At 62.5% G+C, this 47,075-nt stretch carries 48 protein-coding genes and 3 pseudogenes; 21 read left to right on the top strand and 30 right to left on the bottom strand.

Going from position 1 to position 47,075, the window contains the following annotated elements; genetic code table 11:
• The 5 genes from AOQ71_RS36090 to AOQ71_RS36070 all read right to left on the bottom strand — a co-directional run.
• A partial coding sequence (locus AOQ71_RS36090) for a cytochrome P450 (protein WP_245317338.1) occupies positions 1-1,101 on the bottom strand: 1,101 nt, incomplete at its 3' end.
• A gap of 30 nt (positions 1,102-1,131) precedes the next feature.
• Entirely contained in the window at positions 1,132-2,211 is a 1,080-nt protein-coding gene (locus AOQ71_RS36085) for a transglycosylase SLT domain-containing protein (RefSeq protein WP_057757450.1), read from the bottom strand.
• A 221-nt stretch (positions 2,212-2,432) separates the two neighbouring features.
• Positions 2,433-3,485: an NAD(P)H-dependent flavin oxidoreductase gene (locus AOQ71_RS36080; RefSeq protein WP_057757448.1), complete on the bottom strand. Its 1,053-nt coding sequence runs from the start codon at positions 3,483-3,485 to the stop codon at positions 2,433-2,435.
• Between the two features lie 107 nt (positions 3,486-3,592).
• Positions 3,593-4,117, bottom strand: coding sequence for a GNAT family N-acetyltransferase (locus AOQ71_RS36075; protein WP_162268452.1), 525 nt, complete (start codon positions 4,115-4,117; stop codon positions 3,593-3,595).
• A 16-nt stretch (positions 4,118-4,133) separates the two neighbouring features.
• Positions 4,134-7,013, bottom strand: coding sequence for an ATP-binding protein (locus AOQ71_RS36070; RefSeq protein ID WP_057757445.1), 2,880 nt, complete (start codon positions 7,011-7,013; stop codon positions 4,134-4,136).
• A 269-nt stretch (positions 7,014-7,282) separates the two neighbouring features.
• On the opposite strand from AOQ71_RS36070, the gene AOQ71_RS36065 reads away from it, so the two are divergent.
• Both AOQ71_RS36065 and AOQ71_RS36060 read left to right on the top strand, forming a co-directional pair.
• Entirely contained in the window at positions 7,283-8,116 is an 834-nt protein-coding gene (locus AOQ71_RS36065; protein ID WP_057757443.1) for a type 1 glutamine amidotransferase domain-containing protein, read from the top strand.
• A gap of 41 nt (positions 8,117-8,157) precedes the next feature.
• Positions 8,158-8,883, top strand: a complete 726-nt coding sequence (locus AOQ71_RS36060) for an alpha/beta hydrolase (protein ID WP_057757441.1) — start codon at positions 8,158-8,160, stop codon at positions 8,881-8,883.
• A 76-nt stretch (positions 8,884-8,959) separates the two neighbouring features.
• Here AOQ71_RS36060 and AOQ71_RS36055 read toward each other — a convergent pair whose 3' ends face one another.
• The 4 genes from AOQ71_RS36055 to AOQ71_RS36040 all read right to left on the bottom strand — a co-directional run bounded on the left by AOQ71_RS36055 (position 8,960) and on the right by AOQ71_RS36040 (position 13,885).
• Positions 8,960-10,057, bottom strand: coding sequence for an ABC transporter ATP-binding protein (locus AOQ71_RS36055; RefSeq protein ID WP_245317337.1), 1,098 nt, complete (start codon positions 10,055-10,057; stop codon positions 8,960-8,962).
• Positions 10,058-10,061: 4 nt separating this feature from the next.
• Positions 10,062-11,225 carry a carbohydrate ABC transporter permease gene (locus tag AOQ71_RS36050; RefSeq protein ID WP_063958339.1) on the bottom strand — a complete coding sequence of 388 codons (1,164 nt, stop codon included), beginning with the start codon at positions 11,223-11,225 and terminating at the stop codon, positions 10,062-10,064.
• A gap of 17 nt (positions 11,226-11,242) precedes the next feature.
• Entirely contained in the window at positions 11,243-12,283 is a 1,041-nt protein-coding gene (locus AOQ71_RS36045; protein WP_057757437.1) for a carbohydrate ABC transporter permease, read from the bottom strand.
• A 126-nt stretch (positions 12,284-12,409) separates the two neighbouring features.
• Complete coding sequence (locus AOQ71_RS36040; RefSeq protein ID WP_057757435.1) at positions 12,410-13,885, bottom strand: ABC transporter substrate-binding protein; 1,476 nt, start codon at positions 13,883-13,885, stop codon at positions 12,410-12,412.
• 399 nt (positions 13,886-14,284) lie between these two features.
• On the opposite strand from AOQ71_RS36040, the gene AOQ71_RS36035 reads away from it, so the two are divergent.
• From AOQ71_RS36035 to AOQ71_RS36025, 4 genes and pseudogenes are all read left to right on the top strand, one after another.
• Complete coding sequence (locus AOQ71_RS36035) at positions 14,285-15,766, top strand: serine hydrolase (protein ID WP_083514748.1); 1,482 nt, start codon at positions 14,285-14,287, stop codon at positions 15,764-15,766.
• Positions 15,767-16,285: 519 nt separating this feature from the next.
• The gene (locus AOQ71_RS45680) at positions 16,286-16,576 is read left to right on the top strand and encodes a hypothetical protein (protein WP_157083774.1); all 291 of its coding nucleotides are present in this window, start codon (positions 16,286-16,288) and stop codon (positions 16,574-16,576) included.
• A gap of 119 nt (positions 16,577-16,695) precedes the next feature.
• Entirely contained in the window at positions 16,696-17,091 is a 396-nt protein-coding gene (locus AOQ71_RS50475; RefSeq protein ID WP_083514747.1) for a PilZ domain-containing protein, read from the top strand.
• Positions 17,092-17,384: 293 nt separating this feature from the next.
• Positions 17,385-17,522: pseudogene (locus AOQ71_RS36025) on the top strand (adenylate cyclase); the annotation flags it as partial.
• Positions 17,523-17,611: 89 nt separating this feature from the next.
• On the opposite strand, the gene AOQ71_RS46480 reads toward AOQ71_RS36025, so the two are convergent.
• The gene (locus tag AOQ71_RS46480; protein WP_083514745.1) at positions 17,612-17,773 is read right to left on the bottom strand and encodes a hypothetical protein; all 162 of its coding nucleotides are present in this window, start codon (positions 17,771-17,773) and stop codon (positions 17,612-17,614) included.
• Between the two features lie 865 nt (positions 17,774-18,638).
• On the opposite strand from AOQ71_RS46480, the gene AOQ71_RS36020 reads away from it, so the two are divergent.
• The 3 genes from AOQ71_RS36020 (at position 18,639) to AOQ71_RS36010 (ending at position 21,248) form a co-directional block, all read left to right on the top strand.
• Positions 18,639-19,199, top strand: coding sequence for an NADPH-dependent FMN reductase (locus AOQ71_RS36020; protein WP_057757430.1), 561 nt, complete (start codon positions 18,639-18,641; stop codon positions 19,197-19,199).
• A gap of 71 nt (positions 19,200-19,270) precedes the next feature.
• Positions 19,271-20,521: a M20 family metallopeptidase gene (locus AOQ71_RS36015; protein WP_057757429.1), complete on the top strand. Its 1,251-nt coding sequence runs from the start codon at positions 19,271-19,273 to the stop codon at positions 20,519-20,521.
• A gap of 61 nt (positions 20,522-20,582) precedes the next feature.
• Positions 20,583-21,248: a trimeric intracellular cation channel family protein gene (locus AOQ71_RS36010; RefSeq protein WP_057757428.1), complete on the top strand. Its 666-nt coding sequence runs from the start codon at positions 20,583-20,585 to the stop codon at positions 21,246-21,248.
• Between the two features lie 305 nt (positions 21,249-21,553).
• Here the strand turns inward: AOQ71_RS36010 and AOQ71_RS36005 are convergent, their stop codons facing one another.
• From AOQ71_RS36005 to AOQ71_RS35970, 8 genes are all read right to left on the bottom strand, one after another.
• Positions 21,554-22,729 carry a Gfo/Idh/MocA family protein gene (locus AOQ71_RS36005; protein WP_057757426.1) on the bottom strand — a complete coding sequence of 392 codons (1,176 nt, stop codon included), beginning with the start codon at positions 22,727-22,729 and terminating at the stop codon, positions 21,554-21,556.
• A gap of 14 nt (positions 22,730-22,743) precedes the next feature.
• Positions 22,744-23,799: a sugar phosphate isomerase/epimerase family protein gene (locus tag AOQ71_RS36000; RefSeq protein WP_057757424.1), complete on the bottom strand. Its 1,056-nt coding sequence runs from the start codon at positions 23,797-23,799 to the stop codon at positions 22,744-22,746.
• A gap of 75 nt (positions 23,800-23,874) precedes the next feature.
• Entirely contained in the window at positions 23,875-25,044 is a 1,170-nt protein-coding gene (locus AOQ71_RS35995) for a Gfo/Idh/MocA family protein (protein WP_057757422.1), read from the bottom strand.
• A 4-nt stretch (positions 25,045-25,048) separates the two neighbouring features.
• Positions 25,049-25,810: a sugar phosphate isomerase/epimerase family protein gene (locus AOQ71_RS35990; RefSeq protein ID WP_057757421.1), complete on the bottom strand. Its 762-nt coding sequence runs from the start codon at positions 25,808-25,810 to the stop codon at positions 25,049-25,051.
• Between the two features lie 31 nt (positions 25,811-25,841).
• Positions 25,842-26,927, bottom strand: coding sequence for an ABC transporter ATP-binding protein (locus AOQ71_RS35985; RefSeq protein ID WP_057757419.1), 1,086 nt, complete (start codon positions 26,925-26,927; stop codon positions 25,842-25,844).
• Positions 26,928-26,933: 6 nt separating this feature from the next.
• Complete coding sequence (locus tag AOQ71_RS35980; protein ID WP_057757417.1) at positions 26,934-27,830, bottom strand: carbohydrate ABC transporter permease; 897 nt, start codon at positions 27,828-27,830, stop codon at positions 26,934-26,936.
• Positions 27,827-28,705, bottom strand: coding sequence for a carbohydrate ABC transporter permease (locus tag AOQ71_RS35975; protein ID WP_057757415.1), 879 nt, complete (start codon positions 28,703-28,705; stop codon positions 27,827-27,829). Before AOQ71_RS35975 ends, AOQ71_RS35980 begins: the two co-directional genes overlap by 4 nt.
• Before the next feature lie 76 nt (positions 28,706-28,781).
• The gene (locus AOQ71_RS35970; protein ID WP_057757413.1) at positions 28,782-30,023 is read right to left on the bottom strand and encodes an ABC transporter substrate-binding protein; all 1,242 of its coding nucleotides are present in this window, start codon (positions 30,021-30,023) and stop codon (positions 28,782-28,784) included.
• 133 nt (positions 30,024-30,156) lie between these two features.
• On the opposite strand from AOQ71_RS35970, the gene AOQ71_RS35965 reads away from it, so the two are divergent.
• The 3 genes from AOQ71_RS35965 to AOQ71_RS35960 all read left to right on the top strand — a co-directional run bounded on the left by AOQ71_RS35965 (position 30,157) and on the right by AOQ71_RS35960 (position 31,804).
• Positions 30,157-31,215: a LacI family DNA-binding transcriptional regulator gene (locus AOQ71_RS35965; protein ID WP_063958340.1), complete on the top strand. Its 1,059-nt coding sequence runs from the start codon at positions 30,157-30,159 to the stop codon at positions 31,213-31,215.
• On the top strand, positions 31,185-31,538 hold the full coding sequence (locus AOQ71_RS45675; protein ID WP_157083773.1) for a hypothetical protein: 354 nt from the start codon (positions 31,185-31,187) through the stop codon (positions 31,536-31,538). The genes AOQ71_RS35965 and AOQ71_RS45675 overlap by 31 nt, the downstream gene beginning before the upstream one ends.
• Before the next feature lie 83 nt (positions 31,539-31,621).
• Complete coding sequence (locus AOQ71_RS35960; RefSeq protein ID WP_057757409.1) at positions 31,622-31,804, top strand: hypothetical protein; 183 nt, start codon at positions 31,622-31,624, stop codon at positions 31,802-31,804.
• Positions 31,805-31,807: 3 nt separating this feature from the next.
• Here the strand turns inward: AOQ71_RS35960 and AOQ71_RS35955 are convergent, their stop codons facing one another.
• From AOQ71_RS35955 to AOQ71_RS35945, 3 genes are all read right to left on the bottom strand, one after another.
• Entirely contained in the window at positions 31,808-32,032 is a 225-nt protein-coding gene (locus AOQ71_RS35955) for a hypothetical protein (RefSeq protein ID WP_057757407.1), read from the bottom strand.
• A 40-nt stretch (positions 32,033-32,072) separates the two neighbouring features.
• Positions 32,073-32,315 (bottom strand): hypothetical protein, encoded by a 243-nt coding sequence (locus tag AOQ71_RS35950; protein WP_057757406.1) that lies wholly within the window; start codon positions 32,313-32,315, stop codon positions 32,073-32,075.
• 97 nt (positions 32,316-32,412) lie between these two features.
• On the bottom strand, positions 32,413-32,622 hold the full coding sequence (locus tag AOQ71_RS35945; protein ID WP_057757404.1) for a cold-shock protein: 210 nt from the start codon (positions 32,620-32,622) through the stop codon (positions 32,413-32,415).
• A 448-nt stretch (positions 32,623-33,070) separates the two neighbouring features.
• On the opposite strand from AOQ71_RS35945, the gene rpsU reads away from it, so the two are divergent.
• Both rpsU and AOQ71_RS35935 read left to right on the top strand, forming a co-directional pair.
• The gene (gene rpsU / locus AOQ71_RS35940; protein WP_057757401.1) at positions 33,071-33,367 is read left to right on the top strand and encodes a 30S ribosomal protein S21; all 297 of its coding nucleotides are present in this window, start codon (positions 33,071-33,073) and stop codon (positions 33,365-33,367) included.
• 120 nt (positions 33,368-33,487) lie between these two features.
• The gene (locus tag AOQ71_RS35935; protein WP_430648674.1) at positions 33,488-33,721 is read left to right on the top strand and encodes a DUF6894 family protein; all 234 of its coding nucleotides are present in this window, start codon (positions 33,488-33,490) and stop codon (positions 33,719-33,721) included.
• Between the two features lie 109 nt (positions 33,722-33,830).
• Here AOQ71_RS35935 and AOQ71_RS35930 read toward each other — a convergent pair whose 3' ends face one another.
• The 3 genes from AOQ71_RS35930 to AOQ71_RS35920 all read right to left on the bottom strand — a co-directional run bounded on the left by AOQ71_RS35930 (position 33,831) and on the right by AOQ71_RS35920 (position 37,535).
• The gene (locus AOQ71_RS35930; RefSeq protein WP_057757397.1) at positions 33,831-35,036 is read right to left on the bottom strand and encodes an LLM class flavin-dependent oxidoreductase; all 1,206 of its coding nucleotides are present in this window, start codon (positions 35,034-35,036) and stop codon (positions 33,831-33,833) included.
• A gap of 69 nt (positions 35,037-35,105) precedes the next feature.
• Positions 35,106-36,344, bottom strand: a complete 1,239-nt coding sequence (locus tag AOQ71_RS35925; protein WP_057757394.1) for an acyltransferase family protein — start codon at positions 36,342-36,344, stop codon at positions 35,106-35,108.
• A gap of 81 nt (positions 36,345-36,425) precedes the next feature.
• Entirely contained in the window at positions 36,426-37,535 is a 1,110-nt protein-coding gene (locus AOQ71_RS35920; protein ID WP_057757393.1) for an AraC family transcriptional regulator, read from the bottom strand.
• 175 nt (positions 37,536-37,710) lie between these two features.
• Between AOQ71_RS35920 and AOQ71_RS35915 the strand changes: the two genes are divergently transcribed.
• Positions 37,711-38,826 carry an ATP-dependent DNA helicase gene (locus tag AOQ71_RS35915; RefSeq protein WP_057757391.1) on the top strand — a complete coding sequence of 372 codons (1,116 nt, stop codon included), beginning with the start codon at positions 37,711-37,713 and terminating at the stop codon, positions 38,824-38,826.
• Positions 38,827-39,026: 200 nt separating this feature from the next.
• Here the strand turns inward: AOQ71_RS35915 and AOQ71_RS35910 are convergent, their stop codons facing one another.
• The gene (locus tag AOQ71_RS35910) at positions 39,027-40,715 is read right to left on the bottom strand and encodes a caspase family protein (protein WP_057757389.1); all 1,689 of its coding nucleotides are present in this window, start codon (positions 40,713-40,715) and stop codon (positions 39,027-39,029) included.
• A gap of 242 nt (positions 40,716-40,957) precedes the next feature.
• On the opposite strand from AOQ71_RS35910, the gene msrA reads away from it, so the two are divergent.
• The 4 genes from msrA to AOQ71_RS35890 all read left to right on the top strand — a co-directional run bounded on the left by msrA (position 40,958) and on the right by AOQ71_RS35890 (position 42,888).
• Positions 40,958-41,659 (top strand): peptide-methionine (S)-S-oxide reductase MsrA, encoded by a 702-nt coding sequence (gene msrA, locus AOQ71_RS35905; RefSeq protein ID WP_057757387.1) that lies wholly within the window; start codon positions 40,958-40,960, stop codon positions 41,657-41,659.
• A gap of 31 nt (positions 41,660-41,690) precedes the next feature.
• Entirely contained in the window at positions 41,691-42,110 is a 420-nt protein-coding gene (gene msrB / locus AOQ71_RS35900; RefSeq protein WP_057757385.1) for a peptide-methionine (R)-S-oxide reductase MsrB, read from the top strand.
• Between the two features lie 107 nt (positions 42,111-42,217).
• Positions 42,218-42,382, top strand: coding sequence for a DUF3309 family protein (locus tag AOQ71_RS35895; RefSeq protein ID WP_035731827.1), 165 nt, complete (start codon positions 42,218-42,220; stop codon positions 42,380-42,382).
• 212 nt (positions 42,383-42,594) lie between these two features.
• On the top strand, positions 42,595-42,888 hold the full coding sequence (locus tag AOQ71_RS35890) for a hypothetical protein (RefSeq protein WP_027560969.1): 294 nt from the start codon (positions 42,595-42,597) through the stop codon (positions 42,886-42,888).
• A 159-nt stretch (positions 42,889-43,047) separates the two neighbouring features.
• On the opposite strand, the gene AOQ71_RS35885 is transcribed toward AOQ71_RS35890, so the two are convergent.
• Positions 43,048-43,605, bottom strand: a complete 558-nt coding sequence (locus tag AOQ71_RS35885) for a DUF4112 domain-containing protein (RefSeq protein WP_083514743.1) — start codon at positions 43,603-43,605, stop codon at positions 43,048-43,050.
• A 61-nt stretch (positions 43,606-43,666) separates the two neighbouring features.
• The gene (locus AOQ71_RS35880; RefSeq protein ID WP_057757382.1) at positions 43,667-44,092 is read right to left on the bottom strand and encodes a DUF5413 family protein; all 426 of its coding nucleotides are present in this window, start codon (positions 44,090-44,092) and stop codon (positions 43,667-43,669) included.
• 145 nt (positions 44,093-44,237) lie between these two features.
• On the opposite strand from AOQ71_RS35880, the gene AOQ71_RS35875 reads away from it, so the two are divergent.
• Both AOQ71_RS35875 and AOQ71_RS35870 read left to right on the top strand, forming a co-directional pair.
• On the top strand, positions 44,238-44,474 hold the full coding sequence (locus tag AOQ71_RS35875; RefSeq protein ID WP_057757380.1) for a hypothetical protein: 237 nt from the start codon (positions 44,238-44,240) through the stop codon (positions 44,472-44,474).
• Between the two features lie 296 nt (positions 44,475-44,770).
• Positions 44,771-45,046: a hypothetical protein gene (locus AOQ71_RS35870; RefSeq protein WP_245317336.1), complete on the top strand. Its 276-nt coding sequence runs from the start codon at positions 44,771-44,773 to the stop codon at positions 45,044-45,046.
• Positions 45,047-45,122: 76 nt separating this feature from the next.
• Here AOQ71_RS35870 and AOQ71_RS35865 read toward each other — a convergent pair whose 3' ends face one another.
• The 3 genes and pseudogenes from AOQ71_RS35865 to AOQ71_RS49150 form a co-directional block, all read right to left on the bottom strand.
• Positions 45,123-46,070, bottom strand: coding sequence for a hypothetical protein (locus AOQ71_RS35865; protein WP_057757378.1), 948 nt, complete (start codon positions 46,068-46,070; stop codon positions 45,123-45,125).
• 100 nt (positions 46,071-46,170) lie between these two features.
• Positions 46,171-46,627: pseudogene (locus AOQ71_RS49155) on the bottom strand (hypothetical protein); the annotation flags it as partial.
• 1 nt (position 46,628) lies between these two features.
• Positions 46,629-47,075: pseudogene (locus tag AOQ71_RS49150) on the bottom strand (hypothetical protein); the annotation flags it as partial.

Below are 47,075 nucleotides of genomic sequence, written 5' to 3'. Positions count from 1 at the left end.
GTCATCGACGAGCTCGAGTCCCCTGGCGCGCGCGAACACCGTCGGCAGCGCGACGTCGGCGATCATGGCGCGCGAGGCGAAGGCGCCGGCGCAGAAATGCGGACCGGCGCCGAAGGCGACGCTCTTCGAGGTGTCGCGCCGCACGTCGAACGCGTCGGCGCGCTCAAAATGCTTCTCGTCGCGATTGGCGGAGCCGAACATCAGGAACACGCGCTCGTCAGTCTCGAACGACACGTCGCGGATGCTCCACGGCTTTGCGATGCGCCGCGGCGACATGCCGATCGGCGAGATCCAGCGGGCATATTCCTCGAATGCCTGCAGCCATGACACTTCGCCTTTGCGCACGAGGTCGAGCTGCTCGGGATGCGTCAGCAACGCCCACACCGTGCCTGATATCGCCTTGCGCGGCTCGTTCTGGCCGCCCGATATCGCGAGTTTTACATTCGCGCGCACGCTCTCCATGTTCATGCCGGACGCAAGGAGCACGCCCAGAATGCTCTGGTCGGGGTTCTTGCGCATCACCGGCAGGATGTCGTCGATCGCCGCATCGATGCTGGACGTCGCAGCGTGGCAGCGCGCCTCGACCGCGGGATCGCCGCTGTAATTGGCGATGCCCTCGATCATGCCCTGCGACCAGGCATCCATGTCGGCGAAGCCGATATTGGTGAGGCCGGTGATCGACTTCAGGCACTCGCCGGAGAACGGCAGTGCGAAGTCGGCCATGAAATCGATCCGGCTGCCGGGTTCGAGGGAATCGAGAATGCGATCGGCATGGGCCTGGAACAGCGCCGTCCAGTGCGCCTTCACCGTCTTCGGTGACACCGTCGGAAACATCGCGCGCCGCTCGATTTGGTGCGCTTCGCCATCCTTGCGCATCATGTTGTGTCCCATCAGCCGGTTCATCAGGCCGGCGGGCTGGTGCGAAGAGAACACGTCGATCTGCTTCTCCGAGATCGAGATGTCGTCGCGGCTGGTCAGCAATGTCGAGCCGAGCTGCGGCACGAAGGCGATCGGCGCCTCTTTCCGCATTCTTGCCAGCATCGGATAGGGATCGTCCCAGAACGAGGTGGGGTCGATATCGACGCGCGGCGCGGTGCTCAAGGCGGGCTCCCTGGATTTTCGCCGGCCAGACTAGCGAACTCCGCTGCCCACGTCTGTCCCTGGCGACACGGATGGGTTCGCCGCCGCTGCGGCGGTCGCCACATATTTGGTGTAGAATTCGGCAACCCGGCCGCGCCACATACCGACGAACGCTTCCGACGTCACGTTGTCCACCGATTTCCAGCTACGCTTGAACGCCGGAAGTGCATTGCCCCAGATCGCGCGCTTGCACCACCTCTCGCCCTTCTCCTTGCCTTCGCTGGTGGCGCACATGGATTTCCAGGCGGTGCGAGCGGGCCGGCTGATGTGCTCGGCGGCGCCTTCCCAGCCTTGCTGATGGATCAGGTAGAGATCGCTCATGTCCGGCTTGCGGTGCGTGATCCACTCGAACTGGACGCCTTCGGTAATGATCTTGTAGGCGGCCGCAACGGCATTGTCCCGGGGATTGCGAATATTCCCGAAGCCGAACTTGCCGAACTCATATTGGCTCAGTTGAAACAGGCCGATATACGACCCGGTGCGTTGATTGGGGTTGAAACCGGATTCGATCTTGGCAACCGCCATCATGAAATTGAAATCGAGACCAAAGGCATCGGCAGCGCGCTTGATCTCTTCGGCCGGCGTTCCAACCGGGATGTCCTTGAACGCACGCAAGACGGTCTCCGCCGGCTTCTCTGCGGGCGGCACCTCGGACCAGATGTAGTAGATCAGATAACGGAAATCCGGCGTCGTCGCCGCTTTCGGAGCATCCTCGGAGGCACCGCGTGCTGCCGGCAGCGGCTGGACGATATCCTGTTCCAACGACGCCAGTTTCGGCCCGACGGGTTCGTCGGCGATTTCAGTTCCGGTGCTCAAGGGCCCGGGGGCTGCCAACGTCACCGACGACGTCACCGAGCCAAGCTCTTCTTTTTCTGCCCGAAGCGCTGCTGCAAGTCTGGCGGATGCTTCTGCGTAGAGCGCCGGCGTCACCATGTCCGCTGGGGCCGGCACGTTCGCTGCCGCTTGCGGGATGACATCAGGCATCGTCGCGGCCGGTCTGTTTGCGCCGGCCAGATAGAACCCCACGGCTGCGATCACAGCCACGATGCAGCTGGTCTGCCAAACCTTCATTGCCCGAAGTCTACGAATGGCTTCTGTCCGAAGGTTGTTTGCATGTTCCTGCGGCCGGTGGGTTTAAGCCTCTTTCGTAGAATCTTAAGGTTTAAATGTGGTGAACGGAGCTACTTTCGGCCCCGTCAGTCCCCGAGATGTCCCGTTTTGGGTCAAAAGCGGGGCAGCCCCCGGGGCCCATCTGTTGCCTCCTAGAAGCGGAGCTGTCCGATTGCTGGGGCTCAGCGACCTCTTGTTTTGGCAGCGTGCAGCTCAATGGGACGGCGCAGAAATTCCTCTGCCTCCTCGGCCAGTTCGCGAACGATTTCTCTCGCCGGCATAATACGCGTCACTGCGCTGACCGATTGGCCGGCATAGAGGGCCATCGCATCGACGTGCCCTGTTGCGGTTCTGTCCGCTACGGTTGCCGCAAAGCGTGGAACGGTACGGTGCGATCCGCCGATGTCAACCACGCTCCCAATGCTGTCTTCCTGTAGCGCCTCAGCTGCTTCAATGGCGGAGCGCAAGACGCGATGCTGGGCTTCGGGCCATCCAACATGGAACGTGCGAGTATAGATACTATCCTCGGCTCTCGCGGCGATAAGCGCATCGACGTAGATGGGATGGACATCCGCCTCGGCGGCAGCAACAAAGCGCGTCCCCACGCGCACGCCGGCTGCGCCAGCGGCCAGCGCAGCGGCCATTGCGCGGCCGGTGCCAATGCCGCCGGCAGCGAGAACAGGAATCTCGGGCACGGCGTCGAGCACCTCGCAAAGGAGATGCATGAGCCCCACTGTGCCGCGAACATGACCACCCGCCTCGATCCCCTGCGCGACAATCATATCGCATCCGACAGCTGCCGCCTTCCGGGCCTCGTCGGCCGACCCGACTTGCCACGATGCCAGCGCACCTTGCTCATGGACAATCCGGACGAACTCCGCACTCGGATCGCTGTAGAAGAACTCGACAACCCGGCCAACCTTGGCAGCTTGCTCAACACACTGGTGCGCGCGGGATTGCGAAGGGGCGCCGCCCGGTCGGATAATGAAGTTTACTCCGAATGGGCCACGGGTCAGTTCCCGCGTACGATGGAGAAGGGGGGCGAGAGTCGTTGGATTGAGGCCGGCGCGCGCGGTCCCGAGCATGCCCAAGCCGCCGGCTTCGGAAACGGCGGCAGCTAGTTCCGGCGAGCCTACCGCTCCCATGCCAGCGAGCTGAATCGGGATCGTGCACCCTACCAGTTTCGTGAAACGTGTACTGAGCATCGCGCGCTCCAAGCGCTTGGTATGCCGCATCCGCGCCTCCGAGCTTACCACGATGCGGTTCGCCTGTGGTGACAAGCTGGCCAATCGACGGACAGCACAACGGGTCGGCTACGGGCCCAACACGCAAGTCTCGCCGATCACAACTCTCTGACCAGTTTGGGAAGCATTCTGCCTGGTATCGAGCCGGATGGGGCGAAGCCGCAGTCCTTGGCGCCCATGCGTCGATAGGATGGTGCGGCGTCCGGGTCGGCTTCGATCAACATGCGCGAGGCACCCATTCGAGCTGCTTCGCCGATAGCCCAGTGGAATAGCTTTGTTCCCACACCGCCGCGAAGCATGGTTGGTTCGACGAACAGCTTCAAAAGGTCTGCTTCGTCGCCGGTCACCTTTATCTGGGCTATGCCGACAATCCTGCCGTTCTCTTCCGCCACGGCAATCGTACTCGACTGCGTTTCACCGGGTTCAATGGTGAGTTCGCTGCGGCAGGCTTCGATGAAGTCCTGGTCGTAGCCCCAAACAGCTTTGGACCGGAGGCACAAGGCAGAGAGTGCCGGCAGCTCTTCAACCTGGTGCGGTCTGAGAACACACGACACGAGGCTCGCTCCGATCGATTGGCCTCTGATACCACATCCCACCAGCGAGCCGACGGCATCTTCGCTCACGAGCGTGGCTTTCTCCCTACGCGCAAGCTCGCGCACCCTGCAGCAGGTGCGACGCGGCAACGAGATCCTGGGTTTGGAAGCCCTCGGTGAACTCTTCGTAAAGCGGCCGAAGCAACCGGATGGCCTTCGGCCTGCGGCCGGTCGCGATCCAGCGCGCGGCAAGATCGGTGGCGATGCGCAGCTCGAATGTCTTGGCTCCTATCGCACGGGCTTCAGTGAGCGCCTGAAGCAACAGGCTTTCGGCAAGCTGCGGTTCACCTTCATGAAAGAGGACGGACGCCTCGACCCGCCAAAGCTCCGAGCGGCACCAGCGCTCTCCCTGATCTTCCTGATGGCGGATAGCTCTTGCGATCGCCTTGCGGGCCTCCACAATCCGCCCTTGTCGCAGATAGGCGCGGGCGAGAGTGGCGAGATAGCTGCCGATCCGCATCAGAAAACGACAGTCGATCAATTCCTCGATCGCGGCACGGATGTCCTCCACCGCCTCGCGATCCCCGCGCAGATCGCGCAGGCAGGCCGAGAAATAGCGTTCGACCGCAATCCAGCGCGAGATGCGCTCCCGCTCCAGATTGCGACGAAGCCGCTCGGTGTAATGCGCGAGCGCCGCCAAATTGCCTGACTCGAGCGAGACCGGAAGCGCGGCGAGGCCAAGCGCATTCGACTGCGACACCCAATGACCGCCGCGATCGGCGGCCTCGACGGCATCGTCAGCCAGCTTCGCCGCATACTCGGCTTGCCCCTGCATCCACGCCACGAAAGGCAGATTGAAGCGAACCGTGATGAACCGATAGACCTCGTTCGCATCTTTCCGCGAACGGCCCTCGGCCAGCGAATAGGTGGCCGCGAGACGATCCAGAACCAGGCGGCTTTTGCTCAATTCGCCGGCGAAGGCGTGGGCCCAGGCCCACGCCCGATCGGCTTCGGATGTCGCCGTCAGGTCGCGGTCCCGATCGGCCAGCGCCGTGGCTTCGTCAAGGTAGGTCAGCGCACGCGGGATCTGGCCGATCTGCAGCAGGTAAAAGGCAAACCCAACCAATGCACGTTGCTGGTACTCGACGTTTCCGGCGCTTCTTGAGAAGGCAATGGCATCGAGCCATGCAAGCTGGTTTTCGTTCGAGAGCTTGCGCGCGTAGAACAGGCTCCATCCCAGCGCGCAAGCGAGCTTTGCCCGCAGCAGATCGTCACAGGCAATGGACTTGGCCAGGCCAAGCGCGAACTCCAATCGCGACTGCGCCTCGGAGAGGATCGAGGTCTCCGACCACAAGGTGATGCCGGCAACCGTCAGCCTGATCCCGAGAACGGCATCGCCCTCCTTCCCAAACGCCCATGACAAGGCGGCCCTCAAATCGGCGATGCGACCAAGATAGCGCTGCGTCCAATCGGCCGGTTCGCGCCAGTTCCACTCCTCCTCGGACTGTTCGAACACCGCAAGAACGCGCTGTGCATGACGGTGCAGAGCCTGCCGGCAAGCCGGATCAGCCAAAAGGCGCTCCGCTGCGTAACGTCTTGTGCTGTCGAGCAGCCGATAGCGGAGGCTGGCTCCCTGCGCCTGTGCGTTCAGCAGCGATTTGGCCACCAGGCTGCCGAGGCCAGTGACGACGTCGACCGGCGTGAGCCCCGCCGCCTCGGCGACGAAAACCGCATCCTCGGCCTCGAACGCGTCACTGAACACCGACAGCAGGCCGAACAACCTGGCTTCCCTCGGCGACAGCAGCTTGAAGCTCCAGTCGATCGTCGCCATCAGCGTCTCATGTCGCGGAGTCGCGCCGTCGGTGACGGGGGCGCGGAAGCCAAGGGTCTGATCGAGCTGCGCCACCAGTTGGCGAGGCGTGAACCTGCCGATCTGGGCTGCCGCCAATGCGATGGCCAGAGGAAGGCCGTCGAGGGCGTGGCAGATCCGGGCGATCGCTTCGCAGTCATCATCGACGAACTGGTAGTCCGACCATTCTGCGGCGCGGCGGACAAACAGCTGCACACCGGGGAATTTGATGGCCTGATCAGTCGCCAGGGCACAACCAGGCCCCGGCAAGCCAAGCGGACCCAGCCGCACCAGATGCTCGGTGGGAGTGCCGAGCGGCTCCCGGCTGGTGGCCAGCAGCCTGGACGACGATGTGTCCGTCATGAACCGGCCGGCGAACATGGTGGCGGCAGGTAACACATGTTCGCAATTGTCCAGAACGACCAGCATCTGCCGCGACCTCAAATAATCCATGACGGCAGTCGTGGCGTTGTCCGAATTGCCCCTGATGCCGAGCGCCGTGACCAGCGCGGTGCCAAACAGCATCGGATCGGAAATCGTCGCGACGTCGACGAAGCACACGCCGTCGCGGCAGCTGGATGCGAAGACCCGTGCCGCTGCGGTGGCGACAGTTGTCTTGCCGACCCCGCCTGGCCCGGCCAGGGTGACATGCCTGGTTTCGATCAAGGTCCGGGCAAGATCGGCGATTTCGGCCTCGCGGCCGACGATGTCGCGCAACAAAGGCGGCCTGGACACATAGGCCGGCTCCGTGCTGACAGGATCACCCTCGATCTCGCCGATGCTGGCTTGCACCTCCGCGATAAATTTGTAACCGCGCCGCGCCACCGTCGCGATGTAGGCGGGCTCGACCTGCGTGTCGCCGAGCGAGCGCCTCAGGCTCCACATATTGACCTTGAGATTGCTGTCGTGGAGGAAGGTGCCGGGCCAGGCGGCCTCCATCAGCTCATCCTTGCTGACGAGCTCGCCGGAGCGCTGCACCAGCGCCTGGAGCAACTCGAAGGCGCGGCCGCCCATTTTGACCGGCTGGCCATCGAGAAGAAGAAGTTGGCGGCGCGGCACCAACCGGAATGGCCCGAAGGAAAACGTCAGTTCCTCCCGACGTCGGCCGCTTTGCAATGTCTCAGTGGTGGTCCGCATTCTCACTGCCAACCGATGGCACAGTTCCCTAGGCTATCATGCGTCACAACCCCGCTGAACAGAGCGATTTTGAAAAAGCACGATTGCAGCGAGCAAGATGTCGCGGAGTCCAAAGCGCTGCTTTTGCTCCGGCGCTGCCGTGAACGGCGGATTTACCTGATTTAACCGGCTCGCTCCGCCCACGGGCCTATAGTCGTCGGGTCGGAGAAACGACGCGAGGCCAATCGGCTCGGCGAGGAGTCTCCACACTCAAGTCAGGAATCAGCACAATGTCCAAAGGAAAAGTCCTTGTGGCCGGGTCCAATGCCAACAGGATCGAGATCAGAGGCGGCGGCACCGGCCCGACCGGCCAGTATCTCAACGAACTCGTCGTGCCGGTGATGGCGCTGGTCGACGCCGGGTACGACATCGCCTTCGCGACGCCTGATGGCAGCAAGCCGCACATCGATCCCGCTTCCGATAAGGTGGTGCATTTCGACGATGAAAAGGCGTATCGCCGGGCGCGGGAGTTCTACGACACCAGCCCGGTCCTGAACAAGGTCTCGACCCTGCGCGCCCTGATCGACGGCGGGCTCGACCAATATGACGGGTTCTTCGCGCCGGGCGGACAGGCGCCGGTGGTCGATCTCATGCAAGACGGCGATCTCGGCGAGATCCTGCGCTTCTTTCATGCGCATTCGCGGCCAACGGCATTCCTTTGCCACGGTCCGATCGCATCCATGGCCGCCCTGCCGCGCCCGAAAGAGTTTCGTGCCGCACTGATCGCCGGCGATACCGCGCGAGCGGCCGAGCTCGGCAAAGGCTGGCCATATGCCGGCTACAGGATGACGGTCTATTCACGCAGCGAGGAGAAGCCGATCGAGGAGCAGATCCTGCATGGCCAGCTCTATTTCGACATGCCCTCCGCGCTGACGATCGCGGGCGCAGAGGTCAACACCGGGCCGGACTTCGCGCCCCACGTCGTCGAAGATCGCGAGATGATCACCGGCCAGAATCCGCGCTCCGACCATCCTCTGGCGAGTGCGCTGATTGCTGCGCTGGACCGCCGCCGCGTCAACACGAAAGCTTCGAACGTTTCGTCAGCCGAAAAGGTATCGCCATGAAACACCTGATAAAACACCTGATCCTTGGAGCCCTCCTCGCCATGTCCGTCAGCCTTCCCTCCTCCGCCCAGACGCGCGCCGGCAAGCCCGTCTCGATCGTGCTGGTGCACGGGGCCTTCGTCGATGCCTCCGGCTGGAAGCCACTCTATGACAAGCTGACCGGCGACGGCTACGAAGTGCTTCTCGTGCAAAATCCCACCATCACGCTCGATGGCGATGTGTTCGCGACCAAGCAGGCGATCGCCAGAGCCACCAAGCCGGTGCTGCTGGTCGGACACTCCTATGGCGGCGCTGTCATCACCGAGGCCGGGGTCGATCCAAAGGTCGCGGCCCTGGTTTACCTCGCGGCATACGCTCCTGACGCAGGCGAGTCCGCGTTCGATGTGGCCTCGAAACCTCACGCCGGCGAGCCAAGCGCGCCGCTGCTGCCACCACAAGACGGCTTCCTGCTCGTCGACCAAGCTAAGTTTCCGACCGCCTTTGCGGCGGATGTCGATCCTTCGCTGACGACCTTCATGGCTGCGGCGCAGGTGCCCTGGGGGCTTGCCGCGGTGCAGACCAAGATCACCAATCCGGCCTGGAAGCAGAAGCCGACTTATTTCATGCTGACGACGCAGGATCACATGATCCCGCCGAGCCTGCAGCGCGCAGGGGCCAACAGGGCGGGCGCTCAGCTTCGCGAAATCCAGAGCAGTCACGCGGTGATGTTGTCGCATCCGGACGATGTGGTCGGCTTTATCGAGCAGGCCGCCGAGGCGATCAAATAGCGGGGTGTCGCGTGGCGATGCGGCGCCGGGCGGTCGGCGCCGCATCGGCATGTCGCGGACCTGCGCAGCTGTCCGCTTACCGCACGCGCGCGCCGCTTTCGGCATCGAAAACGAACGTGCGTGACGGCGTCAGCGAGACACCGATGCGCTCGCCTTGCCTGCCGGCAAACTGCTTGGGGGCCTTCACGGCGATGAAGTCGCTTTCGACCTTGACCGTCACCAGCGTATGGTCGCCGATCAGCTCGTTGGCGTAGATCTCGCCCTTCAGATCGCCCTTGTCGGGCTCGACGATGGTGCAGTCCTCAGGGCGCACCCCGAGGACGGCCCTGGCGATCCTGCCTGACACCGGTGATGTCAGCCGGGCGCCGTGGCCCATGAAGGCTGTGCCGTCCAGAGCCCCATGGATGATATTCATCGGCGGCGAACCGATGAATTGGGCGACGAACAGATTGGCGGGATCATTGTAGGTGTTCGCCGGCGTGTCGAGCTGCTGCAAGACGCCCTTTTCCAGGATCGCGACCCGGTGGGCCAGGGTCATGGCTTCGATCTGGTCGTGCGTCACATAGATGGTCGTGATGCCGAGCGACTGCTGCATGTGCTTCAGCTCGGCGCGCATGTGACCGCGAAGCTTGGCATCGAGATTTGACAGCGGCTCATCCATCAGAAACACCGAGGGGCGGCGGATGATGGCGCGGGCAAGCGCGACCCGCTGACGCTGACCTCCGGACAGCTCACGGGGATAGCGATCGAGCAGGCTCTGAAGTTGAACCTGGGCGGCAGCCTCCTTGATCGCGGCGGCACGCTCGGCTTCGGGAACGCGGCGAACCTTGAGCGGAAAGCCGATATTCTCGGCCACGGTCTTGTGCGGGTAAAGCGCGTAGGATTGAAACACCATGGAGATGTCGCGGTATTTGGGCAAAATGTCGGTGACATCGCGGTCGCCGATCAAGACGCGACCGGCGCTGGCGGTCTCAAGCCCGGAGAGAATGCGCAGCGCAGTGGTCTTTCCCGATCCGGACGCGCCGAGCAGCACCAGGAATTCGCCCGGCGCGACCTCCAGATCGAATTCCTCGAGCACCTTCACGCTCCCGAAAGATTTCCGCACCTTGTCGAAACGGACCGGGACCTGGCGGACCGGGAATTGGCGAGCGGCGGCCGACATCGCTTTGTTCATCCGCTCATCCCTTGACCGCGCCAAGCAGGACGCCCTTGGCGATATAGCGTTGCAGCACGATGGCCATGATGATCACCGGCAGGATCATGATCATGATGATGGCGCACATCTCCCACCAGAGAATGCCCCGCTCGCCCGTGTTCTTGGCGGCAACCATGATCGGCATGGTCAGGGCCCGCGCGGTGGTGAGGAAGATCGCAAAGAGATACTCGTTCCAATTGAGGATCAGCGTCAGCAGGGTGGTTGCAGCGAGCCCCGGACGGGTCAAGGGCAACACGATGTCCCAAAAGATCTCGAAGCGTGACGAGCCGTCGAGCTGTGCCGATTCCTCCAGCTCAACGGGAAGATTGGCGAAAAAGTCGTGCATGAGCCAGACCACGATCGGCAGATTGGCGACGGCATAGACGATGATCAGCGCGAAGTGCGTGTCGATCATGCGGACCGACTGAAACATCATGTAGACGGGAATGATGACGACGATCGGCGGCAGGATGCGCTGGGATACGATCCAGAACAGGATGTCGTTGTTTCCGAGCGTGGTCTTGAAACGACGCCCCAGGCTGCGGGCCAGAAGGAAAAACAGAGCGAGGCCAGTGGTGCCTGAAATCGCCCAGTGAACGTCGAAATAATTGGACGCGACGATGGCCGACAGGGCCAGCAGCACGAACATCACGATATTCCCGAACTTCGGCTTGTAGCTGATGCGCGCCAGCGCGTATGCGGCCATGGATCCGACCGCAATGCAAAGCGCGGTGGCGCCGAAACTGATCACAAAGGAATTGGTGTAGGCGAGGTAAACCTTGCAAATCTGCGGCTCCATCCTTTCGATCTTGATGACGGGCGAAACAATGAAGGCGACGAGATTGTTGAGCAGCAGGACAAGCTGGCGGCCGATCGAATAGGCATCGCAATAGGGGTCCGTTGCGAATTGCGCCGTCCAACCCTTCAGCGTCGGCTGGAAATCGACAAAGGGCATGAAGAACGGCCCGTTATTGACGGTCCAGGCATCCTTGAAGGCGGTAATGACCACCCAATAGATCGGAAACAGCACGAACAGCGACCAGAACAACAGGATGGCCCAGGCCACAAGGTTGGCCACCGGGGACATCTTGCCCACCGCAGGCGGCTCGAACAGCCGTTGCCTGAGGGACCGCTGCGGCTTGGACATCCTGTCAGTCGCCCCGCTCATGCCCGCGCCCTGCGCAACCGTTTGACGACCACATAGTTGAAGAACGAGGAGCACACGACCACGGTCAATATCAGGAGAAGATATGCCACGGCGGCAGAATCACCCATGTTGTTGGACCGCCAGAGAAACAGCGAATGCAATGTCATCGACTCGGTCGCGATCCCGGGCCCTCCCGCCGTCATGATGTTCGGCAGATCCACGATCTTGAACGCCTCGATCATGCGGATGAGCATGACGGTTGCCGCGACCGGAAGGATCTGCGGCCAGGTGATTTCGCGGAAGATCTGGAAGCTGGAGGCACCATCGACCTGAGCGGCCTCGACATGATCCTTGGGCACGTTCTCCAGTGCGGCCAGCAAGACGATGAAGATGAAGGGGATCCACTGCCAGGAGTCGCCCAGGATGACAAACCAGCGCGCGGCCCAGGCGTCGGTCGACCAGGCCCAATTCCCAAGACCGACCAATTGCCAGAACGGCTGGAACGGACCTTTGGTCACATCGAGAATCATCTTGAAGGCATAGCCGACCCCGAGGGGGGTGATCATGAGCGGGATGAAGAACAGCACCCTGAAGAAATTCTTGCCGCTCACGGGCTGCGAACACAGGAAGGCCAGCATCAGGCCGATGACGAACTGGATGGAGCAGCCGACGACGACATAGAACAGGGTATTGAGCAGCGTGCCCCATTGATTGCCTGACAGCAGCGTGGCGGCGAAGAGAAGCGCGATGAACATCGCCATGGCGGCGCTGATCAACCGCCCGGCGAGGCCGACCCAGCCGACGCCGCTGACGACAGCGCGATAGAGCCACCACAACAGAGCGCCGGCAATCAGGAGGCTGAAGACCCAGCCGGCGACGCTCATGGTCGTGAAGCGGCCGAGGAAGTGAACCTGCTGGTTGCCGGCAAACTGGGCCGCGAAGTTCTCGAACCAGACCGTCCGGAATTTGAGACCGGTGGCGGAGAACCTGACATGACTGATCGCGAAGACGATCGTGTAGAAGGTCGGGAAAATCGCAAAGAGCAGGACGAGTGTCACGGCTGGCGCGATGAAAAACGTTCGCGAATGGCGGTCAAACCATTCGCCCCAGCTTTCGCCCCGAGAGAGTCCAGCCGGGGAAATCCCCGGCTGGCTCGTAACTGTAACCTCAGACATCAGGCTCGCTCACTTCGCAGGACCGACAGCGAGCGCCATCTGCTTGACCTGCTCGTCGCGGCCGAAGTCCTTGGTGATTTTCTCCCAGCCGGCCTCGATGTTCTTCAAGGCCTCGTCCACCGTGATCTCGCCGGCCATATAGCGCGCCAGCTCCGTGTCGAGCACAACGCCGGTGTACTGCTGCGCACCGGGAATCTTGAGGTCCGACGCCATGTTGGGGTTTTTGAGGGCATCGTTGATGGCGCCCATGTAGTTCTTGGCGAGGCCCTCATCCATGCCCGATTTCACCCAAAGGTCCGTGCTCTTGAGCTGGCTGAGGCGGTAAGGGTTGAAGCCTGTCCAGCCCATGGTCACGTCGACGTTGGATTGCTCTTTCTGGCTGATATACGACAAGAAGTCGTAGGCCGCCTGCTTGACCTTGGGATCGGACTTGGCGTTGACGGCGCCTCCCCAGCCGCCAAAGGCCGAGAACGGAGCATAGTTGACGCCGTCGATCGCATAGGGTGCGGACTCCTTGCTGACCGGAACAAGCTTGCCGGTCTTGCGGTCAAGAACTTCCTTCGAACCGACATTGGTGGCGTAGAGCTTGTTCTTGATCCCCTTTGCGTCGTCTTCGAGCTGGAGCGGACCCGGATCGCCCCATTCGATCAGAAGGCCGCAGCGGCCCGACTTGAACAACGCCCTTGTGTCGCCGATGTCCATGTTCAGTTCTTCCGGCGGTCCGTATTTGCTTGTCTCCTTGTAGAGCTCGAACGCCTTCTTCCAGCCGTCATTGTTGATCAGGGGCTTCATCGTGGCGTTGTCGAACTGAAAGCCCTGGGCCGTGCCCTGGGTCTGAACGATCGTCGAAGCGATCGTCTGCACGGCGAAATAGCTCTGCGCGTTCCGTTTCTTGAAGATGCAGGAGCCGTAGCCGGGCTTGCCGTCACCGCTCATGTCCTGGCCGTTGATCGCCTTGGCAATGGCAAGATAGTCGTCCCAGGTCTTGGGCGGCTGCAGATTGTTCTTTTCCAGGATGTCCTTGCGATAATAGACCATCTGGAAGTCGCCATCGACCTGGATCACCATCGTATGCCCGCCGATCTTCTGGGCAAATTCGCGGAAATAGGGCGCGATGTCCGGGAGATCGATCTTGCTGTCCTTCGCGATGTAGGGATCGAGGTTTTCGAGCAGCCCAGCCGCCGCGAGCTCGACGCCCCAGCCGGCGGCGAAGACCGCAACATCAATGGAATTGGTTCCCGAGGACCAGTCTTGCTGAACCTTCGGGAAGATCTCGGCATAGGGCACTTCATTGACGATGATCTTGGCGCCCGTCAGCTTCTCGAACTCCTTGCCGCGCTGGGACACTGCGCCGGCGATGACAGGCCCCGGACGCGTCAGGATGTTGATCGTAACGCCGTCATACGGGCCGGCGCTGGCGATGCCCGACCAGGCGCACAAGGCGACGGCCGACGCAGCAGCTGTCGCAAGCTTCCGAATCTCCATAGGTCCCTCCCGTGTACATTTTTATTGAAGTGGCGGGNCACAACTCGCAGCCTACAGCATTTCGCCGCCCGGAAAAGCCGGAGCGTTGCTAATTTGCTTGATGGCGCGCCGTCCTTCCGGCCTGGACCCGGTGTGCAAGCGCAGCAAGACCGCGTGCAGGCATGGCCCATCAGCACCGCGCCGGCCGAGAAATGGCCTTCCACGGCGCCACCCACCTCGGCCTACCGAAGTCGGCGATGGGTCAAAAACGCGAAGACTTCAATCCGAGTTAGTCCGCCTTGCCACATGAAGCGAAGCTTGCCGAAGCGCTCCACGACCTCGCTGATCGGCCAACTGCAGAATCTTCTCGTTTACGCGGTCGGGCTAAGCTAAGGTCGATTGCTATAATGGAAGCAACCGATGATTGTGTCGCGATTACGCTTGTTGGCCGCATTGCTATGCGTCGCCGGACTGTGCTTTCAACCAGAAGAGATCGTGGCTCAGACGATGCCCTCGCCAGAAATCCAACGTCGTATCAATGATGTCGCCGCGTGCCTCAAGACGAAGGTCGTGGAGAAGGACGATCCTCATGCGTGTCAAGCGCTCCACGACCGCATGGCCGCTTATCGAGTGCCGGGCGTCAGCATTGCCGTGATCCATAATGGCGCCATCGAATGGGCGCAGGGATTTGGCGTCGCACAAGTCGGAGGCGGCCCCGTCACGGCCGATACCCTGTTCCAGGCCGGCAGCATCAGCAAGCCGGTCGCGGCGATGGCTGCGCTTCATCTCGTCGAGCAAGGCAAGCTGGCGCTCGACTCGGACGTCAATCAGGCACTGACCTCGTGGAGGATTCCCGCAAGCGCGGCCGCGCCAGGAGCCGTGGTTACGCTACGTGAGTTGCTCAGTCACACCGCCGGGCTCACTGTGCACGGGTTTCCCGGCTACGCGGCAGGTGCTCCGATTCCCACGCTCGTCCAAGTCCTGGATGGAGAGAAGCCAGCCAACACCGCCCCCGTTCGCCTGGAGGCTGCTCCGGGAAGCCGTTGGAAATACTCCGGCGGCGGCTACACGGTGATGCAGCAATTGCTGCTCGACGTCTCGCATCAACCGTTCCCCAAGCTCATGCACGACACTGTGCTGGCGCCGATCGGCATGGTCCGCAGCACCTACGAACAACCGCTGCCAATGGAGCTGCGCTCCGGCGCGGCAACGCCCTATAAAGCTAACGGCACCCCCGTAGAGGGCGGCTTCCACATCTATCCGGAAATGGCGGCTGCCGGACTTTGGACGACGCCGACCGACCTTGCGCGATACGCAATCGAGATCCAGCGTTCGCTGCGCGGGGACTCGAATCGCGTGCTTTCGGCTGAGATGACCAAGCAGATGCTCGTCGCCGGTCTAGGCAACCATGGTCTGGGTTTACCGATCGGCGGCTCGCCGGAGAATCCCTTCTTCTCGCACGGTGGCATCGACGAGGGTTTTGAAGCAGTGCTCGCCGCCTATGAGCAGAGTGGCGATGGAGCGGTCATCATGACCAACGCGCAAGGCGGTCAGCTATTGGCCAGCGAGATCCTGCGCAGCATCGCCTCGGTCTATGGCTGGCCGGATTTTCATCCGATCGTCCGGACGAGCGTCAAGGTCGATCCAGCCATCCTCTCGACCTACACCGGCATCTACGAGCTCACGCCCACATTCTCGCTCACCATCACCCTGGAGGATGGACAACTGATGTCGCAGGCGCCCCATCAGCGAAAAATCCCGCTCTTTCCTGAGTCTCAGAGCAGGTTCTTCACGAAGGTCGTGGACGCCCAGTTGGAGTTCTTCGCAACTGATGCCGCGCAAATCTCTCACCTTGTTCTTCACCAGAACGGCCAGGACATGCGGGGCGAGAAAAAGCAATAGCGGAGGTTTCAGCTTAGACTCGGTGGGCAGGCACCACGGATCGCGTCCGCTCTGAGCCATTCGCGTCGATTGGCCATGACCGCGACCACATCCGGCCTACCCCGAAGAGCCGACGCCAGGCCGAGGGTTAAGGTTCGACGCTAAGGGCCAAAAGGCGACGCGCCGGTCTGGAGCGCTATCCGTTTTGAATCAGGCGGCTTGAGCCCGCACTGACCGTCTGTGCGTCAGCAGCAAGCTGTAAAGTCCGAAGCAGCGGTAAATTTGATGGCACGGCGCCGCTTGCCGGTGACTGTCCCGCTAAGCCTTGAAAAATTTCATGAATAGTTCGCGGGTTTGCAGGAGCCGTCCGCCACCGAGTTGAACCACCCCTTGTTCGGAAACTGAAGGATCGCCACCGAATCCAGTTTCAAGGATCTACCGTATCTCGCCGAAAACCGATAGCGTTCCGACGAAAACTTAGGGTTGCGTTAAATTACTACCGTAATACTACATGCATATTTTGATTCTTGGAGGACAACGGTGTCCAAACTAGTCGATTTCCCGCGCGTTCGAGGGTTTTCTGCATTTCATCCCGCTGTTCGTCGGCTTCATGGACTCACAAACGTATTGTCTGATCTGCATGAAGTAGATCTTCAGAGCCAAAGAGACATGCGTCGCGCTCTATGGATCCTCGATCTTACCAACAGGTGCGTTCAGATCATTCTGTCTGACTTCAAGGATGATCCGTGTATCCTTGCATTCACTCAGCAAGCGGAACACCTGATCGATGACATCGCCCGTGCCCGTCAGATGGTTGATCAACTGAGCTGAGCTTTCGCGTGAAGCTACTCCAAGTAGGTTTCAGCCATGAAGCTTATTGCAACGCACGTATATCCGTATCTTGACGTTCAATCTTTAGATGAGCGTCAAGCGCGCGACACGTTATTTCGATGCGGCGAAAACTGCTTCCTGTTGCACATGACTCCGGGCGAAGGAGAGGAAGACCAATATTGTGGCTGGATAGCCGGGCGGCACTGCTCTGGATCAATCAGACGGTTGACGAATACGGATCAATTTGGGGGACTGCTGTAGCGGTTAGACCGATGGTTGAGACACGTAATGCACCGCGTGTTCGCACGGCTATGCCGGCGCACATCGAGAGAGCTGGAAAGAAGATCACCTGCATGATCCGTGATATCTCGACTTCGGGTGCGGCGCTGCAATTCTTTGACGGGACCGACCGAATACCCGCCAGCTTCGATTTGATCATCCCAGAGCACGGTCTGAAGTTGTCCTGTCGGGTGGCCTGGCGCGCACCCTTCCGGATGGGTGTAATGTTTCTCTGAAGGTGATGCCAACCTCCACGTTTTGTAAGTCAGTATTGACAGAATTAGTACACGGCGTCGGTCACCGTTCGCGTAGAAACAACCTCTGCCAGCACAGATTTGAGAACGGCCAACAAGTCCGCTTCGGGGCAATCGCGAAAGGTTTAGCCCAGTTAAGTTAGGCCCGATCTGACCCTGATAGCCGACATATCCTCAGCCGTGGGATGCGGCAGCGAAGGGCCACAAGTGGGCGTCAGGTTGGGCGCGCGTCTGTCAAAACGTGTTTGGCACTACCGTCTGATCCGTCGTACAGTGTACTATCGTTGGACGATATGCAGGACGAGATTATTGCGCGGCTCGCCAACGCGCTAGATGCTGAACTCATTGCAGCCGAGGCGCGGCGAGCCGAGCACTCTGTAAACCCCGACGTGATGGACCTTTATTTTCAAGGCAAACGCATGGACGGCGAGGTCGCAAGCACGAGGGAGCGGCCCGGCGCACGTTCACGCTAAAGAAGCCAGATGAGGGTGATGTGACGCACCTAATTGATCTGGTCCAATGGAAGCCGTAATGCGGCCGCGCGCTCCTCGCGATCCTTCTTGCGAAATTCGCTCTCTTGCCGCTCAAACCGCGCCATCTCGCGGCTCGCGGCTTCCAATAAACGGCTGCGTCGATCTTCCTGCAATTGCGTATTTTCCGTCATGTCGCACTCCCATACTGGCGACGATGCCACAACAGACAAGGCCGTCACCCACGAGAAGCTCTGTGCCCTAACATTACGGATTTATGACGGCTGCACTGAAGAATACTTTTCCTGCCGCATGTGTGCCGCTTCACATCTTTTACGTAAAACGACGCTAGCCTCCAACTGAACGTGCTTTTACGGACGTCAGTATTTTTCAGCAGTTGCAGCTCTTGGGGCTTATAATGAGTCGTCGTGGGCGGATTTGCGACCGTATGGTCATCTTGAACCAACGGGTCTGGCTTCTCAACTCTCAACTTGCAGAACTTCGGAATCTCCGCGCCCGGGTATTGGAGACTGTCGAGAGAAGCAGCCGCAAACGATCGAAAGTCCGAGGTGTTTGGGCCAAGCGGCGCAGGCGAACGCTCTAATAAAGTTCCCGTAGCTGTATGGCCGGTTAGGGTCATTCGTGTCGATTTGGCCGCGCTTTTGGGATGACCGGTCTAATCCCGGCTGCCGACGTACGGGACAGCGGAGCCGACCTTCGCCTTCGGGCCAATTCCGGACTCGTGAAGCGATAGGATTTATCAATGACCCCGTGGGCGGCGAGCACGGTGTTGTGTTGGAACAGCGCGAACCTCTGCAGGTTCGGGATGCAAGATGGGCTCACCAGCAAAGAAGTCGCTCAAAAAGGTCACAAGGGCTGGCATGTTCGGCCGGTCTTATTCGGAAGCACCAGAACGGTTCTGCCCGTTGAGGGGGTGACTTGCACTCCTACCGGACCAGCGCAGATGACGCTTTTCTGCTGAAGAATTAGGATGCGGCGCCGCTTGCGATTTGGTGAATTTGGCGCGTCCGCGATCAACGATGCCGAAGGAGGCATACCATGACGGAAACACGCGACGTCGCGGTGCTCGTTGGCAGTCTCCGGAAGCAGTCTATTAATCGCAAACTGGCGAATGCGCTAGGCCAGCTCGCCCCCGCGTCATTGAAGCTCAGTGACATCGAAATAGGCCAGCTCCCGATCTACAACCAAGATAGTGACGAGGCGCCGCCTGCTGTATGGACTTCTTTTCGTGAGCGCATCAGGGCTGCAGATGCCGTTCTCTTCGTCACGCCCGAGCACAACCGGTCAGTGCCGGCCGCACTGAAGAACGCGCTCGATATCGGATCGCGTCCGTACGGCAGGAGCGCTTGGAACGGCAAGCCTGGAGCAGTCGTCAGCGCTTCGCCGGGAGCCATCGGCGGATTCGGTGCTAACCACCATTTGAGGCAGTCTCTGGTGTTTCTTAACGTGCCAGCGATGCCGCAGCCGGAAGCCTATCTCGGCGGAGCCGACAAGCTCTTCGACGCTGATGGCAAGCTCGTCAACGAGGGGACGCGCAAGTTCCTGCAGCAGTTCATGGATGCATTTGAATCGTGGATCGTAGCCAACAGCAAGCGGTAACGGAAAAGCGACCATGGGCTATCCCAGACCGCCGCAAGTTAGCTCGGCGAAATCTCACAAGGATCGGAACCATGAGCGAGACCAAGGCTCTGCAAACCCTCGACGGAATGCTTCCCGATCTGGAAGCTGTCTATAAGGATGTACACTCGCATCCGGAGCTCTCCATGCAGGAAACTCGCACGGCGGGATTGGCGGCGGACCGGCTTCGCGCCGCCGGCTACGAAGTGACGACCGGTATAGGTAAGACCGGGGTCGTTGGACTTCTTCGAAACGGCCAGGGACCCACGGTCATGCTGCGCGCCGACATGGACGCGCTGCCGATTCAGGAAGCGACCGGCCTTGCGTATGCGAGCAAGGTGACGGCGACGGACAAGGACGGCAACACGGTGCCAGTGTCGCACATGTGCGGCCACGACATGCATGTCACATGGCTTGCGGGCGCCACTAAGCTTATGGCGGAAGCCAAGACCTCTTGGCGGGGCACGCTCATGGCGGTCTTCCAACCCGCGGAGGAAACGGGCGAAGGCGCGCAGGCCATGATTGACGACGGTCTGTTCAAGCGCTTTTCGAAACCTGACGTGATCCTGGGCCAGCATGTCATGGTTGGCCCTTCCGGCACGGTCGCCGGCCGCGCCGGCGCGATCACGTCAGCGGCGGACAGCTTGCAGATACGCCTGTTCGGACGAGGCGCGCACGGCTCGATGCCGCAAGCCAGCATTGATCCCGTCGTGATGGCCGCTTCGACCGTGCTACGGCTGCAGACCATCGTCTCGCGCGAACTGGCTGCCGCTGACGCCGCGGTGCTGACAGTGGGCGTCCTGCAGGCAGGCACCAAGGAAAACGTCATCCCGGACGAAGCCATCATCAAGCTGAACGTGCGGACCTTCGATGCCGGCGTGCGCTCACGGATGCTGGCTGCGATCGAGCGAATCGCCAATGCCGAGGCAGCAGCTTCTGGAGCGCCGCGGCCGCCGGAGATCACGACCATCGATCGCTACCCTCTGAACGTGAACAACCAGGAAGCCACCAGCCGGGTGGTGGACGCATTCCGGAGTCACTTTGGCGCCGACCGTGTCCGGGCGACAGGACCAGCCCCTGCCAGCGAGGACTTCGGTTCGTTCGGTTCAGAATGGCATGTGCCCTCGGTCTTCTGGTTCGTCGGCGGCACCGATCCGGAAATTTACGCGAAGGCCAAGCATGCGAATAGAATCAACGAACTTCCGGTGAACCATAGTCCCAAATTCGCCCCCGTTCTTCACCCGACGCTGCGGACCGGCGTCGAAGCGCTGGTCGTTGCCGCCCGCGCCTGGCTTACGGCATAGTGAACGCTAAGCGCCGGACCGCCCTCACTCGCTCGAGGGTTAAGGCAAGGAAAGCCGAGTGATGGACAAGCTGCCTGTCGTACTCGACCTGACCGGGACTTTCGTCTTCGCACTCAGCGGGGCATTGGCGGGGACCAAGCGCGGTCTAGACCTCTTCGGCGTCATGGTCTTGTCTTTCGCAGCAGGAAACTCGGGGGGTATCACCCGCGACCTCCTGATAGGCGCGGTGCCTCCGGGAGCCGTCGGCGACTGGCGTTATCTGGGCGTCTCGCTCGTCGCAGGGCTCGTCACCTTCTACTTCTCGCCCGTCATCGTCCGGATGTCGAACGCGGTACTTTATCTCGACGCAGCGGGACTTGCCCTTTTTGCCGTCACAGGCTCGTCAAAGGCGCTATCGTTCGGGCTCAATCCTGTGATGGCCACCGTCCTTGGAATGGTTACCGGGATCGGCGGCGGCATGGTGCGCGACGTGCTGCTCGCCGAGATACCAACCGTCCTGCGCGCCGACCTCTACGCGGTCGCTGCGCTGGCGGCAGCTGCCATCGTGGTGATCGGCCACGTGCTGCAGTTACCGGTGGCTGCGGTGACGACAGTCGCGCTGATCTCATGCTTCCTGCTTCGGGTCATGGCGATCAGACGTGGTTGGCGGCTTCCGGTGGCGAAAGGGGCCAAACGACAAGACCTCGGGATCCAGAAGGAAGACTCGAAAGCTGCCGGGCGTCGCTAGGCGGCTGAAGTCGCCGAGCGAGGCCCACGGCACGCTCCGCAGCCAAGCGAACGTATGCTGATGGTTGATCGGCCTTTGTCATTTCCGATCAATCCGAACGCCGCGCAACCCGCCGCAGAGCTGTGCCTTGGACGTTAGGATGTGTCATCGACTATTGGCCCCTTCGGACCAAAATGCGAAGAACTCAACGGGCACAAATCCGGTCCGCCTTGCCGTACCGAGCGGATCTCGACGAAGCGCTCGGCAACGTCGCTGACGGCCAGCAGCAGGCTCAAATTGTCTGCAAACCTTGCGGGCGGAGCTTATCAACCGACGCGGACCCAGGCGCCATTGGCCGCGGATGATTTCACCGCGGCGTCGATGAACTTCATGCCGGCAAGCCCGTCATGCACCGTCGGATAGATCACCGCCGGATCGGGTTCGACGCCGGCCGCGGCGGCGCGAATGGCGCGCGCGGCTTCGGCATAGATGGTCGCAAATCCCTCGAGGTAGCCTTCGGGGTGACCTGACGGGATGCGGCTGACGCGGCCCGCCTCCGGCAGCGCGCCAGCGCCTGCGCGGGTCAGCAGCTGCTTCGGCTGGCCGTAGGGCGTGAACCAGAGATAGTTCGGATCGGACTGCGCCCATTCGAGACCGCCCTTGGTGCCGTGGACGCGCAGCTTCAAGCCGTTCTCATTGCCGACCGCGACCTGGCTCGCCCACAGCATGCCCTTGGCACCACCCTTCCACCTCAGAAGGATCTGGACGTCGTCGTCGAGCAGCCGCCCCGGCACGAAGGTCGAGAGCTGGGCGAGCAGTTCGTCGAGCTGGAGCCCGCTGACGAAGCACGCGAGATGATAGGCATGAGTCCCGATGTCGCCGATGCAGCCGCCGGCGCCGGAGCGGGCCGGATCGGTGCGCCATGCCGCCTGCTTCTGGCCCGTGGCCTCAAGCCGCTCCGTCAACCAGTCCTGGAGATATTCGGCCTGGACCAGCCTGATCTCGCCGAGATCACCTGATGCCACCATGGCGCGGGCCTGGCGGATCATGGGATAGCCGGCATAATTATGCGTGACGACGAAGACCTTGCCGGTCTTTTGCACCAGCGCCGCCAGCTCCTCGGCTTCCGTGACGGTCGTGGTCAGCGGCTTGTCGCAGATCACGTGGATGCCGGCTGCGAGGAAGGCCTTTGCCACCGGGCCATGCATGTGATTGGGGGTGACGATCGAGACCGCCTCGATGCCATCAGGCCGGGCGGCTTCCGCTCGGGCCATCTCCTCAAAGCTGCCATAGGCGCGATCCGCGGCGATCCCGAGCTCCTTTGCCGAAGCTTTGGCGCGACCAGGCTCGGATGAAAGTGCACCGGCCACGAGCTCGAACTGGTCATCGATCCTGAAAGCAATGCGATGCACCGAACCGATGAAAGCCCCCTGCCCGCCGCCGACCATGCCGAGCCGGATACGGCGGTGACCCCCGGTCTCGTTGCCTGCCTCGATTGCCATCTGTTGCCTCGCTTTCAGGAGATGCCGAGCACCTTGCGGACCATCGCGACGTCGGTGCCGGCGCCGGCGAAATCGTCGAAGGCCGTTTCGGTGACGCGGATGATATGGTTTTTGATGAACTCGGCGCCCTCGCGCGCACCGTCCTCGGGATGCTTCAACGCGCATTCCCATTCGAGCACGGCCCAACTGCCGTAATCATACTGCGTCAGCTTCGAGAACACCGCACCGAAATCGATCTGCCCGTCACCCGGCGAACGGAAGCGGCCGGCCCGGTTCACCCAGCTCTGGAAGCCGCCATAGACGCCCTGCCTGCCGGTCGGGTTGAACTCGGCGTCCTTGACGTGAAAGGCCTTGATGCGGTCGTGGTAGATATCGATGTAGTCGAGATAGTCGAGCTGCTGCAACACGAAGTGCGAGGGGTCGTAGAGCAGGTTGGCGCGGCGATGGTTGTTCACCCTTTCGAGGAACATCTCATAGGAGACGCCGTCGTGCAGATCTTCGCCGGGGTGAATCTCGTAGGCGATATCGACGCCATGCGCGTCGGCATGGTCGAGGATCGGCCGCCATCGCCTGGCGAGCTCGTCGAAGGCCTCCTCGACGAGGCCGGGCGGACGTTGCGGCCACGGATAAATATAGGGCCAGGCGAGTGCGCCTGAGAAAGTCGCGTGCGCGCTGAGCCCGAGGCGCTTCGAGGCGCGGATCGCCGACTTGACCTGGTCGACGGCCCATTCGGTGCGCGCTTTCGGATTGCCGCGCACTTCAGGCACGGCGAAGCCGTCGAACACGGCGTCGTAGGCCGGATGAACGGCGACAAGCTGGCCCTGGAGATGGGTCGAAAGCTCCGTGATCGCGAGACCGTGACGGGCAGCGACACCCTTCACCTCGTCGGCGTAGCCTTGCGAGTCCGCCGCCTTCTTCAGGTCGAACAGCCGCCCATCCCAGCTCGGAATCTGGACGCCGATATAGCCGAGCGAGGCGGCCCATTTGCAGATTGAATCGAAGGAATTGAACGGCGCCGTGTCGGATGCGAACTGGGCGAGGAAAATTGCCGGTCCCTTGATCATCTTCATCGCATGATTCCTTCTTGCTTGTTTCGCGTGGCGGCCTGAGCAACGATACGGCGAGGCCGCCACCCCTGTCGGGCCTCAGAACGTCTCCGCCGCCCACAGCGCCAGGGCGTCGGTCTCGGACATGGCGGCGGGCCGATCGACGCGCGATTGCACGGCGATCTCGCCGCCCTCGACACCCGCCTTCAGGGTGGCGTGCATCACCTCGAGCGCATGGCTTGCCAGCGCGCCGGAGGCGCGATGCGGCGTGCCATGCAACACCGCGCTGGCGAGGTCAGCGACACCGAGGCAGCGGTAATTGGCCTGGCTCGGCATGTGATCGGGCCAGTTCGGCGAGCGCCAATTCGGCTTGCCGAACGCGCGGTCATCGGCTGCGAGCGAAATCCAGTCGCTGCTTTTCTCGGTATATTGCACCACGCCTCCGAAGAAGTTCGGATCCGGCACGCGCAGCGATCCCTCGGTGCCGTACAGCTCGATCGGTGCATGTCCGTGCTTCCACACGTCCCAGCTCATGGTGAAGACGATGTCGGCGCCTGTCTCGAAGTGAAGAAGCGCCATCACCGTCGTCGGAGTCTCCACCGTAATCGACTTGCCGTTCATCGGCCCTTTCGAGGAGACGAGCCGCGTGGCGAAGCCGGAACTCGCGCGTCCCTGCACATGCGTCACCGATCCCAACAGATTGATCAGGGCCGCCAGGTAATAAGGCCCCATGTCGAGGATGGGTCCGCCGCCAGGCTTGAAAAAGAAGGTGGGGTCCGGGTGCCAGTGCTCCATCCCGTGCGACATCAGAAAGCAGGTCCCGTACAGCACCTTCCCGATCCTGCCGGCATCGACGAGCTCGCGCGCGGTCCGGCCGCCGCCACCGAGGAACGTGTCGGGCGCGCAGCCGAGCTTGAGGCCGCGCTGCGCAGCTTCGGCGACCAGCGCGGCTGCATCGGCGGCCTCGACCGTGATCGGCTTCTCGCCGAACACATGCTTGCCGGCGGTCAGCGCGGCGTGGCTGACCGCGAAATGCGCGTTGGGGGTGGTGAGATTGACGACGATCTGGATGTCGGGACGCGCCAGCAGCGCCTCGATCGTCAAGGCCTCGATGCCGAACAGCCCGGCCTGGTCGCGCGCGACCTCGGGGCGCAGATCGGCGCAGGCGACCAGCCTGAGATCGCGGAAGTTCGGCATGTTCCGCAGGTAGATCGTCGAGATGTTGCCGCATCCGATGACGCCGACGCCGAGCTTGCTCATGTCACTCATTCCGTCAGTTCCAAGCGGCCACGGTCTCGCGCGCCCGGCGCGCGAAGCGGGCGACGTCGTTCGGCTTGTCATGTTCGGCGACGAACAGCGACACGTTCGCTTCCTTCATCGCGGCCAGCAACGCCGCCCAGTCCATGGTGCCGTGGCCGGGATCGGCCCAGCCGTCCTCGTCCAGACATTGCCCTGAAGGTGCGAGGTCCTTGATGTGGCAGGCGACCAGGCGCCGCGCGTGCTTCTTGATTTCGGCGACCGGATCGCCGTTGCCGCGCACGATCCAGGCGAGATCCGCCTCCCAGACCAGCTCGGGTGCTTCCTCGAACAGGCATTCGAGATAGCTCAGCCCGCTCGCGGCGCGGCCATATTCCCAATGGTGGTTGTGCCAGCCGAAGCGCAGCCCCTCGCCTGTTACCGCCTTGCCGATCGCGGCCAGCTCGCGCCCGATGCCGCGCCACTCCGTCTCGCCACCCTCGCGTTCGCCGGGTGGCGGCGCCGGGGCAAAGACCGTATCGATCCCCAATCCCTTGCAGAGCTTCGCGGTGCCGGCGGCGTCGGCGCGCAGCCGGTCGAGCCCGACATGCGCGCTCGGCGCGGTCATGCCATACTGCTGGAGCAGCCGCTTCAACGTATTGGGGTCGTTGAACAGCGCCCCCCAGGGCTCGACCATCCTGTAGCCGAGGCCGGCAAGCAGTTTGAACTGCGCCTCGAGCGGTTCGATCGAACGGGCGGAATAGAGCTGGAAGGACAGGAGGTCTATCGGCGTGGTCATGCTGGGGTCTCTTGCGAGGTGGGTTGCGGAGTTAAAGACGCTGTCCGCTCTGGTCGTCGAACAGGGAGAAGGCTTCGGCTGGAAACCGCAAGGCAAGGCTATCGCCCGCACCCGCCTTTGCATCGGCATCGGCGCGGAAGGAGAACGCGGTCCCGTCGGCAAGGCGGCACCAGATCAGCGCGTCGGCGCCCATCGGTTCCACCATCTCGACACGTGCCGTCACGGCGGATGGATGCTCGGAGCCGACGATCTCGATGTGCTCGGGGCGGATACCGAGGATAGCCGGCGCATCTGATGGCGGGATGCGGAACGCGTAGCCGTTCAGGTCGAACCTGACGTCACCGGCGATGAACACCGGGGCGCCATCGCGGAGGATCCGGCCGCGCAGGAAATTCATCGCGGGCGAGCCGACGAAGGAGGCCACGAAGCGGTTGGCCGGCTCGCGATAGATCTTCTTCGGCGTATCGAGCTGCTGGATGACGCCGCCCTGCATGACGGCGATACGGTCGGCAAGGGTGAGCGCCTCGATCTGGTCGTGCGTTACGTAGATCATGGTGGCGCCGAGGCGCGCGTGCAGGCGCTTGATCTCGACCCTGAGCTCGGCACGCAATTGGGCGTCGAGATTGGAGAGCGGCTCGTCGAACAAATAGACGCCGGCATGACGCACCAGCGCGCGGCCGATCGCGACGCGCTGGCGCTGCCCGCCGGAGAGTTCGGACGGACGGCGGTCGAGCAGCTCGGTCAGCCGCAGCATCTTTGCGGCCTCGCCGACTCGGCTGTCGATCTCGTCCTGCGGCGTGCGCGCGACTTTCAGCCCGAAGGACAGGTTCTTGCGCACGCTCATGCGCGGATAGAGCGCGTAGCTCTGGAACACCATGGCGATGCCGCGATCCTTCGGCTCGGCCCAGGTCACGTCGCGATCGCCGATCCGGATCTGGCCGCCCTTGACCTCGATCAGTCCGGCGATGGCGTTCAGCAGGGTCGACTTGCCGCAGCCGGAGGGGCCGAGCAGCACGAGGAATTCGGAGGCGTCGACATGAAGGTCGAGGTTTTCCAGAACCTTCAAGCCGCCAAAGCCGATCTGCAGCTTCGTGATATCGACGTTGGAGCGTTCCATGTTGCCTCAGCCCTTCACAGCGCCCGCGGCGATGCCGCGAACGAACCAGCGGCCGGAGCCGAAATAGATCACGAGCGGCAGCAGTGCGGTCAGAAGCGTGGCCGCCATGTCGACATTGTAGGCGCGCTCGCCCTGCGTCGAGTTGACGATGTTGTTGAGCTGCACGGTCATCGGCAGATTGTCGCGGCCAGCGAACACCAGGCCGAGGATGAAATCGTTCCAGATGCCGGTGGTCTGCAGGATCACCGCGACGACGATCATCGGCGTCGCCATCGGCATCATGATGCGGGCATAGATCTGGTAGAAGCCCGCGCCGTCGATGCGCGCGGCCTTGAACAATTCGACCGGCAGCGAGGCGAAGTAGTTGCGGAACAGCAGCGTCATGGTCGGAAGCCCGAAGATCGTGTGAATGGTCACGATGGTGGCAAGCGACTGGCCGAGCCCGGTGAAGGAGAACACCCGCACCAGCGGATAGATGAACACCTGGTACGGGATGAAGGCGACGATCATCATCGCGCCGAACAGGATGTTTGCGCCGCGCACGCGCCACAGCGACAGCGCGTAGCCGGTCAACGATCCCACCACGATCGAGATCACCACCGACGGCAGCAATATGCGCAGCGAATTGAAAAAACCGGTCCTGATGCCCTCGCAGGTGAGGCCGGTGCAGGCCGACGTCCAGGCCTTGACCCATGCCGCGAGGCTCGGCGAGGCCGGGAGCGCGAGCAGATGGCCCTGCCGGATCTCCGCCATCGGCTTCAGCGACGTGACGATCATGACATAAAGCGGCAGCAGGAAATACAGTGCCGTGATCAGGATGAAGGCATAGAGGCCCCAGCGCGCCGGGCTGATGCGCCTTGGCCTGAATCTTGGCCTGACCGCGCCAAGAGTGATCGCGCTCATCGCACCTCTCCCTTGCGCGCGCGCCAATAGAGATAGGGCGCGACGACTGCGATCACGGTCACCAGCATGGTGGTGGCGGCCGCGGTCGCAAGGCCGATATTGGCCCGCTCGAACAGATGGTCCATGACGAATTTGGCGGGCACTTCGGACGCGATGCCGGGGCCGCCATTGGTCATCGACACCGACAGGTCGTAGAGACGCACGACGGCGGTCGAGAGCAGCACGGCCGCCGTCGCGAAGCTGGCGCCCATCATCGGGATGATGATGGAGATGTAGACCCGCCATTTCGGCAGGCCGTCAACCCGCGCCGCCTTCCAGATTTCATCGTCGATGCCGCGAAGGCCCGCCAGCATGATCGCCATCACCAGGCCCGAGGCCTGCCAGACGCCGGCGATCACCAGGCAGTAGATCGCGGTCTCCGGCCGCACGATCCAGTCGAAACTTGCACCCGCGAAGCCCCAGCTGCGCAGCACATACTGGACGCCGAGCGTCGGGTTCAGCAGCCACTGCCACACCAGCCCCGTGACCACGAAGGACATCGAATAGGGATAGAGGTAGATCGAGCGGATGGTGTCCTCGGCTCGCACCCGCTGGTCGATCGCGACCGCCAGCAGGAACCCGATCAGCAGCGCCAGCGAGACGAACAGCACGCCGTAGACGACGATGTTGTGGACCGAGGTGAGCCAGCGATCGTTGCTGAACAGCAGTTGATATTGCCGGAAGCCTACGAAATTGTTGTTCGGCAGCATCCGCGAATTGGTCAGCGACATCCACGCCGTCCAGCTCGTGGCACCGATATAGACGACGAGCATCACCATCAGCGCCGGCAGGAGCGCCGAGAGGACGGACAATCGGGAGGTCAGCGAAAGACGCATCGTATCGCCCGGTTGGAGAGAGATCGACGGATCAGGAGAGGCGGCCGACCATTCGCCGGCCGCCCCTTGCGATGCTTCACTCCGCGGATTTCAGCACCGCAGCAACCTTGGCGGAGAATTCATCGGCGCTCATATTGGTGTTCCAATATTGCGAGATGGCATCCTGCAGCGCGCCGGTCAGAGCGGGCGGCGCCAACATGTCGCCGGACGGCATTTGCTGGGCCTTGTCGGCGACATAGCGCATGCCCTTCTGGGCGCACGCGTCCAGGGCTGACGCATCGACATCGCTCCGCACCGGGATCGAGCCCTTCTTCAGCGCGAACTGAATCTGCGTCTCCGGTGTCAGCATCAATTTCGCCAAGGTCATCTGCGCCTTGGTGGTGGCGGGGTCCTTGGCTTTCGGGAAGACGAACACGTCGCCGCCCATCACATAGCCGCCGCTGCCATTGGACAGCACGGTGCAGCCATAGTCCTTGTCGGGGACCTTGCCGGCGGCGACGAACTCGCCCTTGGCCCAGTCGCCCATGATCTGCATCGCGGCCTTGCCCTGGATGACCATGTTGGTCGCGTCATTCCAGTTGCGGCCGGGCGCGCCGGGATCGACATAGTCCTTCAGCTTCTTGTAGGTGACGGCGACCGTCTTGAACTCGGGGCTCTGCGCCAGCGCCGCGTCGCGCTTGCCGAGGATGCCGGTCCACATCTGCGCGCCGCCGACGCCGATCATGACCGCGTTGAACAGATTCTGCTCCCAGTTCTTCTGGCCCGAGAAGGCCAGCGGGATCACCTTGCCGTCGGCCTTGAGCTTGTCGAGAATGACGAGCGCGTCATTCCAGCTCTTCGGCTCGTCGGCGCCGACGGAGGCGAGCACGGCCTTGTTGTACCAGAGCCAGTTCTGACCGTGGATGTTGATCGGCACCGCATACATCTTGCCGTTGCGGGTCGCCGCGGCAATGATCGCGGCGGGCATCACGCCTTTCCAATTGCCTTCGGCTGCGACCGCATCGACATCGGCGAGCAAATCGCCTTCCACCAATTCGTCGAACTGCTTGCCGGTGTTGAGTTGCATGGCGGTCGGCGGATTGCCGGAGACGGTGCGGGTGATCGCTGCGTTTCGTGCGTTCGCCGCGCCGGCGACGGCGCTATCGATCCAGGTGCCGCCTGCCTTGGTGAACTGGTCGGCAAACACCTTCACGGCGGCGGCCTCACCGCCGGAGGTCCACCAGTGGATCACCTCCGCCTTCATCTCCTGGGCGTTGGCCGGCAACGAGACAAGCGCCGTCGTGGCAACGGCCACCGCGGCAAGCAGCGTTCGCTTCATGACTTCCCTCCCGTGTAAGCCCGTTTGCGGGCAGATGACCCTTTACAGGTTCATGTAATCGATTACATAGGATCGTATCACAACCGTGGGAATTTGCAAGCGCGGCGAGGGCCGCCCGGATCTGGATCAGCAGATGAGCAAGCGCACCAAGGAGAGCCGTCGGCCGCCCGCGAAGATCGCCGACGTTGCGCGGCTTGCCGGCGTGTCGGTCGCGACCGTGAGCCGGACGCTGGCGCGGCCCGAAGTGGTGAGCGAGGAAACGCGCAACCGCGTGCTCGCCGCGGTCCGCGACACCTCCTATACGCCGAACATCTCGGCAAGGAATCTGCGCGTCCGCAAGACCATGGTGGTGCTTGTGGCAGTGCCCAACATCGCCAACCCGTTCTTCGCAGAGATCCTGCAGGGCATCGACGATACGCTGTCAGCCGCCGGTTACGGTCTCGTCATTGCCAATCTGGCCGGTCCGCCCGAGAAGGAGGCGCGCTATGTCGACCTGGTCTGTGCCGGCCAGGCCGACGGCGTGCTGCTGCTGTGCGGTCACGTGATCCGCAGTCGCGACCGCGACTTGCGCGACGCGCACGTGCCGCTGGTGGGGGCCTGCGAATATATTCCCGGCGCGAGCTTCCCGCAGGTTTGCATCGACAATGTCGGCGCCGCACGCGAGGCGGTGCGGCATCTGATCAAGCTCGGGCATACCAGCATCGCCTATCTGTCGGGACCGCAATCGACAATCCTGGAACGACAGCGTCTCGAAGGTTACAAGCAGGCCCTGAAAGAGGCCGGCATTGCTGCAGCGGGCGGCTTGATCATATCAGGCGATTTCACCTTTCGAACCGGTGTCGAGGCCGGCCGGGCGCTGCTTGCGCTCAGCCCGGAGGTCCGTCCGACCGCCTTGTTTGCCGCCAATGACGAGATGGCGATCGGCCTGATCAAGACCCTGCAGTCGGGGGGACTGCGGATCCCGCACGATCTCTCCGTCGTCGGCTTTGACGGCATTCCCTATGCGGATTATTGCGAGCCGACCTTGACCACCATTGTGCAGCCGCGTCGGGAACTCGGCGCCAGCGCGGCCGCCGAGCTGATTGCACTGATGACGACGGAGAAGTCCGCGGTGCGCAAGGATATCGAGCTTCCCGCCACGTTGATATTGCGCGACAGCACGTGTCCACCATCGGCCCGCAACAGAAACTGACGGCGCATCCTGTTCCTGCCGGGAACTCGAACAAAGCGCTCGCTATCCCGCGGACAACAGCGCACAGTCTCACCGCCATCGAGCGGCTCTTGGCATCTATCGGTGATGTGAACGCATGTCGCGCTCCCGCTCAACCCCCACAGCGGAGCATGAGCATGTCAACTCAACGATCCCCGGAGCAATCGAACACATTCGAATATCGCCTGGCGCAAGAGGCGATCAGTTTACGCCAGCAGGCCAAGGAAATGCCCCTTGGTGTCCGCCGCACCGAGCTCTTGCAAAAAGCGCGGCAGCTTGACGTCGCCGGCGAAGTCAACAAGTAGCTGACGTCGCCTGGACTGCAGGCACCGTCCTGACGGGCGGTCGCAAGATGCCGGCGGAGGATCGTCGGGCTCATGGAGGGACTATGATCAGAAAAGACGCGAAGGCCCGCCATCTGCGGGACGCCAACAATGCTTTCAAGCCGACCGCCAAAGCCAAGCCAATGACCGACTACGCAAAAGCGGAGCGAACCTTTCAAGAAAATCGCGAACGCCTGAAGGCGGAGCGTCTGGCACGGGAAGACCGCGCAAAAGAGTCTTCCAAATAGCTTCTAGAGCATCGAGAGATTGACGACCCCGTCTTCGAGCTCCCCGGAAGCAAGGCGCGCCCGCGCGATCCGCTCGAACTCGGTGCGATATTTGTGAAGATAGCTGAAGGCCTGCTTCTCGGTCTGGAACGTCGTCGTAAGTCTGCATATCTGCCGCGCCGCCCCGTGCGCGAGCGTGAAGGTGATGGTTCCACCGCCGTCCGACTTCACTCTGGGCACGATCAGCACTCCGGCTTGGGACGATCCTTGAGACGATCACTGACCTGGGTTATCGCGGCGACTTCCTTGCACGCTTCTTCAGCGCCGGTGCTGGCAAACTTGCTGCAATAACGGCGTCAGCGGCTTCCTTGGCTTCGCGCAACTCGCGCAGTCGCGCCATGTTCTTGCGAACCTCGACACCCTGCCGTTCGACATCCGCGATCGCCCGTGCGCCCTCTTCGGCCGCCAGACGCTGGCGATGAGAGCGCGCAATTGCTTCAGGCGACGGTACAGCCGATTTCCTGGCGTTCATCCTTCACCCTGTCGTGCAATCGGCAAAACCCGCTCAATCCGGGGATCGAGCGGGCATCACAGCCGTTTCAGTACATCCGTGAAACGGCGCAGCGAGATCAGGCCAGCGAGAGATTCTCTGCGCTGACTTTGCCCCGCATCTTGTCGGTCTTGGCCTCGAAATTGACCTTCTGGCCCTCACCGAGACCCGCAAGGCCGGCGCGTTCGACCGCACTGATGTGAACGAACACATCATTGCTGCCATCGTCCGGCTGAATGAATCCGAAGCCCTTTTGGCCGTTAAACCACTTCACTGTACCTGTCGTCATGCTCTTCTCCAAAGCGCGCAAGCGCGTGCCGCGCGACAATCACGCGGTCGTTTCAACTTCGTCGATGTCTTTGGAAAAGGAGCCCGCAGGCGCGATCAACAAGGCACAGCGGCTAATCGAATGACGTGAATATACACGACATCTGCGCTTTTGCAAGGAATACGGCCAATTTGTTTTCAAAGCGGCGGTTTTGACGCTGTTCTGGCGCCCTTCCAGACGGAACGCCGGCACGCGCAAAGGCCTTTATCGATTGACTTGGTCGTTGACTTGGCCGCGCGGGGGTGGTCACGTCGTCGCCACTGAACCGCATCGCCGTAACACGCAAACTGCGCGCTCGAGGCCGGCGAAGACATCAGCGGTCGCCCTCATTCTCCCATTCGTCACCGGTCTCCTGCGCAATCGGCTGCGTGCAGGATCATTCCATCTTGCAGCCCAGCGAGGAGTTTCCATGCAGGTTCTTGTCCGCGACAACAATGTCGACCAGGCGCTTCGTGTCCTGAAGAAGAAGATGCAACGGGAAGGCGTCTTCCGCGAAATGAAACAGCGGCGCGCTTACGAGAAGCCTTCGGAGAGAAAGACGCGCGAGAAATCCGAAGCCATCAGGCGGGCTCGCAAGCTCGCCCGCAAGCAGGCCATCAGGGAAGGCTTGTTGCCGGCGCCTCCGAAGAAGAAGCTCCCCGAACGCAAGCTGCCCCTTCCACAGATTTCGGCGTCCGCGAGCCAGGCTCCGATCTCCCCAAGGTGAGAAGCGACAGCTGCACTGTCCCTATCAGATTCGCATTGAACCTGGTGGCGCCCTCGGTGATCAGGAACCGCCTGCGAACGCTGGTGTTGAAGCAGGGCCACATCAGAGGGTGATGCGGTGATGCGCTATTATTTCGACATCAGGGACAGCACCGGGCTCTATCCGGACGAGGAAGGGCTGGAGTTTCCAACTCAGCGCGAAGCTGAAGTAGAAGCAGCCGAGACGCTGGCAGGCCTGGCGCGCGATCTCGCAAGCCTGGAGGAACGGGAAGACGTTGCGGTCGAGGTGCGCACCGACAGCGGGAGCTTGTTTCAGGCGGCGTTCATCTTCAGCAGCAACAGAACGACGCAATAGAGCTGGCGGAACTTCGATCGCAATTCAGGTGACCAGGCCCAGCGAGCAAGCGCAGCACTTCGCAGACGTTCTGGCGAAAGCCAGGACGACGATGTGGAGGTGGGCAGCCCTACCCGGCTGCGGCCTTCACTGGGGCGACAGTGATCGCGAGCTTGCCGTAGCGGTCCGTGAAGGCTTCAGTATCGATCTCTTCGAGCTGGATCTCGCCGCTCATCACGCTGCTCTTCCAGGCAGCCTGGGCCGGATCGTTTTGAAACTCCGGCATCACTTCGCGGCCGAACAGCTCGAGCGATTCGCAGATGTGCTCGTGGCTGTTCTTGCCGGCCTGATTGAGCAGGATGACCTGGTCGATATGCGAGGACTGGAAGCGCTTCAGCTTTCGCCTGATGGTCTCGGGTGAGCCGATCAGGCCGCCGCGCAGCGCGGCCTCCTGCGCCTCCGGATTGTCGCGCTTCCACTTGTTGTATTCGTCCCACATGTTCACCGTGTACGGCGCCGGACGTTGGCGGTTCTGCGCGGCACCGTAGAAACGCAGCGCGAACTGGAAGAAGGTGGCGCCGTCGGCGCGGGCACGCGCCTCCTCATCCGTCCTGGCGCACATGAAGAACGACACCAACGCCATGTTCGGGTTGATCTCGTAGTCGGCGAGCTTGTGCAGCCGTTTCGTCATGGCGTTGTAGTAAGCGTGCACCCAGGCATGCGCAGCATCGGCACTGACGAACTGGAAGCCGAGCGCACCAAAGCCGTGGCGGCCGGCGCGCTCGATGGTCGGCAGCTGCGAGCAGGCCATCCACAGCGGCGGGTGCGGCTTCTGCACCGGCTTCGGCACGACGTTGCGCAAGGGGATGTCGAAATATTTGCCGTGATGCTCCGAGCCTGCGTCCTTGAACATCGGGAAGATCGCAGCGACGGCCTCCTCGAACACCTCCTTCTTGGTCTCCATGTCGCGGCCGAACGGCGTCAGCTCGGTGATCGAGGCGCTCTCGCCCATGCCAAACTCGCAGCGGCCGTTGGAGAGCAGGTCGAGCACCGCGACACGCTCGGCGACGCGTGCCGGATGGTTGGTGGTGAGCTGGAGGATACCGTGGCCGAGGCGGATGTTTTTGGTGCGCTGGCTCGCGGCGGCAAGAAACGATTCCGGTGAAGGCGAGTGCGAATATTCCTCGAGGAAGTGATGCTCGACCACCCAGGCATGGTCGTAGCCGAGACGGTCGGCGAGTTCCATCTGCGAGAGCGCGTTCTGGTAAAGGGCGAGCTCGTCGCCGGCCACCCAGGGCCGCGGCAGTTGCAGCTCATAGAAGATGCCGAACTTCATGACGCGTCTCCCAGTTTTCTTGCCCGCTTGTTCTTGTTGCGGGCATCTTAATGTGTGAGGCGGCGCTGTCTACGCAGTCGCAATTCCGCCTTGCGGGAGAACGCGCCTCATTGCGCGGCGGCCATTCAGCACCGCGCCGACGAAGGTGAAGCGCACCATCAGATGATAGCTCGCAAGCATCAGCGGAATCGCAACGACGAGAATGATTGCGAATTTGACCAAAGCGGGCCAGTCGCGCTGCGACAGCGCGACCTGCAACGCCATCACGATCGGCAGGTGGATCAGATAGAGCCAGTAGGAGGCATCGGCGAGATAGCGCCATGTCGGACTGAAGCCGGACATGAAACGGAGCGCAAGCCCGAGCGCGGCGAAGGTCGTTATCCAGATCGCGGGCGCATAGAGGATGGCGGAGACGAGCCGGAGCGTGGCGAAGCTGTATGGCAGTTTGGGCGCACCCGGGGCTGACAGCATCACGCCCGACAAGACGAAGCCGACCATGATCAGACAGAGCGCAGTCAGGAGATGCACAAGCCAGCGCCGCTCGAGGATGCGCAGCAGATCGATCTGCCGGTGCAGCAGCCAGCCGACGCCAAAGGCGGTACCAAAACAGATCCAGGCCTGCGCATTGGTGATGAGCGACTGATCCGGCGTCCTCACCCCCATCACATTGACCCATCTTGGGTCGAGGCAGAAGGCGATGCCGATCGGGATCGCCAGCACCTGCGGCGCCAGCGGATGGCGGATGATCCGCGCAAAGAGGCGGTCGATGACGGTTCGCAGCGAGCCCGACGCGTCGAGCCAGACGATCGCGCCCCGCAGCAGCAGCGTGGCGGCATAGAGCTGCAGCAACACATAGAGAAACCAGAGATGGGTCAGGCGGAAATTCGGCAAGGGCGGCAGCCAGCTGGACGCCCATTGGATCGAACCGCCATTCGGAAAATTTCCGGCCCAGCTGATCACCAGGGCGATCGGCACGAACAGCAGCGGCCAGCCGATCACGAGCGGCAGCGCGATCCGCTGCAGCCGGTCCTTGACAAAGTCGAAGGCGCCGCGGCGATGGAAGCTCATGCGGGCGAAGAAGCCGGCCATCAGGAAGAACGTCGTCATCCGGAAGACATGGATGGCGAAAGACAGCAGGCTCAGGATCAGGCTTGGATGCGTGTCCTGGATGACCCAGAACCGGGGCGAGGACGGCACGAACGACAATGTCGCGTGCAGGACGATGCCAAGCAGCAGCGCGATGCCCCTTAGGGCATCGAGGGCGTGAAGACGTTCGGATGCGGGAGTGACTGCGCTCGAATGGGACATGGACGGGCTCTCGGTGGCTGGCTTTCTGCCGCACAATCTGTCCTGGCAGGGCGTGCTCCTCTCGCCCGATCCAAAAATCGGCTAGCCGATTTCTCGTTGCGGCTCGCCGATGTCGGCCAAAACCGGCCGGCTCAGCGCCTCGCGCCGGAATTCGGTCGGCGTGAGCCCGGTCTCCGCCTTGAAGGCGCGGTTGAAAGGTCCGATCGACTGGAAGCCCGCATCCATGGCGATGGTCAGCACCGGGACCTCCCGTTGCGTCACATCGGAGAGCGCCAGTTTGGCGTCCTCGATACGATAATGGTTGAGGTACGCATTGAAGTTCCGATAGCCGAGGCCCTCGTTGATGGCCTGGCGCAACCGATGCTCGGGAACCTGGAGCCGCGCCGCCAGCGCCCCGATCGCAAGACCTTCCTGCCGGTAGGTGCGCTCCACGCTCATGAGCTGGTCGAGGCGCCGCAGCAGGATCGGGTCGACCACAACCCGAGCCGTCGCAGCACGATCGGCCCCGCGCACGTCGCCGGATGCGATGGCCGCCGTGGCGTCATTGGCGGGCACGGCCGGCGGCGTGGCGAGAGAGGTCACTGCCGCCATCATCGCCACCACACACAGGACGAGCGCGACCGGAAGGCTGCCGGGCGCGCCGGGAACAGCGACGGGAATTGCGGCGAAGCCGGCGCCGACGAAGACAGTGATGAGCCCGACATTGATCGCCAATATCGCCAGCCGCAGCCGGCGGCGCCGCGCCACCAGATCGGCACGCCAGGTCTTGACCGTCTGAACCGCGGCCGCGAGCGCCAGCGCCAGATTGAGCAGCGCCAGGCCTTGGCCGCCGACCCTGGCCAAAGCGGGCGTGTAGGCCCAGCCCAGTGTGAGCGCGAAGCCGAAGGCCACGATGCCCAGCAACACGGCGCGGTGCCATCGCCTCAGCACGAAATCGTCGTCGAACGCTGCACGTGCCCACAGCCAGAACAGGGCCGGTTGCCCTGACAGGATCGGCAACACCCACCACCATGACGATTTGGGAAAGTAAGGCGCGGTCGCGATGGCGTAGAACGCGCCTCCGGCAGACATGGCCATGCCCAGCAAGGCCTGCTGGCTGGTGGCACGACGCTGCAGCGCCACCAAAATGATCAACAGGAAGACGCCGCTGGCCGCGCCGCGAAGCCCGAGATCGATGGCCGTGAGCCCCATTATTGCGCTTCCCCTTTGACATCCAATTCTCGCATCGGCTCCATGCCGGCACAATCCAAACTTGTGCCGGCGATCAGGGGCAACAGCTCGGCCTCCCCGCGCTTGAACCCTTGGGGGGAATGGTTAGTTTTGAGATCAGGCGAATCGCATCGTTTCGCCCCTCCTCAAGACAGATATGGCCACTTTCACTCCGCATCAGGATGCCGCGCTCAAGGCCGTTGGCGACTGGCTCAAGGCAAAACCCGGGCGCAACGGCACGCCGCCGGTGTTTCGGCTGTTCGGCTTTGCCGGCACCGGCAAGACCACGCTGGCGCGGCATATCGCCGAGGGCGTCGACGGCGAGGTGAAGTTTGCCGCCTTCACCGGCAAGGCGGCCCTCGTCATGCGCAACAAGGGGTGCGATGACGCCTCCACCATCCACTCGCTGATCTACCGCGCCCGCGAATCCGGCGAGGAGCAGCCGAGCTTCGAATTGTGGGACGATGCGCCGGCCTCAAAAGCCAAGCTGATCGTGATCGACGAATGCTCGATGGTGGATGCCGAACTCGGCCGCGACCTGATGTCGTTCGATTGTCCGCTCCTGGTGCTGGGCGATCCGGCGCAGCTGCCGCCGATCCAGGGCGGCGGCTTCTTCACCAATTCCGAGCCGGACGCGATGCTGACAGAGGTGCATCGCCAGGCCCAGGACGATCCGATCGTGCGGATGTCGATGGACGTGCGCGAGGGCCGCGAGCTCGACATCGGCCGTTACGGCGAGAGCGAGGTGGTCTCGCGCAAGGAGCTCGACCCCGATCGCGTCATGGGCGCCGACCAGGTGCTGGTCGGCCGCAACAACACAAGACGCGCCTACAATATGCGGGTGCGGCAGCGGCAGAATATCGAGGACGTCTTTCCGGTCGCCGGCGACAAGCTGGTGTGCCTGCGCAACAACCGCAAGAAGGGCCTGTTCAACGGCGGCCTGTGGCGCGTCAAGTCCCGCAACATCTCGCGCTCGAAATCGCGCATCCTCTCGATGCGGCTGTCGCCGGATGAAGAGCTCGGCCACAAGGTGACGAAAGTCTCGGTGCGCGCCGATTGCTTCGAGGGCGGCATCGAGCAGATCGCCTGGGAGCAGCGCAAGCCCTATGACGAGTTCGACTATGGCTACGTGCTGACCGTGCACAAGTCGCAGGGCTCGCAATGGGACGACGTCGTGCTGTTCGACGAGAGCTTTGCGTTTCAGGAGTCGAGGGCGAGGTGGCTCTATACGGGGATCACACGCGCGGCGAAACGGTTGAGTATTGTGGTCTAAAACTCCGCTGCTGTAGGGTGGGCAAAGGCGCAACGCGCCGTGGCCACGATCTCTCTCCTTAAGCAATCAGCGCGTGGGCACGCTTCGCTTTGCCCACCCTACGGCGCTGCCGTAGCCCGCATGGAGCGCAGCGTAATGCGGGGGTGGCTCCGCGCTCGCGATTCCCGGATTTCGCTGCGCTCCATCCGGGCTACAAAATCTCACTTCCCCGCGACGAAAGAAAAATCCTCGCGCCCCGGCGGCGAGCCGTAGGTGAACGGCTGTTGCACGTGCCTGGTGGCGGACCAGACGTCGTCGCGGACGATGTCGAACAGCTTCCGGATCTCGACCTTCGGCTCCTTGATCTCGCGGGCGAGTGCGGTGGAGAACGGGCTGTCGGCGCCGTTGTCGCCGTCGATCGCGGTCTCGCCGTGCTTGGCGGCGTAGACCACCATGAAGCCGGCGCCGGGCTCGATGTTGGAAAAGCCCTTGTCGACCAGCTTCAGCGACAGCGTGTGTTGCATGATCGGCGCAAACGGATTGTCGCGGCAGGCATCCAGGATCACCAGGCGTACTTTTCGCGCAGCGCCCACCGCCGCGATCACCTGCTCCAGCGCGACCGCTTGCGTCTCGGCGTCGCGGTCGACGGCGAGCTTGGCATCAACGGGAACGAGGTAGTTCACCCCGCCGATCTCGAAGCCATGGCCGGCATAATAGACCACCGCCCAGTCGGCCTTCTCCGCTTCGTCGGCAAAGGTCTTCAGCGCGTCGAAGAACTTGTCGCGGGTCAGGTCGCTGACGGAGATCACGGTCTGGAAGCCGACATCGTGCAGCACGCCCGCGATCAGTTTCGCATCGCGCGGCGGATTGGGCAGCGCGTGGACATTCTTGTAGGCGCCGTTACCGACGACCAGCGCGACGCGCCGGCCGCTCGGCCCGCCTGCAGATGTTTGCGGTGTCAGCGCCGCGAGCCGCGCCTGAGCGGTGGCGCGGGCGCGGGCGACGTCGTACTCGTCGAATTTCGTCAGCGAATAGGCCGCCGCGCGGTAGTCTGCGCGGGCCTGGGCGAGGTCGTTCTTGCGCTCGTAGAGCTGGCCGCGGCCGGAATGCGCGCGGACATTGTTCGGGCTGATCTGGATCACATTGGTGTAGTCCTTCAGCGCAGCGTCGAGATCGCCCTTCAACATGCTGACATCGGCACGATTGTTGATCGCGTAGACGTTCCTCGGCTGCTTCTCGATCAGACCGTTGCAGTCGGCGAAGGCCAGATCGTATTTGCCCATCAGGCCCCAGGTCGTGCAGCGATTGGCCGCGATCTGCTGCGCGGTCGGATCGATCTTCTCGGCCTCGGCGAAATCGGCGATCGCGCCGTCATACTCCTTCATCAGCGTGCGCACACGGGCCCGATTGGTCCACCCGAGCAGGAATTTCGGCGTGTATTTGATCGACAGGTCGAAATCGTCGAGCGCGCTCTGCAACGCGCCGCGGCGCAGCTGAATGGTCCCGCGATTGTTGTAGGCGAAACCGAAATTCGGCCGCTTCTGGATGGCGAGATTGTAATCGGCCATCGCGAGATCGTCTTCACCCTTGTGCTCATGGGCGACGCCGCGCACGTTGATCGCGCCGATATTGTCCGGATCGAACTCGATGGCTGACGTCAGCGCCTCGATCGCCGGGTCATAATCGCGCTTGCCGATCAGCGCCTGGGCGTGAATGACGAGCGCGAGCGCTTTGTCCTTGCCGGTGACGCGGTTGGCGTTGAGCAGGTTCTCGCAGGCCATCGTGCGCGCCTGGGTCTCGGCCTGGCGATCCCTGCAGGTGGCGAGGTCGTCGCCGGCTTGCGGGTCCGCCGCGGCGGTTACGACGCCCGCGAGCAGCATGATAAATGTCAGAGAGACGACGCGCAGCATGTTGTCAGGTCTGGTCCAGCCACATTTTAAGTCGATCAGCGATCGTGCCGGTTCATCTAGCCCGGAGTTCCTGACCCCGCCAGCCGGGCCGCCCGTCGCGGCTTCTTTTCACGGACTCGTGTCACTCCGGCTGTAACAATCGCCCCGCCTCCCCGTATCTGAGGTGTCTGAAAACGCCGGGCAGGCTGTTCGCCAGCCCTCAACCGCCCTAAACTGTCAGGCCTTCCGAAAGAGGATCCGCCATGCGCCGCTCCGTCCTGTCCCTGCTCGCCGCCGCCGCCGCCTTGTCGCTCGGCTTTGCCGCACCAACCCGGGCCGCTGAAGACGCCGTCGTGATCCCCGCCCCAGCCATGGACGCGAGCCCCGCGAGCGGAATCCAGACCGCGGTGGTCGCCGGCGGTTGCTTCTGGGGCGTCCAGGGCGTGTTCCAGCACACCGCCGGCGTCGTCAACGCCGTCTCCGGCTATGCCGGCGGCACCAAGGCGACCGCCGACTACCAGACCGTCTCGACCGGCCGCACTGGCCACGCCGAGTCGGTCGAGATCAAGTTCGACCCCAAGAAGATTTCCTACGGCAAGATCCTGCAGATCTACTTCTCGGTCGCGCACGACCCGACCCAGCTCAACCGCCAGGGGCCCGACACCGGCACGCAATATCGCTCGGCGATCTTCACCACCTCCGACGAACAGAAGAAGGTCGCGGAGGCCTATATCGCCCAGCTCAACTCCGCCAAGGTGTTCAGCAAGCCGATCGTGACCAAGGTCGGCGCGCTGGAAGCGTTCTACCCGGCGGAGGCCTACCACCAGGATTATCTGACGCTGCACCCGAACCAGCCCTACATCGCCTTCAACGACATCCCGAAGGTCGAGAACCTGAAAAAGCTGTTCGCGGATAACTACATTGAGAAGCCGACGCTGGTCAGCGCCAGCAAGGCCACCAACTGATCTCGATATCATCAGAAAAAACGGGAGACCCATGCCCGATACCAGGACGAAAACCACCGACGACAAGGTCATCAAGAGCGAAGAGCAGTGGCGGCGCGAATTGACGCCGATGCAGTATGCGGTGCTGCGCGAGAAGGCGACCGAGCGGCCCTTCTCCGGCGAATATGAGCACGACCATCGCGCCGGCACCTATGTCTGCGCCGGCTGCGGCAACGTGCTGTTCGAGTCCGACGCCAAGTTCGATTCCGGCTGCGGCTGGCCGAGCTTCACCGCGCCAGCGGTCGAGAGCCATATCGACGAGGAGCGGGACTTAAGCCACGGCATGATTCGCACCGAGGTGCTCTGCTCCAAATGCAGCGGCCATCTCGGCCACGTCTTCCCCGATGGACCGGGGCCGACCGGCCTGCGCTACTGCATCAATTCGGCGGCGCTGAAGCTCGAGCCGAAATAAGATTGCGCGCCGCCGGGTTCCCCGATGGAACCCGGCGGCGCGATGTGCTTTTCTCTTCCAGCGGTGCAGCCGATGCGTGCATTCCGGCGGCCGCCAGGGAGGATGCCATGACACTTGGGACCATCCTGATCATCCTGGTGATCATTTATCTGCTGGGCGGCTGGTCCGGCCGGATCGGAGGCTATGGCTACGGCATGGGCCATTCCGGTATGGGGATCGGCGGCGTGGTTCTGGTGGTGTTGCTCGTCCTGCTGCTTCTTGGCAAATTGTAAACCATATAAACTACTGAATTAGCTTGGCTTTTTGCGGCTGCGGGGCTGCCATGCGTGGATTCATCATCTCCCATCGCAGGGGTCGCAATTTTGTCAAATCGGCTTATATTAGGGGGCGAAAATGACATGCGGCGGGCCCGCTCGATTGCGGCCCCTGCCCTCCCAAACCCCACGCGCTTAAAGCCCCAGAGAAGATCACGAGGTCTTTGACCATGCGTCCACTGCGTCCGTTCAACTTCAACACTTCCGCCGAGCTCTTCCCCGCCGCCATCCGCAAGAAGAAGCGCGCGGGCTTCACCTACCGTCGGTTCGGCACCGCCGCCGAAGCCGTGCAGTTCGCGATGGAGCAGTTGCCGACGGATTCGCTGAACGGCGCATATCTGCAGGTCGAGGAAGCCCGTTTCGACCAGAACGGCATCCGCTCGCTCTACGAGAGCGAAGCCTTCCCGCTGCCGCGCCGCCCCAAGCCGGCCCCGGCCGCCGAGACCGACGCCGACGCGGCGTAAGTTTTCGCAAAACTCCGATGTGCGTGGAGAGCGCGATGGCCGAAAGGCTGTCGCGCTTTTTACGTTTGGGGGCTTTCTCTTTCCCCGTCATTGCGACGTTGAGAAATCCTGCGCAATGTCGACCAGATGGATTCGCGGCGCGAGCCCTAAGTCTCGCCGCTACACCCGCGGCTGCTTGTCGAGCCAGCGGCGCAGGAGGCGGACGTTGCGCATGTTGGCGCGGAACATGACGTCGAAGGCATCGCCTGCGAACGGCACCATGCCGACCACGCCGTCGACCGCGACATTGCCGAGCATGCGCGCGGTGATGTGCCAGGGCGCGCCCAAGGCACGCGCCTCGCGCACCAGCCACAGCGAGATCGCGGTGGTGATGATGTCGCCGACGACAGGGATCAGCCCGATCAGCCCGTCGATGCCGTAGCGGATATTGGTGCCCGGCAGGACGAAGGCGACGTCGAGCAGTTTTGCGATCGCCTCGAGCCTGAGGATCCGTTGTTCCCGCGTCAGATTGCCGAACGGATTGCCAGAGAACTGACCATCTTTTCCGAACTCGAAGCGGAACTCGCGAAAGCCCGGCTCCACCGTTTCAGGCCGGATCTCGTTGCCTTCCTGGTCGATGATCGGACCGCGCGCCTTGCCGCCGGAAAAATCGCCGCGCGCTTGCGCCCCGGAACGGGACCCGCGTGGCGCGAGGATGTCGTCGTCTTGCATGGTCATGGCCAATGTGAAACTCACGAACGCAGCAGAGGTTGCTGCATCGCGTCCGATGGTCGCGCGCTCAGCTCGCCGCCGTCGCCGGCTGCGGCTCATCGACATAATGATGCACGAGCCAGGATGACAGCGCCGAGGGCACGAAGCCGACCAATCCGTACAGGATGAACTGCACCGCGCCCGAATCCGATCCGCGCGAGCCGTAGGTGATCGCGGCCAGGATAAAGGCGAACACGCCGATCAGCAGCATCCGCAGCACCGGCCCGACCCGCCTGACATGGAGCAGGATGTCGTCGATCGCGCCGATCATCAGCGACGGCAGCAAGCCGAACAGATAGCTATATTGAAGGGTCTTGAAGAACACTGCGAACAGCTTGCCGACCTCGCCGAGATGCGCCTCGGCCCAGTAGCCGGACTGGTAGGTGGTCGTCAGCAGCAGCAGGAATCCACCGACGAACGGACCAACGAGCGCAAACACCAGGTAGCGTTTCATCAAGGGCTCCTCATACGCGAGGGCATTTATTACAGCGAGCCGGGAACCTTGGATAGCGGGGTTGCGGGCTGCCAGAGGGGAACAAGTGGCAAGGCGGCGGGTTCAGACTGGAGTTGAACTTGACCCATCAGATTTGGAGCCGCCGATGTCTCGTAACCTGTTGTTGCTGGCGACGATCACCCTCTCCGCCCTGTCGAGCGCCCCCGCCTTCGCACAAGGCCATATGGGCACGCCGCAGGAGCAGAAGGCTTGTTCGCGCGACGCCTCGCGGCTGTGCCGCAAGGATCTCGGCAATGACGGCGCGGTGCAAGGCTGCCTGCAAGCCAACCGGGCCAAGCTGTCGAGATCGTGCAGCAAGGTGTTCGAGAGCCACGGAATGTGAAGGTCGGAACGTGAAGATCGGAACGTAAGATCGGCATGTGAGCCCGCGCCCCATTTTGCGTGACGGAGGCGCAACAGCTGCAAATTCCTTCGCGTCTCCCATTGAAGCTTCACGGCAATCGCGCATACTCAGCTCGGGCGGCGCAGCACTTTTCGATTCGAATATCAGGAAATCGAGCGACCACATCCGGGAATGAACGCCCGGCATGAAGGCTGTGACATGCGGCAGATCAAGCAGCGTGCGGCGTCCCAACAATCAAACGGCTCAAATCCGCGCAACTCGGGGACGCATTTTTCATGACACGCTTTCGGACTATCGCCACGCTGTTCACCTTCGCCGCCACCGCCATCACCCTCCAGACATCGCCGGGCCTCGCCTTCTCGCCCGAAGCGCAGCAGATGTGCTCGGACGATGCGATGCGGCTGTGCTCCCGTGAAATCCCGGATATCCCGCGGATCACCGCCTGCATGGTGCGGCACAAGTCGCAGGTCAGCCCCGGCTGCCGCGCCGTGATGGACCGCGAAGCCGCCGCCGCAGCAGCAGCCCGCAAGCGGGAAGCCGCCGCGCAGTAGCGGTAATTTGGCCCATCACGCCACAGCCTCGACGATTGGCGAGCGCCCAGCGCGTCGCGTCGTCAGCATCGAGCACTCATTCTGGAAATCCCGTTCCAACGGGATTTCCACGGCTGTTCAAATCTTTCGCAGGCCGAGAAAGAGTAAGTAACGATCGCGAGGGCAGCTGCTCGCGTTCGACGTTACCATTGGCACCACCAGCAAACACCACCATCTGCCCAAAAATTCCTATTGGCTCCGCACCAGACGAGCTGAGTTCCAAATACCTGCACCTGAAGCCGTCCGCCATTCGCTCAGCTTCCAGCGGGTCCACTTTTTCGGCCAGATCCTTCCGAACTTGGTCGGCACCAAGTTGGCCAACGCCCAGGAAATGGAGCACCAAGGCCGGTAAGATATTGTACTCGACCTTCTTTTCAACGGCAGTCGGAAGCGCGATCTGTACGAGCGGATCGGTAGCCAGTTCGCCACGGATATAGGCCAACGCCCGACCGATATTTTCGTACGTCGTACTACGAACGACCTCAGCCCGCGCTGGCGCCCGGCCAAAGAGAGCAGCACGATCATCCAGAGACAAGGTCTTTGCCATGCCTATGATATCGTCGCGCGTTAAAATTTCCGCAGGAATAGAGTGTTCTTTTGACTTCTCCTGGACGCGACGAACCAGTTCGCTGGGCACTCGGCCTTGGTATAGACCCACTACGAAGGTCCACTTCCTTAGGAGCTCCTTCCAGTGATCGACTGCACCGTCAAAATCCGTGTCGATTTTCTCTAGGGCATCGTCTACGCTTGCTTGCCCGTACCGCGGGCCGTAGCACTGGAATACTTCTCCATTATCCGCGTTGAATCCGTCGCACTTGAGATCACCACGGCTACCCATTGGGATCGTCGGAGTGAAGGAAGCCTTCCAAAGCCGCTTGGCTATTTCCCGAAACAGCGCCTCAAAGGCGTTACCATCCACGGAATCCAGCATCGTGCGGAGCCGTAACTCCTGCCATTGCCAGTCGTAGTCGTCGTCCTCCGCCACCGCAGCTCCCGCACATCTGGACGCTTAGGAGTTCCATCTTGATGTCTAAGCTAGCCGGGCGCAACCTCTGATAGGCCCCCAGCCTGTGCCTATCCCCTGGCTAGTCGCCCCACTGCGCGAAGGCGTCGTTGAAGGCGCGCTCGCCGGGGGCGCCCTTCTCGATCGCGATGATGGCACGGCGCTGGTTGGCGTAGACCAGCGGCACGTCGAACCAGGAGCGCTCCTTCAGGAGCTGGACGTTGCGGGCGCGATCGGCATCGACATTGGAGAGGCCGACCAGGAAGAAGCCGTCGGTGACCTTGACCGCGAGGCCTGCGAGCGGCGTGCCGCGCGCCTGCTCGTTCGACTTCATCAGGATGCCCGGCACGTTGGAGACGCTGCCGCTCGGAAAGTCCGGCGGCAGGATGAAGGTCAGCTCGGCGGTGTGGCTCGCCGGCAGCGAAGAGTCGGTATTGCGGCGGAACGACATCGTCATCTTGAACTTGCGGTCGGGGATCTCGATCTCGGCTTTCACCGCAACGTCCGCCTTCTGGTTGCCCGACGCCTTGATCGGCTCGNCGAGCCGACATATTGTTTGCCCTTCGGATCGGACGGATCCTCGTCATAGAGCACGACCTTCTGCGCCACCGGCGCGGCCGGCTGGTCGCTCGCCGAGGGCTGGCCGACGCGATCCGGAATCTTGGGCTTGCTCTGCGGCTGCGAAGCATCCTTCGGCGCCTCCACCACCTGGGTGGGCGACGGCTTGAGCAGATTGGTCGCGATCTGGACCAGCTGTTTGCCCCAGAGGATGCCCGCACCGACCAGGATCAGCACGATGCCGATGGCGATCGCGCTCTTGAACGGAAAGACCGAGCCCCTGCCGGCGCGCTTCTTGACGTTGCGATCGGCCGCGATGCGTGCACGCGGCGACGGCGGCTGCGGCGTGTAGCGCTCGGCCTCCTCGATCGACTCGTCGTAGGAATAAGGCGCATCGCCTTCGCCGGCGCGGTTCTCCAAGCTCGGCTC

Origin of the sequence: Bradyrhizobium manausense (assembly GCF_001440035.1) — a bacterium.
Lineage (GTDB): Bacteria > Pseudomonadota > Alphaproteobacteria > Rhizobiales > Xanthobacteraceae > Bradyrhizobium > Bradyrhizobium manausense.
The sequence above is the reverse complement of the archived record's forward strand: the minus strand, read 5'-3'. Positions and strand labels throughout refer to the sequence as shown.

Bases quoted from the DNA above. Each gene is read 5' to 3' on its own strand.
- AOQ71_RS36085 (WP_057757450.1), bottom strand. From the start codon at position 2,211: ATGAAGGTTTGGCAGACCAGCTGCATCGTGGCTGTGATCGCAGCCGTG.
- AOQ71_RS36080 (WP_057757448.1), bottom strand. From the start codon at position 3,485: ATGCGGCATACCAAGCGCTTGGAGCGCGCGATGCTCAGTACACGTTTC.
- AOQ71_RS36070 (WP_057757445.1), bottom strand. From the start codon at position 7,013: ATGCGGACCACCACTGAGACATTGCAAAGCGGCCGACGTCGGGAGGAA.
- AOQ71_RS36065 (WP_057757443.1), top strand. From the start codon at position 7,283: ATGTCCAAAGGAAAAGTCCTTGTGGCCGGGTCCAATGCCAACAGGATC.
- AOQ71_RS36060 (WP_057757441.1), top strand. From the start codon at position 8,158: ATGTCCGTCAGCCTTCCCTCCTCCGCCCAGACGCGCGCCGGCAAGCCC.
- AOQ71_RS36055 (WP_245317337.1), bottom strand. From the start codon at position 10,057: ATGAACAAAGCGATGTCGGCCGCCGCTCGCCAATTCCCGGTCCGCCAG.
- AOQ71_RS36050 (WP_063958339.1), bottom strand. From the start codon at position 11,225: ATGTCCAAGCCGCAGCGGTCCCTCAGGCAACGGCTGTTCGAGCCGCCT.
- AOQ71_RS36040 (WP_057757435.1), bottom strand. From the start codon at position 13,885: ATGGAGATTCGGAAGCTTGCGACAGCTGCTGCGTCGGCCGTCGCCTTG.
- AOQ71_RS36035 (WP_083514748.1), top strand. From the start codon at position 14,285: ATGATTGTGTCGCGATTACGCTTGTTGGCCGCATTGCTATGCGTCGCC.
- AOQ71_RS50475 (WP_083514747.1), top strand. From the start codon at position 16,696: ATGCGGCGAAAACTGCTTCCTGTTGCACATGACTCCGGGCGAAGGAGA.
- AOQ71_RS46480 (WP_083514745.1), bottom strand. From the start codon at position 17,773: ATGACGGAAAATACGCAATTGCAGGAAGATCGACGCAGCCGTTTATTG.
- AOQ71_RS36020 (WP_057757430.1), top strand. From the start codon at position 18,639: ATGACGGAAACACGCGACGTCGCGGTGCTCGTTGGCAGTCTCCGGAAG.
- AOQ71_RS36015 (WP_057757429.1), top strand. From the start codon at position 19,271: ATGAGCGAGACCAAGGCTCTGCAAACCCTCGACGGAATGCTTCCCGAT.
- AOQ71_RS36010 (WP_057757428.1), top strand. From the start codon at position 20,583: ATGGACAAGCTGCCTGTCGTACTCGACCTGACCGGGACTTTCGTCTTC.
- AOQ71_RS36005 (WP_057757426.1), bottom strand. From the start codon at position 22,729: ATGGCAATCGAGGCAGGCAACGAGACCGGGGGTCACCGCCGTATCCGG.
- AOQ71_RS36000 (WP_057757424.1), bottom strand. From the start codon at position 23,799: ATGAAGATGATCAAGGGACCGGCAATTTTCCTCGCCCAGTTCGCATCC.
- AOQ71_RS35995 (WP_057757422.1), bottom strand. From the start codon at position 25,044: ATGAGTGACATGAGCAAGCTCGGCGTCGGCGTCATCGGATGCGGCAAC.
- AOQ71_RS35990 (WP_057757421.1), bottom strand. From the start codon at position 25,810: ATGACCACGCCGATAGACCTCCTGTCCTTCCAGCTCTATTCCGCCCGT.
- AOQ71_RS35985 (WP_057757419.1), bottom strand. From the start codon at position 26,927: ATGGAACGCTCCAACGTCGATATCACGAAGCTGCAGATCGGCTTTGGC.
- AOQ71_RS35980 (WP_057757417.1), bottom strand. From the start codon at position 27,830: ATGAGCGCGATCACTCTTGGCGCGGTCAGGCCAAGATTCAGGCCAAGG.
- AOQ71_RS35975 (WP_057757415.1), bottom strand. From the start codon at position 28,705: ATGCGTCTTTCGCTGACCTCCCGATTGTCCGTCCTCTCGGCGCTCCTG.
- AOQ71_RS35970 (WP_057757413.1), bottom strand. From the start codon at position 30,023: ATGAAGCGAACGCTGCTTGCCGCGGTGGCCGTTGCCACGACGGCGCTT.
- AOQ71_RS35965 (WP_063958340.1), top strand. From the start codon at position 30,157: ATGAGCAAGCGCACCAAGGAGAGCCGTCGGCCGCCCGCGAAGATCGCC.
- AOQ71_RS35960 (WP_057757409.1), top strand. From the start codon at position 31,622: ATGATCAGAAAAGACGCGAAGGCCCGCCATCTGCGGGACGCCAACAAT.
- AOQ71_RS35950 (WP_057757406.1), bottom strand. From the start codon at position 32,315: ATGAACGCCAGGAAATCGGCTGTACCGTCGCCTGAAGCAATTGCGCGC.
- AOQ71_RS35945 (WP_057757404.1), bottom strand. From the start codon at position 32,622: ATGACGACAGGTACAGTGAAGTGGTTTAACGGCCAAAAGGGCTTCGGA.
- rpsU (WP_057757401.1), top strand. From the start codon at position 33,071: ATGCAGGTTCTTGTCCGCGACAACAATGTCGACCAGGCGCTTCGTGTC.
- AOQ71_RS35935 (WP_430648674.1), top strand. From the start codon at position 33,488: ATGCGCTATTATTTCGACATCAGGGACAGCACCGGGCTCTATCCGGAC.
- AOQ71_RS35930 (WP_057757397.1), bottom strand. From the start codon at position 35,036: ATGAAGTTCGGCATCTTCTATGAGCTGCAACTGCCGCGGCCCTGGGTG.
- AOQ71_RS35925 (WP_057757394.1), bottom strand. From the start codon at position 36,344: ATGTCCCATTCGAGCGCAGTCACTCCCGCATCCGAACGTCTTCACGCC.
- AOQ71_RS35920 (WP_057757393.1), bottom strand. From the start codon at position 37,535: ATGGGGCTCACGGCCATCGATCTCGGGCTTCGCGGCGCGGCCAGCGGC.
- AOQ71_RS35915 (WP_057757391.1), top strand. From the start codon at position 37,711: ATGGCCACTTTCACTCCGCATCAGGATGCCGCGCTCAAGGCCGTTGGC.
- AOQ71_RS35910 (WP_057757389.1), bottom strand. From the start codon at position 40,715: ATGCTGCGCGTCGTCTCTCTGACATTTATCATGCTGCTCGCGGGCGTC.
- msrA (WP_057757387.1), top strand. From the start codon at position 40,958: ATGCGCCGCTCCGTCCTGTCCCTGCTCGCCGCCGCCGCCGCCTTGTCG.
- msrB (WP_057757385.1), top strand. From the start codon at position 41,691: ATGCCCGATACCAGGACGAAAACCACCGACGACAAGGTCATCAAGAGC.
- AOQ71_RS35895 (WP_035731827.1), top strand. From the start codon at position 42,218: ATGACACTTGGGACCATCCTGATCATCCTGGTGATCATTTATCTGCTG.
- AOQ71_RS35890 (WP_027560969.1), top strand. From the start codon at position 42,595: ATGCGTCCACTGCGTCCGTTCAACTTCAACACTTCCGCCGAGCTCTTC.
- AOQ71_RS35885 (WP_083514743.1), bottom strand. From the start codon at position 43,605: ATGACCATGCAAGACGACGACATCCTCGCGCCACGCGGGTCCCGTTCC.
- AOQ71_RS35880 (WP_057757382.1), bottom strand. From the start codon at position 44,092: ATGAAACGCTACCTGGTGTTTGCGCTCGTTGGTCCGTTCGTCGGTGGA.
- AOQ71_RS35875 (WP_057757380.1), top strand. From the start codon at position 44,238: ATGTCTCGTAACCTGTTGTTGCTGGCGACGATCACCCTCTCCGCCCTG.
- AOQ71_RS35870 (WP_245317336.1), top strand. From the start codon at position 44,771: ATGACACGCTTTCGGACTATCGCCACGCTGTTCACCTTCGCCGCCACC.